This window comes from Massilia sp. S19_KUP03_FR1 (assembly GCF_036688685.1).
In the GTDB taxonomy this organism is placed as follows: Bacteria; Pseudomonadota; Gammaproteobacteria; order Burkholderiales; family Burkholderiaceae_D; genus JALYUM01.
This window is the reverse complement of the sequence record NZ_JAQQPS010000015.1, coordinates 1-57,671: the sequence shown is the minus strand read 5'-3', so window position 1 is coordinate 57,671 and position 57,671 is coordinate 1. Positions and strand designations below refer to the sequence as shown.

Annotated in this window: 48 protein-coding genes (1 of these 48 running past the window's edge); 13 read left to right on the top strand and 35 right to left on the bottom strand. The window is 64.7% G+C overall.

Going from position 1 to position 57,671, the window contains the following annotated elements:
- On the top strand, positions 1 to 1,500 hold the 3' portion of the coding sequence (locus V6M87_RS17290; protein WP_332877893.1) for a TonB-dependent receptor. 1,206 nt of this gene lie to the left of the window's left edge; the window shows 1,500 of its 2,706 coding nt (coding positions 1,207–2,706); its start codon lies beyond the left edge, outside the window; its stop codon occupies positions 1,498 to 1,500.
- A gap of 167 nt (positions 1,501 to 1,667) precedes the next feature.
- Here V6M87_RS17290 and V6M87_RS17285 read toward each other — a convergent pair whose 3' ends face one another.
- Positions 1,668 to 2,114: a hypothetical protein gene (locus V6M87_RS17285; RefSeq protein WP_332877892.1), complete on the bottom strand. Its 447-nt coding sequence runs from the start codon at positions 2,112 to 2,114 to the stop codon at positions 1,668 to 1,670.
- 271 nt (positions 2,115 to 2,385) lie between these two features.
- Between V6M87_RS17285 and V6M87_RS17280 the strand changes: the two genes are divergently transcribed.
- Positions 2,386 to 2,910: a hypothetical protein gene (locus tag V6M87_RS17280; protein WP_332877891.1), complete on the top strand. Its 525-nt coding sequence runs from the start codon at positions 2,386 to 2,388 to the stop codon at positions 2,908 to 2,910.
- Between the two features lie 606 nt (positions 2,911 to 3,516).
- Here the strand turns inward: V6M87_RS17280 and V6M87_RS17275 are convergent.
- The 7 genes from V6M87_RS17275 to tssF form a co-directional block, all read right to left on the bottom strand.
- Positions 3,517 to 3,870, bottom strand: coding sequence for a hypothetical protein (locus V6M87_RS17275; protein WP_332877890.1), 354 nt, complete (start codon positions 3,868 to 3,870; stop codon positions 3,517 to 3,519).
- 98 nt (positions 3,871 to 3,968) lie between these two features.
- Positions 3,969 to 5,381, bottom strand: a complete 1,413-nt coding sequence (locus V6M87_RS17270; RefSeq protein ID WP_332877889.1) for a CsgG/HfaB family protein — start codon at positions 5,379 to 5,381, stop codon at positions 3,969 to 3,971.
- 22 nt (positions 5,382 to 5,403) lie between these two features.
- Positions 5,404 to 6,048 (bottom strand): hypothetical protein, encoded by a 645-nt coding sequence (locus V6M87_RS17265; protein ID WP_332877888.1) that lies wholly within the window; start codon positions 6,046 to 6,048, stop codon positions 5,404 to 5,406.
- 44 nt (positions 6,049 to 6,092) lie between these two features.
- A complete protein-coding gene (locus V6M87_RS17260) occupies positions 6,093 to 7,214 on the bottom strand; it encodes a hypothetical protein (protein ID WP_332877887.1) in 1,122 nt (373 codons plus the stop codon).
- Positions 7,211 to 8,386, bottom strand: coding sequence for a hypothetical protein (locus tag V6M87_RS17255; RefSeq protein ID WP_332877886.1), 1,176 nt, complete (start codon positions 8,384 to 8,386; stop codon positions 7,211 to 7,213). The genes V6M87_RS17260 and V6M87_RS17255 overlap by 4 nt, the downstream gene beginning before the upstream one ends.
- A 318-nt stretch (positions 8,387 to 8,704) precedes the next feature.
- A complete protein-coding gene (tssG, locus tag V6M87_RS17250; protein WP_332877885.1) occupies positions 8,705 to 9,829 on the bottom strand; it encodes a type VI secretion system baseplate subunit TssG in 1,125 nt (374 codons plus the stop codon).
- On the bottom strand, positions 9,793 to 11,637 hold the full coding sequence (tssF, locus tag V6M87_RS17245) for a type VI secretion system baseplate subunit TssF (RefSeq protein ID WP_332877884.1): 1,845 nt from the start codon (positions 11,635 to 11,637) through the stop codon (positions 9,793 to 9,795). The genes tssG and tssF overlap by 37 nt, the downstream gene beginning before the upstream one ends.
- Positions 11,638 to 11,835: 198 nt before the next feature.
- Between tssF and tssK the strand changes: the two genes are divergently transcribed.
- From tssK to V6M87_RS17205, 8 genes are all read left to right on the top strand, one after another.
- Positions 11,836 to 13,191: a type VI secretion system baseplate subunit TssK gene (tssK, locus tag V6M87_RS17240; RefSeq protein WP_332877883.1), complete on the top strand. Its 1,356-nt coding sequence runs from the start codon at positions 11,836 to 11,838 to the stop codon at positions 13,189 to 13,191.
- A gap of 7 nt (positions 13,192 to 13,198) precedes the next feature.
- Positions 13,199 to 14,215: a type VI secretion system Vgr family protein gene (locus tag V6M87_RS17235; RefSeq protein WP_332877882.1), complete on the top strand. Its 1,017-nt coding sequence runs from the start codon at positions 13,199 to 13,201 to the stop codon at positions 14,213 to 14,215.
- Positions 14,212 to 16,587, top strand: a complete 2,376-nt coding sequence (locus V6M87_RS17230) for a DUF2345 domain-containing protein (RefSeq protein WP_332877881.1) — start codon at positions 14,212 to 14,214, stop codon at positions 16,585 to 16,587. The genes V6M87_RS17235 and V6M87_RS17230 overlap by 4 nt, the downstream gene beginning before the upstream one ends.
- 1 nt (position 16,588) lies before the next feature.
- Positions 16,589 to 17,110 (top strand): hypothetical protein, encoded by a 522-nt coding sequence (locus tag V6M87_RS17225; RefSeq protein WP_332877880.1) that lies wholly within the window; start codon positions 16,589 to 16,591, stop codon positions 17,108 to 17,110.
- Between the two features lie 25 nt (positions 17,111 to 17,135).
- Positions 17,136 to 17,405, top strand: a complete 270-nt coding sequence (locus V6M87_RS17220) for a PAAR domain-containing protein (RefSeq protein WP_332877879.1) — start codon at positions 17,136 to 17,138, stop codon at positions 17,403 to 17,405.
- Positions 17,406 to 17,414: 9 nt separating this feature from the next.
- On the top strand, positions 17,415 to 18,791 hold the full coding sequence (locus V6M87_RS17215; RefSeq protein ID WP_332877878.1) for a hypothetical protein: 1,377 nt from the start codon (positions 17,415 to 17,417) through the stop codon (positions 18,789 to 18,791).
- Positions 18,788 to 19,300, top strand: coding sequence for a hypothetical protein (locus tag V6M87_RS17210; RefSeq protein WP_332877877.1), 513 nt, complete (start codon positions 18,788 to 18,790; stop codon positions 19,298 to 19,300). Before V6M87_RS17215 ends, V6M87_RS17210 begins: the two co-directional genes overlap by 4 nt.
- 69 nt (positions 19,301 to 19,369) lie before the next feature.
- A complete protein-coding gene (locus tag V6M87_RS17205; RefSeq protein ID WP_332877876.1) occupies positions 19,370 to 23,701 on the top strand; it encodes a DEAD/DEAH box helicase in 4,332 nt (1,443 codons plus the stop codon).
- Here the strand turns inward: V6M87_RS17205 and V6M87_RS17200 are convergent.
- The 8 genes from V6M87_RS17200 to V6M87_RS17165 form a co-directional block, all read right to left on the bottom strand.
- Positions 23,695 to 24,801, bottom strand: coding sequence for an FAD-dependent oxidoreductase (locus V6M87_RS17200; RefSeq protein WP_332877875.1), 1,107 nt, complete (start codon positions 24,799 to 24,801; stop codon positions 23,695 to 23,697). The two genes, V6M87_RS17205 and V6M87_RS17200, sit on opposite strands and share 7 nt — an antisense overlap.
- A gap of 143 nt (positions 24,802 to 24,944) precedes the next feature.
- Positions 24,945 to 26,516, bottom strand: coding sequence for a methyl-accepting chemotaxis protein (locus V6M87_RS17195; protein WP_332877874.1), 1,572 nt, complete (start codon positions 26,514 to 26,516; stop codon positions 24,945 to 24,947).
- 124 nt (positions 26,517 to 26,640) lie between these two features.
- Complete coding sequence (locus V6M87_RS17190) at positions 26,641 to 27,582, bottom strand: LysR family transcriptional regulator (protein ID WP_332877873.1); 942 nt, start codon at positions 27,580 to 27,582, stop codon at positions 26,641 to 26,643.
- Positions 27,583 to 27,667: 85 nt separating this feature from the next.
- Positions 27,668 to 28,627 carry a galactofuranose ABC transporter, permease protein YjfF gene (gene yjfF / locus V6M87_RS17185; protein ID WP_332877872.1) on the bottom strand — a complete coding sequence of 320 codons (960 nt, stop codon included), beginning with the start codon at positions 28,625 to 28,627 and terminating at the stop codon, positions 27,668 to 27,670.
- Positions 28,624 to 29,640, bottom strand: coding sequence for an ABC transporter permease (locus V6M87_RS17180; RefSeq protein WP_332877984.1), 1,017 nt, complete (start codon positions 29,638 to 29,640; stop codon positions 28,624 to 28,626). Before V6M87_RS17180 ends, yjfF begins: the two co-directional genes overlap by 4 nt.
- Before the next feature lie 38 nt (positions 29,641 to 29,678).
- Positions 29,679 to 31,187, bottom strand: a complete 1,509-nt coding sequence (locus V6M87_RS17175) for a sugar ABC transporter ATP-binding protein (RefSeq protein WP_332877871.1) — start codon at positions 31,185 to 31,187, stop codon at positions 29,679 to 29,681.
- A 9-nt stretch (positions 31,188 to 31,196) separates the two neighbouring features.
- Entirely contained in the window at positions 31,197 to 32,159 is a 963-nt protein-coding gene (locus V6M87_RS17170) for an ABC transporter substrate-binding protein (protein ID WP_332877870.1), read from the bottom strand.
- A 125-nt stretch (positions 32,160 to 32,284) separates the two neighbouring features.
- Positions 32,285 to 33,358 carry an FUSC family protein gene (locus V6M87_RS17165; protein WP_332877869.1) on the bottom strand — a complete coding sequence of 358 codons (1,074 nt, stop codon included), beginning with the start codon at positions 33,356 to 33,358 and terminating at the stop codon, positions 32,285 to 32,287.
- 251 nt (positions 33,359 to 33,609) lie between these two features.
- Between V6M87_RS17165 and V6M87_RS17160 the strand changes: the two genes are divergently transcribed.
- Positions 33,610 to 34,842, top strand: a complete 1,233-nt coding sequence (locus tag V6M87_RS17160; RefSeq protein ID WP_332877868.1) for an MFS transporter — start codon at positions 33,610 to 33,612, stop codon at positions 34,840 to 34,842.
- Here V6M87_RS17160 and V6M87_RS17155 read toward each other — a convergent pair.
- From V6M87_RS17155 to V6M87_RS17120, 8 genes are all read right to left on the bottom strand, one after another.
- Entirely contained in the window at positions 34,796 to 35,560 is a 765-nt protein-coding gene (locus V6M87_RS17155) for an SDR family NAD(P)-dependent oxidoreductase (RefSeq protein WP_332877867.1), read from the bottom strand. The genes V6M87_RS17160 and V6M87_RS17155 overlap by 47 nt on opposite strands.
- 206 nt (positions 35,561 to 35,766) lie before the next feature.
- Entirely contained in the window at positions 35,767 to 37,341 is a 1,575-nt protein-coding gene (locus tag V6M87_RS17150; protein ID WP_332877866.1) for an aldehyde dehydrogenase (NADP(+)), read from the bottom strand.
- Positions 37,338 to 38,330, bottom strand: coding sequence for an AraD1 family protein (araD1, locus tag V6M87_RS17145; RefSeq protein ID WP_332877865.1), 993 nt, complete (start codon positions 38,328 to 38,330; stop codon positions 37,338 to 37,340). The genes V6M87_RS17150 and araD1 overlap by 4 nt, the downstream gene beginning before the upstream one ends.
- A 131-nt stretch (positions 38,331 to 38,461) precedes the next feature.
- Complete coding sequence (locus V6M87_RS17140; protein ID WP_332877864.1) at positions 38,462 to 40,204, bottom strand: IlvD/Edd family dehydratase; 1,743 nt, start codon at positions 40,202 to 40,204, stop codon at positions 38,462 to 38,464.
- A gap of 143 nt (positions 40,205 to 40,347) precedes the next feature.
- On the bottom strand, positions 40,348 to 41,397 hold the full coding sequence (locus V6M87_RS17135) for an aldose epimerase family protein (RefSeq protein ID WP_332877863.1): 1,050 nt from the start codon (positions 41,395 to 41,397) through the stop codon (positions 40,348 to 40,350).
- 112 nt (positions 41,398 to 41,509) lie between these two features.
- Complete coding sequence (locus V6M87_RS17130) at positions 41,510 to 42,730, bottom strand: GNAT family N-acetyltransferase (RefSeq protein WP_332877862.1); 1,221 nt, start codon at positions 42,728 to 42,730, stop codon at positions 41,510 to 41,512.
- 124 nt (positions 42,731 to 42,854) lie between these two features.
- Positions 42,855 to 43,403: a hypothetical protein gene (locus V6M87_RS17125; RefSeq protein WP_332877861.1), complete on the bottom strand. Its 549-nt coding sequence runs from the start codon at positions 43,401 to 43,403 to the stop codon at positions 42,855 to 42,857.
- Positions 43,396 to 43,893 carry an acyl-CoA thioesterase gene (locus V6M87_RS17120; RefSeq protein WP_332877860.1) on the bottom strand — a complete coding sequence of 166 codons (498 nt, stop codon included), beginning with the start codon at positions 43,891 to 43,893 and terminating at the stop codon, positions 43,396 to 43,398. The genes V6M87_RS17125 and V6M87_RS17120 overlap by 8 nt, the downstream gene beginning before the upstream one ends.
- Before the next feature lie 407 nt (positions 43,894 to 44,300).
- Between V6M87_RS17120 and V6M87_RS17115 the strand changes: the two genes are divergently transcribed.
- Positions 44,301 to 45,428: a hypothetical protein gene (locus V6M87_RS17115; protein ID WP_332877859.1), complete on the top strand. Its 1,128-nt coding sequence runs from the start codon at positions 44,301 to 44,303 to the stop codon at positions 45,426 to 45,428.
- On the opposite strand, the gene V6M87_RS17110 is transcribed toward V6M87_RS17115, so the two are convergent.
- From V6M87_RS17110 to V6M87_RS17075, 8 genes are all read right to left on the bottom strand, one after another.
- Positions 45,425 to 45,598, bottom strand: a complete 174-nt coding sequence (locus V6M87_RS17110) for a hypothetical protein (protein ID WP_332877858.1) — start codon at positions 45,596 to 45,598, stop codon at positions 45,425 to 45,427. The genes V6M87_RS17115 and V6M87_RS17110 overlap by 4 nt on opposite strands.
- Positions 45,591 to 46,631, bottom strand: a complete 1,041-nt coding sequence (locus tag V6M87_RS17105; protein WP_332877857.1) for an AAA family ATPase — start codon at positions 46,629 to 46,631, stop codon at positions 45,591 to 45,593. The genes V6M87_RS17110 and V6M87_RS17105 overlap by 8 nt, the downstream gene beginning before the upstream one ends.
- The gene (locus V6M87_RS17100; RefSeq protein ID WP_332877856.1) at positions 46,628 to 47,962 is read right to left on the bottom strand and encodes a capsule biosynthesis protein CapK; all 1,335 of its coding nucleotides are present in this window, start codon (positions 47,960 to 47,962) and stop codon (positions 46,628 to 46,630) included. Before V6M87_RS17100 ends, V6M87_RS17105 begins: the two co-directional genes overlap by 4 nt.
- Entirely contained in the window at positions 47,959 to 48,543 is a 585-nt protein-coding gene (locus tag V6M87_RS17095; protein ID WP_332877855.1) for a hypothetical protein, read from the bottom strand. The genes V6M87_RS17100 and V6M87_RS17095 overlap by 4 nt, the downstream gene beginning before the upstream one ends.
- The gene (locus tag V6M87_RS17090; RefSeq protein ID WP_332877854.1) at positions 48,543 to 50,282 is read right to left on the bottom strand and encodes a VWA domain-containing protein; all 1,740 of its coding nucleotides are present in this window, start codon (positions 50,280 to 50,282) and stop codon (positions 48,543 to 48,545) included. The genes V6M87_RS17095 and V6M87_RS17090 overlap by 1 nt, the downstream gene beginning before the upstream one ends.
- Entirely contained in the window at positions 50,279 to 51,232 is a 954-nt protein-coding gene (locus V6M87_RS17085) for a hypothetical protein (protein ID WP_332877853.1), read from the bottom strand. Before V6M87_RS17085 ends, V6M87_RS17090 begins: the two co-directional genes overlap by 4 nt.
- 1 nt (position 51,233) lies before the next feature.
- The gene (locus tag V6M87_RS17080) at positions 51,234 to 52,814 is read right to left on the bottom strand and encodes an AAA family ATPase (protein WP_332877852.1); all 1,581 of its coding nucleotides are present in this window, start codon (positions 52,812 to 52,814) and stop codon (positions 51,234 to 51,236) included.
- Between the two features lie 127 nt (positions 52,815 to 52,941).
- Positions 52,942 to 54,030, bottom strand: coding sequence for an NADH:flavin oxidoreductase/NADH oxidase (locus V6M87_RS17075; RefSeq protein ID WP_332877851.1), 1,089 nt, complete (start codon positions 54,028 to 54,030; stop codon positions 52,942 to 52,944).
- Positions 54,031 to 54,113: 83 nt separating this feature from the next.
- Here V6M87_RS17075 and V6M87_RS17070 point away from each other — a divergent pair, with 83 nt between their 5' ends.
- Entirely contained in the window at positions 54,114 to 54,440 is a 327-nt protein-coding gene (locus V6M87_RS17070) for an ArsR/SmtB family transcription factor (protein ID WP_332877850.1), read from the top strand.
- On the opposite strand, the gene V6M87_RS17065 is transcribed toward V6M87_RS17070, so the two are convergent.
- From V6M87_RS17065 to V6M87_RS17055, 3 genes are all read right to left on the bottom strand, one after another.
- The gene (locus tag V6M87_RS17065; RefSeq protein ID WP_332877849.1) at positions 54,427 to 54,912 is read right to left on the bottom strand and encodes a hypothetical protein; all 486 of its coding nucleotides are present in this window, start codon (positions 54,910 to 54,912) and stop codon (positions 54,427 to 54,429) included. The two genes, V6M87_RS17070 and V6M87_RS17065, sit on opposite strands and share 14 nt — an antisense overlap.
- Before the next feature lie 58 nt (positions 54,913 to 54,970).
- Entirely contained in the window at positions 54,971 to 56,494 is a 1,524-nt protein-coding gene (locus tag V6M87_RS17060; protein WP_332877848.1) for a hypothetical protein, read from the bottom strand.
- A 364-nt stretch (positions 56,495 to 56,858) separates the two neighbouring features.
- The gene (locus V6M87_RS17055) at positions 56,859 to 57,563 is read right to left on the bottom strand and encodes a hypothetical protein (RefSeq protein WP_332877847.1); all 705 of its coding nucleotides are present in this window, start codon (positions 57,561 to 57,563) and stop codon (positions 56,859 to 56,861) included.
- Positions 57,564 to 57,671 lie beyond the last annotated feature (108 nt).

The window sequence follows — 57,671 nt, the reverse complement described above, 5'->3', positions numbered from 1 at the left end:
GGCGACTGGGACTACAAGGCTGGCCTCGTGTATGGCGTCAGCACACGCAAAAATTACTATGACTCCGGCTACGTCAGTGGTCCCGGCCTGATCACCGGCCTTGCCAACGGCTCGCTCAATCCCTTCGGCCTGCAGGACGCTGCTGGACAGGCTTACCTGAAATCGATTGCGGTCGATGGCGCCCAGAACCGCGACTCGAAGAGCACCTTCGCCGGCATCGACGTCACCGCCAGCCGCACGCTGATGCAACTGGCCGGCGGCTCGCTGGCCCTGGCGGTCGGCGCCGACTTCCACCGCGACACCACCGAGGACAACAAACTGGGCATCACCTCGATCGTCACCTACGCCAATTCGAGCCCTTCGCACGGCGAGGGCGCGCGCAACGTCGCTGCGCTGTTTGCCGAGCTGGACGTTCCCATCACGAAGGCGCTTGACCTCAACTTCGCGGTGCGCGACGACCATTTCAGCGACTTCGGCAACACCATCAATCCCAAGGCAAGCTTCCGCTACGAGCCGCTCAAGAGCCTGATGTTCCGCGGTTCGGCCAACACCGGCTTTCGCGCGCCGACGCTGTTCGACCGCTACGGTTACCGCCTGCCGGGCGCGACCGGCCTGACCAGTGCAAAATGGGACGACCCGGTACTGTGCCCGAGCGCTACGCCGGCCGTCACCGGCAGTGGCAAGGCTGTGGCCGGCTACGTGGCATCGGCAGTGTGCAACGTGGCATTGCCCAAGCAGACCGGCAGCAACGCCGACCTGGTGCCAGAAAAATCGAAGGGCTTCACCCTCGGCGTGGTGATCGAACCGGCCAAGAACCTCACCGTCTCGGTCGATTACTGGAACATCCGCATGACGGACATGCTGGCGAACTTGCCGGAGCAGGTGTACTTCTTGAATCCGACCAAATATGCGTCCTACTTCGTACGCAATGCCGACGGCACCATCAATTACATCAAGAACACGACGATGAATCTGGGCGGGCAAAAGGCGGCCGGGATCGACGTCTCGGGCTCCTATGCATTTCCCCGCAACGCGGCCGGTGACTTCAAGATCCAGCTCGATGGCACCTATCTGACCCAGTTCGACAACCAGCTCGAAAAAGACAGCGAGTACGTCTCGAACATCGGCCGCTTCGGGCTGGCCAGCAACGGCACCACCAGCAACCTGCCGATCATCACCTTCCGCTGGAAGCACACGCTGAAACTGCAGTGGAACAATGGTGACCTGGGTGCGCAACTGACGCAGAACTACAACTCGGGCTACCACGACCAGAACCTGGTGGCGGCGGAGTACTTCCGCGACATCGAGCCGTACTCGGTGTGGAATCTGACCGGTACCTACAAGGGTTTCAAGAATATCGTGGTGGTGGCCGGTGTGACCAACCTGCTCGATGCGAAGCCGCCGGTGACGAACCACAGTGGCTACACCTTCGGCTACCTGAGCAGCGCTGCCAGCCCGATCGGCCGCGCCTACAACCTGCGCCTGACCTACAACTTCTGATGGTTGCAGCTTGATTTGACCCGGCATCGCTGCACGCCAGCGATGCCGGGTGCCGCACGGTCCAGCGCGACCGTGCAGCTTCCCGTTCCCCGCATCTGCCCTCTCCTCTCCCAACGACCGACCCGCACTGCGCTTGCAGTCACCGCATGCAGCATGCACTGGCGCTTTCACCAACCACGATCAGCCTGAGCCGGCAACGTCTCGTTGGCCCGGCGCTGCGCCGACGGTCGATTGCGCGGCGCGCTGCGTCCTTGCGTATTTTCCTGCTGAGGCATGGCGATGCCATTGGCGATGACGCTGTGCGTTCTTGAAAGGGGCGTGTCAGCAAGTTGATCTGCGCGTGTCAACCGGGCCAGCGCTTGCAGCGACAACGTCGTGGTCAGGCTGGCCGCGACCGCCACGGCGGCGGCAGCGTGCGAGCGCGACCGGCGCCTCGTCATAGGCGATGTCGCCAGCGCCGTGCCGCAGTCGAAGCGGATCGGTTGCGCAGGTTTGCCAGCGGCAACCCGAACAGCGGCGGCGCGATCAATCGCTGTAACGGCTCGCGTTTCAAAGCGGCCATGCTCGCATTCGACGCCGCTTTGGGCTCGAATTAACTGCAAATGCGCTTGCAATCGCCGGCGCCGGCTCGCATTCCATAGTGGCTTGTTCGCGCTAATTGAAAGCACCCGAAGGCTATGGTCATCGTCTCGTTCGGTTCTGGACAAGCGGGTGACGATGTCTCGAAAGTGCTGTACCAACCCGCGTGAGACACGAAAATTGTCTCGATGACGGCGCCTCGCATGGGTGTACCTGTACGGTACAATCGTCCGAATGCAGAACTCCGATTTCGGCCTAGACCGGACGTTGAGCTTTCTTAAAAATGGTGTAAAGCGATGAGAAACCGTGCACAAAATTGCCCAGCTTGAAGTGTATTATTTTGAACTACGTTTCGGCTATGGTGACGGTGCCGCATGTGTCGAATGGGCCGTGGACCGGTTGACCTTGGACGAAGAAGGCAACGATCTTGAGATAGTCTTGCTGGTGAGTGCACGAGGGCGCGATGAGGTGTTGCCAATAGTCGAAATCATCGTTGAGCGGTACGTTGGCAACAACGCTCTCGATGACCACTTGGCTGCGGGGAAACACATTGGGCGGCTGCGGAACGCCTACCTTCAGGGCAAAGAGACAGTTCATTCCATCGACGCAGCGTTAACGCGGCTTTATCCAAAATTGGGATACCCAACGTGGCTTGTAATGCTAAGCCGAAATTGCGAATACGCGACCGACATTCCCGCCTTCGAGGAGCCATTCGAACAGGAATTCGATTATATTTCGAAGCTCTGGGAAAGCGTTTCCACTCGAGCAGAGTTTGAGCAGAGATATCGTCCTGAAATTTCTCAGCAACACGATGCCAAGCCGATCTCCTGATGTCTTCGCTTCGGCATTGGGAACGTCTGGTTTGGGCCGATCCCGGCCCTTCAGGGCAGCATAGCAGGTTGTCAGGTCGAGAATCGAGCGGCCACTGCCATAGGCCGGAATCGACCTAGAGCGGACTCCTGCAACATCGGGCAACATACAGTACACGACTTTTTCGGTGATCCGGCCGCCAATTACCTCCAGGCCAGCAAAATCATCGCAATCCCTACGCCCGGCAAATACAAACACCTCGCCTTCACTTACGTCCTCGCGACTGAACGCATGTGCTGCAAACGCCATTTCGTCAGGCGTTTGAATGAATCGCCAAGGTACAAAATCGACAAGACCCTGAACCAGAAACCAGCGTAGCGAATTTGGCCAACCGTGATCGCTCAATGAGCGTTCCATCGTGGTTTCAATCTACTTGGCGTTCAAAGCCAATTCGCGAACGACCCGTTCCAGTGCACTGCCGCCGTTACCTGGAATACACAGTCGCGCCCTGGCGTGTTTGACACCGCGCCCGCCGTTCAGATGGTAAAAGTCTGCGTGCAACCGCCGGGGGCCAGTACAGCGGCAAGTGTGATCCATGCTGTCGATGTTTTCATGGGATATCCCGCTTTATTTGGAATAGAGATGCGGGTCGGCCAGGCTGGTGACATTCAGGGTGTAGCGCATGTCGGCGATAAAGATGTCAAGCTGTCCGATATGCGTGATCGTGTTGGCGGCAATCGTGAACTTGTTGGACCGGTTCATCTCGCCCATTTTTGGATAGGCTTCAACGTTCGTCCACATGTACTGTCCGGCATTGACCGTCATGACAACATATTTTTTTTCACGGCGATCGGCCGCCACATAGCCGGCGCTGCGAGTGAGTAGGTCGTGCTTCAGCCGGGTGGCGAAGCTATAGTGGCTGTCGTATTCGACAAAGTTGAGCTTCGCAAATGCATTTGATTTGATCTGCATGACCAGCAAGCCCTGATCGCCACTAACGCGAACCGCGCCAAAAAGACGGGCCGCGAGGATGCCATCGTCGCGGCCCGTTGCACCAACTGCTGCATCGAGGTGCTACATCACCACTTGCCGTCCTCCTTCGAGATTGCTTCCGGTGCCGTTTCCCTGGCAGGCTTGACCACTTTGGTCGCGCGAGCCGGCGCCGTGCCTGCTGCACCAACCGCCGGCGCCGCCGCAGGAGCAGCTTGCGCCGCGACCATCTCGCGCAACTGCAAACTCGCGGGCGCCACGCCCGCCAGCGTGCCGCTGACCTGCTCCAGGTGCGCATACGACAGCTTCGGCGTCACTTTGTCGATGACAGCGATGCAGCAAGCCTTTTCCACACGCCCCAGCGATTCACCGGTCTGTGGATCCTTCATCTCGGCACCCATCGTCACCACCGCGTAGCGCGCACCCGGCTTGACCGCGTCGCCGCCCTGGCTCAGCACCACGTCAGTTCCCTGCAGGGAAACGACTGTGATCGGAAACGTGCGGCCGACGATCGAGGCGACGATGTCGCGCACGATGTTGCGTTGCATGTCGGCCAGCACCTGCGCCGTATTCACGCCGGCGCCCAGGGTGGTCGGCGCAACGTCCGGCGCCCTGCCGCGCAGCGCATCGGCGCTCAGGACCTGGCGCGTGGCGACATTCACCAGCTTTTGCGACACGCCCCAGCCACCCGAATAACTGACCAGTTCACGGTCGCTGGTGCGCAAGGCGCGCGCGTGCCGTTCATAGGCCAGCGTATCGATGTGCCCGATCCAGACCAGGTCGGCCGAGACCGCCTGCCCCAGCTTGCCCGCTTCCGCACGCGGCGCCGCGCCGGACTGGATCAGCGCCAGTTCCTGGTCGATTTCCTCGCTGTTTTCCCGTTCCAGTACGCTGAAGCGCCCGGTATTGGTCAACGCTGCAGAAACCTGCGCGCGGATGTCGTCGGCCACCTTGGCTGCCGGCACCATCGCGCCGCCGACATTGAAGGCGTCCGTGTCGAACTTGAGCGCGCCGACCACGACTTTGAGCTTCTTGTCGACCGGCGCCGTGTAGTGCGCAATCTGCGCTTCGATCGATGCCTTGTACGGCCCGCCCTTGACGGTTGGCGCATCCAGCGACAACACCTTGAAGCGCGTGATCGCGCCGCCCGACTTCTGGGCGACGCGTTCGGCAAATTCGGTGGCACGCAGCGACACCGAATCGACGCCATCGGTCACGTCCAGGCCATACTTGACCGACACGCTGCTGGTGTCGATGGTCGCGCCATTGACTTGCAAAATGGCGGACTTGATGGCGTCGGCCGTCGCTGCAGCAGGCGTGGGGCCGTAACCGTCGGCCTTGGCCAGGACGGTGTCGACTTTCCCGACATCGGGCATCGTCGCAGCCACGCCGGCCGCAACCGGCGCGCCCGCTGCGACCACGGGCGCTGGCGTCTCCGTTTTCTGGCCGCAGCCAGCCAGCACCAGCAAGGACAGCACCAGTGCAGCCGGGCTACATTTCATTGGAACGATTGCTGACATACGATCAGAAACCGGCGCCGAGTGCCGACGTCGCTTCTTTCGGTACCGTGATGTCATGCGACTTGGCAAAGCTGACCGCGTTCGACAGCGCCGAACCCAGATTCTTCGCATTGCCCGGCAGCGAGCTGACGACGTAGACACCATTTTGCAGCTTCGGCAACATCATCGGTGACGCGCCTTTCAGACTGCTCGAAAACGACTGGAAATTCGGCTTCATCGCAACGTACTTCACCATCCCGCTGGCCATCGTCACCAGGCCGGCCGTGAATTTCTTCTTGCCTTCGGCATCTAGCACGGTGGTGCTGTCGTTGAGTTTAGCGGTCAATTTTTTGCTGTTCTCGCTGGTCACCTTGTCGGCATCGGCCAGGTTGCCCTTGGTGGCGCCATCGGTCAGGCTTTCGCTGCTGGCGCGCATGGTCGCCGCTTCATCTTTCAGTCCGACGGCGTCGGCGATCTGGGCATTGGCTTGCAAAACAGTTTTGTTGGCATCGACGTATTGCTTGACCAGCGCGTCCTGCGATCCGCTCAGGTCGCCGGAGCCGGCGGCTTTGCCACCAACGCCCGGCAGGCTAGGCATACTGAACTGGGCCTGGGCGACAGGAGCGAGCGTGATCAAGGTGACAACAAGTGCTGCGGCAAGACGGGTCATGTAAAACTCCAGGGTAATGGAACGGGGGAAAAAGTAAGGAAGAATCAGCGCAGACCGGCGTTGGCCAGCTGGCTGGTCAATTCGCGCGAAACGGTCTGGGCAGCAATTTTCAGGGCATTGGTACGGGCTTCGTCCTCGGTCGGACCGGTGCCGGCGTACTGGGCCGGGCCGGCCACCGCGACGGTTTCCGGAATGCCCTGGCCCAGGTCGAGCACCTTGGCATTCGCCGTGACGGCAACGCGCATCAGGCCGGTGGCGGGATCGGTGCCGGCCTGGCCGACGTCGAGCGTGCCCAGCGCCACATAGCGCACCTTGGCAATCCGCATGCCGTTGACGACCGTCGCCAGCGTGCCGCTTTTCAGGTCGTTGCCGTTGCGGTAATCGTTTTCGACCTCGGCCACTTTGAATGTCCCGTTGGTCATCGGCTCGACAAACGCCGCATCCACCACGCGGTAGCCGGAGGTTTTGAAGATCTGGGTGATGACGGAATTCAGATTTTGGCTGGGAATCAATTTCCAGGTCGATTGGTCCGCACGTTGCACGGTGGAGCCGCCCGTCTCGACCGTCACGCCGCGCTCGACCGCATAGCTGGCCTTGACGTTCTTGTTGGCATTGGTGCTGACCTTGCTTGCGCCGACGGCTTCGCCTTCGCTGCCCTTTTCGCTGCGTGAAGCCGTTGCCTGTCCGTTGGCGGTGACGACAGCGCGCTTGGTGACGCGGGCGTCAAAACTGGTCTGTGCATCGACCTGGCGCGACACCAGCACGAAGGCCAGTTGCGATTTCTCGCCGGCCGCGCCGACCGGTGACGCTTTCTTCAGTGCGTTGCGCAGGTTCGAGCCATTGAGCGACACGCGCACGACGGCGGTGTACTGGTGCAGGTCGGTGCGGTCGTCTTCCTGCAGGGTGGTCGATTCGAGGATGAAGCGCTCCGGATCCTTGCGGATGGTTTCGCGAATCGCGTCCAGGTTTTCTGCCTGCGCATCGCCGGCCTCGGCGAAGTACATTTCGATCGCTTTCATCTGGGCCGCAAACACGGCGCGCTCCTTGCTTTCGGCATTCACCGAGCGTTCAGTGTATTTCACCGACGCTTTGCCCTTGGCGGTGACGACGTCGGCATGGGCGGCGGAGGTGGCCAGCAAGGCGGCCATAAGAAGGGTCAGTTTCATTTGCATAACAGGAGGAGGTCTCGGGTGGTGGTCATTTGTTGGTTGATATCCGGGGCGGCCGCGGCAGATTTCAGCCATGCCGCTTCTTCCCCGCCGATGGCGCGCGCCAGCTTGGTGAACAGGCCCCGCATCGCGTCTTCATACGCAGGAAAATCGTCGAGTGTGGTCTGGTGGGCGGAGACCACTTTGACTTCACCGTTTTTCACCAGGCTGTGCAGATAAGCCTTGCCGGACATCGGCTCTTCCAGGCGCAGGTCCATCTGGGTGCCGTAGACGAAGCTCTTGCCGGCGGCCTGTTCGGAGTAGACGATTTTCTTGAGCTTGACCACGTCGGCCGACAACACATAATCCGGCTCCGGCAGTTTCAAGTTGAACACCGTGCTGTCGCCGATGGTCATCGACATCACATTCCCAATCGCGTAACCCTTGGCATACGGCAGGATGGGAATGCCAAGCTTGGCGGACAGGGCTTCGCCAAACATGTCCGCAATCCACGCTTCGCCGGCGCCGTTGGCCAGTTCGGGCGGAAAGGCGGCGCGCGCCTCGTCGCCGATGGTGACTTTGCCGACCTGAACGAAGCGCGGCACATTGGCCGGCAGGCTGGCACGGTTGACCGCAGTTGCAAAGCGCGCCAGGATGCCAGGCTTGCCATTCGTGCCTTGGTACAGGGCCAGCATGCGCTCGGCGATCTGTTCCTGCGTCGGCGCCTGCGCCAGCACATCAAGGTAGGCGAAGCTGAGGGGATAGGCGCGCAACACTGTTTTCGATTTGAAATCGAAGAACATGGCCTGGCCGCGCAGTTGCACGGTCAGTTTCACCACACCGCCGATTTCCTCGGTGCTGACCATCTCACTGGTCATCACCAGCGCCACGGCCACCGCCTGGTCGCGACCGGCCAGGCTCTCGATGCGCGGCACCAGCGTGAAATTGTCCGGCGTCTTGCCCTGCATGGCCTTGTCGAGCATGACGTTGATGCCGCGCGGTCCAAGGCTCGCTTCGAGCTGTTTGGTGACGGGGAAACGCGCTGCACTGGAGGCAAGGTCGCCGGCGTAGGCAAAACCGGCCAGCGCGACATCGGCCGCACTGGCCGTGGAGAGGTGGAGCAAAGCGCCGAGCATCAGGCAACGGGCGACATGCAGAAATGGCTGGGTCAGCGCTTTTTGCGAATTCAATGGTTCTCCAGGAGGCGGAACAACAGGCCAACGCGTATGCATGGCGGATGTTTAATTATATGCGGCAACATTTTTTCAGAGTAATGTTTAATTCCAACGGACAACAAGGAAAAATCGTGGTACGCGTGCGCGGGAGACGAGCAGTTTCCACTCTGACATGAACAAAGTTTGTCAAAAAAGAGCGGTGCTGGATGGATGCATGCGCAGCAGCGGATGTGCGGCGTATGCACAACAGGTGGATGTTATTTCGCTAAAACGTCGTGGTGTTTCGTCGTTTGACCCGACAACGGAGGGCCAGGCAAGGGCCGGCTTACCCAGTCAGCCCGGCCCGACCAGGTAGCGAACGTCGTCGCGCTCGCGGTCAGAGGCAGCCGACAGCAGGTAACTGTCCCAGCCGAGCCGGCCTGCGGGCAAAGTTGGCGCTGGGGCCGGCGCCGGCCCGGCCAGTTGCACGCCATGGACATCTGGCGCCCGCAACACCAGCTGCACTTCGTATTCCAGCGCCGTCCCGGTCAGCATCGTCACGATGCTGTGCAGGGCACGCGCCGCCGCGCCGCCGGGCAGAAAGGCTTGCAGGCCGGCGTGGTCGAGCGGGCCGATGACCAAGCGCAGGCGCAGATCGCGCTGCCACACGAGTGCACCTGCCAGGGCGCCCGCACCCAGCAGCGCGTTGGGCCCGCCCAGCGTGGTTTGCTGGCCGGCCGGCACGCCGTACCAGCTGCCAATAAATTGTTCAGCGCGCACCGGGCGGTCGAAATAGTCGCCCAGCACGCGGGCGATCTGCGCGCCCGACGCGGGCCGGTGCTGCAGCGCCGCCGCAAAGTATGCCAGCGATTCGTCCAGCACATGCCCGCCCGCTTCGTCGAGCAGGCGCCGGCGCAGGCTCGGGTTGCCGAGGCCTGCCAGGCCCAGCACCAGCGGCAGGAAATGGTCGCGCCCCTGCACCTCGTATTGCAGCTCGACCCGGTATTTGCGCCAGGCGTCATAAAACAGCGCCAGCGTGCGGCTGGAAAAGCTGTCGAAGAAGGCGCGCACGCCCTCGTCTTTTTCGGCCGCCACGTGCGCCGCGATGCGCTCGGTGTAGTGGGCCGGCAAGGCGCCGTGGCCACCGAGCAGGCCCATGAAGGTCGGCGTCAGGTGGATCGCCTGCAGGCTGCCGTCCTGCACGGCGGCAGCCAGTGCCGCGGCCTCGCGCGCGAGCGTGCGCGGCACTGGCGTGATCGCCTCCAACTGGTGCACGGGAAACGCGAACGAGGTCGAATTGTCGAAGCGCAGGTAGCGCGCCACCAGCGCGCCACGCGGCAGGTGGCGCTCGGCGGCGCGGCCGTGGCGCTTGAGCCATAGCTCAACCAGGCGCACCGCCTGAAAATAAGCGAAACGCTGCGGCTGCGCAAACAGGCGGGCGATTACAGCAGGCGCAAATCGCCGCTGCGGGGTGGGCATGTCAATAATGATTCTCCCGTTTTTACGGACACGATGGTCAGCTGGGTAAAACTGTTGGCATGCACGTACAGGCCCAGGAAGCGCTCGATGACCTGGGCAAACGCGTGGATACCGCTGCCGATGAACGCATCTTCATCGATGGTCAGGCGCACTTCCAGGCCACGTACCAGGCAGGCGAACGGGTTGCCCGGCAGCCAGCTGGTGGCGCTGCGGTAGGCAATGCCGTGGATGCCGCCGATCTGACGCTGGGTGGACGGTGAACGCGGCAGATCGTACAGGGTCAGCATTTCGCGAAAACTGTCGAGGCCGCCGTCGGACAGGGACAGGTGATTGAGCGACAGGTGCGAAATGAGGCGCCAGTGCACGCCGCCCACGCGCGCAAAGCGCCAGCTGGGCGTGGGTTTGCGCAGCAGCCGGATGGCGCTCATGTCGTTGCTGCCAACCAGCACCATGTCGCCTTCCGGCTGGTTGTACAGCAACTGGCTCGGGTGGTCGCGGTTGGTGCCGGTGAGCTGGATCGACAGCGTGTGCACCTCGACGTCGGCCGGATCGAAATCGATGTCGACGATGGTGATTTCGGTTTCGTAACCGGGGTTCAGTACGGCCATGTGCTCGTCGCGCCGCATGATCCAGTAGTGGCCGCTCTGCTCGGGCGCCTGCCCGTGACGCAGGCTGTAGAACGGCCGGAATTCGGTGATGGTTTCCCCTTGCGGCCCCTGGCGCACCATGCTGACCGCATCGATCGAATACACGTCGAAGCCGTACGGCCGACGCCCGTCGGGCAAGACCGGATAACTGGTTTTGGTATGGCTCAGTTGGATCGGGTCGCCGCGCTGTGAAAACAGGTTCACGACCGGGCTGCAGCCAAGCAACAGGTGCTGGGCCGACAGCGCGCCGAGGGTACGCGCGGTGGACGAATCGCTGCGCAGTCCGGCCAGCGCCAGGTGCAGCGTCACCGCCTTGGCGCCGGCTGGAATGGCGGCGCCGATCGCGGCCAGGTCGATATCGAAGAAGTTGAATTTTTCGGGAAAGCAGAAGTACTCGGTGAGCAGGCGGTAAGCGCTGTGCGAGCGCGCCGGAAAGTCGATCAGCGCCTCGTCGTCGCCAAACCCGGCCGGGGCCAGCGGCACGGCCGGCAGCGCGCTCCAGCGCCCGCTGCCGGGAAGTTCGACCCAGGCCGCTACGGCGCGCATGAACAGGGTATCGCGCAGCGCTGCGCAAAATGTCGGTTCGCCGTCGATGAACACGCGCAGCCGCTGCACGCCGTGCTGCGCCACGCCGCCCTGCTCGCTGACGCTCTCGAGCGTGATGCTGAGCGAGGCCGCCGCGCCCGCCGGCACGCGCACCGCCGCCGGGTGGCTGGTGATGGCGTCGAAGCGCGCCGCAACCAGGGCCAGCGGCGCCACGCTGATGGCGAACGCGGTGCGGAAGGTGCATGGCCCGCCGCACACGGGCCGGCTGGTCATGGTGGTGTGGCGCGGGAGTATGCCCGCGCCGCTGAGCTGTTTGGCCACGCCGGCGTAGTCGAAGCGGGCGATCGAACAGGACGGAAACGGGCGCAGGAAGTGCGGGTAGAGCACATCGAACAAGGCTTCGGTGAACTCGGGATAGTCGTCGTCGAGGCGCTTCGCGATGCGTGCATTGAGCAGCGCAAACGCTTCGATCATGCGTTCGATGTGCGGGTCTTCGCAGGCGCCGCCGCCCAGCAACAGGCGCCCGGCGATCTTCGGGTAGCGCGTGGCGAATTCGCGCGAATAGGTGCGCAGGAAGCCCAATTCCCGCTCGTAGTAAGGCAACAAGTCTTCCACTGTGCGCTCCCGTGATTGCCGACCAGCAACCATATTCACACAACCGGGCACGAAAAAAAAGTGCAAACGGGCGCGCGCCACAGTGCGCTTGAGCGAGCGCAAGCACACCCGTTTTACCTGCCGCGGGTAAAGCCGAACGGCTATGTTGATCGGCTTGATTGCGGGCAACCATCAGCAAATACAGCGAAAGGCACGCAGATGAGCGGCAAAGTTCTGTGGGGAGAAGGCCTGTTCCTGCGGCCCCACCATTTCCAGCAGCAAGACCAATACCATGAGCAGCGCCTGCATGCGAGCCTGCGCGCGGTCCACCCGTTTGCATGGGGCGTGCAGCATCTCGAGGTCGACGTCGAGGCGCTCGCCAGCGGCAAGCTGCGCCTGTTGCGCCTGTCGCTGCGCTTTCCCGATGGCGAGCTGGTCGACGCACCAGGCGACGACGCCTCCGGGGACGACGCGTTGCCGGCACCGATCGACCTCGATCCCGGCGCCCCCGCCGGCCAGGCCATCAGCTACTACGCCGCCCTGCCCGCCCTGAAACCGTTCGGCGGCAATTTCAGCCAGCCGGGGCAAGCGAGCAATGCGGCGCGTTTCGTCCAGGCCAACCAGGACACGCCCGACCTGTACACCAAGGCCGAGCACGCCCAGCTGGCCTATCTGAAAAAGACGCTACGCCTGGTGTCCGAGTTCGAGCCGCGCGACGCCTACACGCACTTGCCGCTGTTGCGCGTGCGCGCACTGGGCGACGGCGCCTTCACGCTCGACCCCGGGTTCGTCGCCCCCAGCCTGTCCATCGAGAGCGCAGCGCCGCTGCACCAGCAATTGCGCGTTTTGCAGGGTGCGCTGCAGGCGCGCGTGGCCGAACTGCTGGCGCACCACCGCGAACCGAACCGCAACGTGATCGAATTTCGCTCGGGCGATATCGCCTCGTTCTGGCTGCTGCACACGGCCAGCGCCGCCTGCGCCACGCTGTCGCACCATCTGCACCACCCCACCCTGCACCCGGAACGGCTGTACGAGCAATTGCTGGGCGTGGCCGGCGCGCTGATGACCTTCTCGAAACAATGGGTGCTGGCCGACCTGCCGGCCTACCAGCATGGCGACCCGGGGCCGTGCTTCGCGACCGTCCACCGCATCATCCACGAGCTGCTCGGCACGGTGATCTCGAACCAGTTCGTCGACATCGCCCTCGAGCAAGTGCGGCCCTGCTATTACCAGGGTAGCTACGCGGGTGGCAAGGTCACGGACACCAGCACGTTTTATCTCGCGGTGGCAGCGGCGATGCCGGCGCTGGAACTGGTGCAGGCGGTGCCGCTGCGCTTCAAGGTCGGCGCGCCGGACGACGTCGACAACTGTGTCCTGTCCGCCACCCCCGGCGTGCGGCTGACCCACGCGGCCGAGCCGCCGACGGCCTTGCCGGTGCGCCCCGGCATGTGCTACTTCGGCCTGGATGTGCGCGGCCCGATGATCGAGCGCATGAAAAAAGCGCAGACGGTGTCGATCTACGTGCCGTCTACCTTCGCCGAACTGAAACTCCAGCTGTTTGCGCTGACCACGTGAGCCGGCCATGAATGCACTCGTCGATCTCCTCGCACTGTCCCAGCATGCGCGCCTCGTCACGCTCGCTTGCGCCACGCAGCAAGCTGTCGCCGCCGCGCTGGTCGCCGAGCAGTTTACTGGCCTCGAAGGCATCAATGCACTGTTCGCGTTCGAACTCGATGCGCTGGCCACCTCGGCCGACCTCGACATCGACGTGCTGGTGGGGGAGGCACTCTGCATCGGCCTGCTGCAGCCGGATGGCAGCCGGCGCGTCTGGCACGGCATCTGCACGTACGCCGGCGCGCTGGGTGCCGATGGTGGCCTGGCGCGCTACCGCCTGCGCATCGAACCGGCGCTGGCGCAACTGCAGCAGCGCCGCGACAGCCACCTGTTCCAGGACATGGATGTCCGCGCCATCGTCGCCGACCTGCTGGCCGACTACCCGGCCGTGCAGTGCGCGTTCGACCTTGCACGGGCGCCGGCGCCGCGCGCCATCTGCACCCAGTACCGCGAAAACGACTACGCCTTCTTGTGCCGCCTGCTCGCCGCCGAAGGCCTGAACTGGCGCTTCGACCATGATGAAAAAGGCCACCGCCTGGTCATCTTCGACGCCGCGGCAAGCGCGCCCGCTACGCCGGGCGGCGCCGTGTTGCGCTTTCACGGGGTGCGCGCAACCGAGGTCGACGACGCCATCGACAGCTGGCATGCGCGCCGCAGCGCGTGTGCGAACGGCGTGGCCCTGTCGAGCTGGGACCCGGCCGAACTGGTGGCGCCGTCGGCGCAGCAGGCGTCCCGGCTGGACGCGGGCGAACTGGCGGCGATGCAGGTCTACGATGGCAGCGGCGAACGTATCGCCAGCGGCCCGGCCACGCCAGGCGGCGCCGCCGACGACCACGGGCAACGGATGCTGCAAGCCCTCGAGCGCGACAACAAGACATTTATTGGCGCCGGCGCAGTGCGACGGCTGGCCGCCGGCCACGGTTTTACGCTGACCCAGCATGCCCATTTCCGAACGGCGAGAACGCGTTTACGGTGCTATGGGTGACGCATGCGGCGCGCAACAATCTGCGCACCGGGATCAAGGGCTCGACGGCGCTCGCGAGCGGCACCTACCGCAACCACTTTGCTTGTGTGCGCGACAGCGTCGCCCTGGTCCCGCCGGCGACGGCTGCGGCGCACCCGTGCACGGTGTCCGGCACGCAGGTCGCGCTGGTGGTGGGTTTGGCCGGCACGGTGGCGACCACCACGCGCGACCACCAGGTCAGGGTCCAGTTTCCCTGGCAGCGTGGCGTCCGTCCCAATCCGGGCGGGCTGGAACACGGCAGCGTCAGCGGCGGCAACGCGCCGGGCGACGCCAGTTGCGGCGCTTGGGTGCGCGTGGCCGAAGGACTGGCCGGCCCCAACTGGGGCAGCCAGTTCATCCCGCGCATCGGCACCGAGGTACTGGTGGCGTTCGTCGAAGGCGACATCGACCGGCCGCTTGTCGTCGGCCAGTTACACAACGGCGTGGCGCCGCCGCCGTTCCAGGGCGGCGTGGATGCCGCCGCCAACCACGCCGGCGTGCTGTCCGGGATCCACACCGAGAATTTCGACGGTGGCGGCTACAACCAGTGGCAGCTGGACGACACCCAGGAGCAGCCGCGCACGCGCCTGGTCAGCAGCAGTGCCGCAGCGGAGTTGAGCCTGGGTGTGCTGGTGGCGCAGGCCGCCGGCTCGTCGACGCGCGGCGCCAGTCGCGGTAGCGGCTTTGAATTGCGCACGGATGCCTGGGTTGCGCTGCGCGGGGCGCAGGGAGTGCTGGTGTCGACCAGCGCGCGGGTAGCGGCGGGGACTGGCGTCACGTCGACGCAGATGGATGTGCAGGAGGCCGTGTCCCTGTTCAAGGGCGCGCACGCGCTCGACGAGGCCTTGACACAATCGGCCGGGCAGCATCATGCGCTGGCCAGCAAGGATGCCTGCAAGGCACAGACCGACTTGATTGCGCTGGTCGACCCGACAGCGAACGGGAAGTATGACGGTCCGGTGAACGGCCAGCTTGCCGCCAAGGCCAGCGCCGGTTCACGTGAAGTCGATGCGGCGCAGCCGGTGGAGCGCTTCGGCGCGCCAGCCGTGCTGTTCGATGCAGCGGCGTCGATGAACTGGGCGACGGCCGCGTCGACCGTGATCAGTGCGGGGCAGCAGCTGCATTGGACCACCCAGTCTGACCTGCACGTGGCTGCCGGGTCCACGCTGTCGTCGGTGGCGGGGAACAACCTCAGCCTGTTCACGCATGGCGGCGGCATCCACGCGATTGCGGCGAATGAGCCAGTGTCGGTCGAGGCGCACACGGACCAGCTGGAGATTGTCGCGGACAAGGAGGTGGTGGCGCTGTCGGTCAATGACGTCATTGCCATCCAGGGCAAAGCGAAGGTGGTGCTGCAGGCGGGGCAGTCGTCGATCACGCTCGAGGGCGGGGATATCACGTTTGCTTGCACGGGGAATTTTACGGCGAAGGGTGGGCAGCATCTCATCGACGCAGGCGCGAAGCGATCAACGGTCTTGAACGAATTGCCTGAATCGCGCGTGGAGCAAGTCGCACTTCATGTGTCGAATCATTTGCACGACGAACAGATCCAGTTTAAAAACAAAAACCAGGCACTTCTCGCAAACGTCAAGTATCAGGTGACGCTTGACGACGGCACCATTCAAACGGGCGTAACGGACAAAGAAGGAAGAACAGCACGAATTGTGACGAGTGAATCGCAGGCTATCGTGGAAGCTACTTTGGTACCAGTCCGACAGGAAGACTGCTGTTCCGCTCGAAAGCAACCTCAAGAAGCTTTAAAAGTAAAAGTAACTGAAGTTTCCACCAATGAAAGGGACATCGGTACTTCGTCAGTAATCGTGCAGACACCGGAAGGAGAAGCCCGTGGTTTGACACCCGGAGAAATCGCCGAGGCCCAAAGCATATTCTTTGATTCGATCGACTATTCGAAGGTGAAGATTCACAATGGCGAATATCTTTGGTTTGGATTGCAACCTGACGATACGGCAATGACGCCAAATGGCGAGATGTATTTTAACCCAAAAGAATTTTTACCGGACTTCTCGACGACGATTCGAGACACACTTTGGTTCATGCACGAAATGGTTCACGTATGGCAGTATCAATTGGGATACTGGGTACGGTTTAGAGGTGCCATACGTATCGGACTTGACTATAGATACACTTTAGATGAAAGAAAAAATCTGTCCTCGTATAATATGGAAGCGCAGGGAAATATTTTGGCCGATTACTGGGCCATAAAAAAATTAGGCGATGGCGCAGCGTTAGAAATTTTTGAGAAGAAACACAAGGATGACATTTCTCTCTATGAGAAAGTTCTCGCAAAGTTTATTTCTAATCCGAGCGATAAAACGAACCTTCCCGGTGGATAAAATGGATCGCGTGAAAAAATGTGTGTCTTATATTGCCCTCGCATCAATATGCTCGCTACATACGTTAGCGACGGCCACATCGCGAATGGGCACGGCAATCGTGACAGAGTCGGACGGACGCCCATGCTTTTCTATTCAATCAGACAATGAAACCAAGAACGGCCTTCCGCTTCACGGAATCGCAGTCTCCGAAAACATTTCCAGCGTTGCTGGGAGATATCCTGAAGAATTTTGGCGCTTTGTGGCTGACGATCCGGCACCGAAAAATCTCATTCTTCCCTCGGAGTGCGTCCGTTACGGCGTGGTTCCAGGAGACGCTACCGAACGAGTGCACAAGCAATTAGCAATGTTTCATGTTTACAGCGTCAGTGTAGTAGCAAGGCATGAAAACTCCAACATGATCGCCTACCGCGCAAATTTTTGTATGAAACCGATAAAGCCCGGAAAGATCGAGATAGTAATCATCCCTAATAACTACCGCGGCAGTAACGATGCGCATGCATTGTGTCACCGATCTCATTAACTGAAAACGTTCGAAGGGAATCCTCATGTCCGGCCCCTTGATCCGCCTCGGCGACAAAACCTCCCACGGCGGTGTCGTCATCGAAGCCTCGCCCCATTCGGACATTGGCGGCATCGGCATCGCCCGCATGGGCGACAAGACCGTCTGCCCGATCAAAGGCCACGGCAGCACGCCCATCATCAGCGGCGACAGCACCTTGATCGTCGACGGCAAGCCGGCCGCGCGCGCGGGCGACAAGACCGCCTGCGGCGCGACGCTGATCGCCGGGCAGCAAACCACCATCGACAATATTTGAGGTGCAACCATGATGACGACGACTGCCGTGCCCCCCTCCCCGCTGCGCAGTTGGCTTACCGGCTGCCTGCTCGCCCTCCTCGCGTTCGGCGCCTGCTGGATCGGCGCGGTTGCCTATTGGCGCGCGCGGGACGGCGATCCCGGCACCGGCGAACTGCTGTTTTACCTGTTTCTGTTGCCGGGCGCCCTGCTGGGCGCCGCGCTGGTCACCCGCAAGCGCCTGGCCGAGCCGGCCAGGGCCCCAGCGCCCGCTCCCGTGCACGACGTCGCAGCCATACCGGTGCAAAACTCAAGCGCCCAGTCACTCGCAATCCGGGCGACGGCGCTGCGTTCGCCCCATGGCGCCTCGGTGGCAGAAGTGGCCAGCAAGCTGACAGACAAGTCGGCGCGCCCGGCACTCGACGCAACGCTGACCGATCCGGACGGGTTACCCTTGCTCACTGCGCGCTGCAGCGGTGCCGATGAACCGGCATTGCAGGACGAGATCACCGCCTGGCTGTCCACCACGGACATCACGGCGCCGTTGCGCGACGAAGACTGGCGCGCGCTGATACTCGGCACCCAGGTCGCGCGCGAACTGGCCGGCCACGCCGTCCTCGCACTGCAGGAGGACGCCAAAGCCACACCAGCGCTGCAACTGGTAGCCATCCTGCCGTCCGACTGGGGCGCCAGCCAGCGCCACGCGGCCGGCATGTGGCTGCAGCACACCGTCGCCCAAGCCGGATGGCCACTGGAACGCATCGACCTCGGCGCGCCCGATGGCACCGACCTGCTCGATCCCGTCCCTGCCGCACTGCTGGACCAGCTGGCCGTGCGCGCCGCAACCGGGCCGGTGACCTGTCTCCTGATCGCCTGCGCGTCCCACCTGGGCGACGACACCGTCGCGGCGTGGTCGGCCAGCGGCACCCTGTTCACCGCCACCCAGCCACAGGGCCGCACCCCGGGCGAAGGGGCGATCGGCCTGCTGCTGACCAATGCCGCCCAGTCCAGCGGCAGCGCCCTGCTGGCGCCACTCCACGTTGGCCGCCGCGACACCTCGGCCGACGCCGCCCGCGCACCCATCCCGCCGCTGCTGACCAACCTGGCGCATGCCGCCGGCGATCCCGCCGCGCTGGCGATGATCGTCGCCGACACCAGCCTGCGTCCCAGCCGTATGCTCGAACTGATGGGCTTTGCCGGCAGCGCAGCGCCGCAGCTCGACGACCAGCAGGACATCGTCACCTTCGGCCACGCCAGCGGGGCCTGCGGTGCGGTACCGGCCCTGTCCGCACTGGCACTGGCAAGTCACTACGCATGCGAACGCAGCGAACCGGTGCTCTGGTTATCCAATGACGATGCATTCCAGCGGGTTGCCGCCGTTCTGCGACCGGCCATGGCGCAGGCATGAAAACGCCCCGCTTCAGCCGGTGGTGTGCCGGCGCGGCATGCGTTCTGGCTGCGGCATGGCTGTCCGGATGCCGCTTCCAGAATGATGCAGCGATGGTGTCGACCGATGTCGCCGCGCTGCAAACAATCGTCCGTCTCGAGGCTCGCCCGGCTTCTGCGCAGTGGGAAATCTTCGGCACGCCAGAATTCACCGGCTGGGTCCCCGGGCCGACCGACTATGTCACCCTTGTTGCGCAGTTGACACCGGTCGATCAGCAAGCGTTCGTCAAGCCGGCCAGCGCAGCAGCGGTATGGATCGCGCCGGAATCGGCAAGGCCATGGCTGGCCGCGCCATTTCGGGACCTGCTCGAGAAGAGGAAGAACACGACCGTCGATTTATCGACGCTCCCTCAATGCCGCGCAGTACAGACGACGCTCACCCGCTCAGGGCGGCCAGTACGGGGCTTGACCTGTCACGCCGCTGGCAAAATCCTGGTCTACCTGACGATCGCCGACAATTCGCCATCCTGATGTGGCAAGCGGGTCACAAGCAGTACAATCGGCACTTGCCAACAGGCCGGCTGCCCCCACTTGTCACCAATGAATGACAGCCATCCCGCTACCGCTACCCACGACTTCCACCCGGCCGTCGCGCGCTGGTTTGACGCCGCCTTCCCCTCTGCCACCGTTGCCCAGCTGCGCGCCTGGCCGCTGATTCAGGCGCGCCGCGCGACCCTGGTCGCCGCGCCCACCGGGTCCGGCAAAACACTCACCGCCTTCCTCGCCGCCATCGATGCACTGGTCTGCGACAGCATCGAGCAAGCCCTGCCCGATGCCACGCAAGTGCTGTACATCTCGCCCTTAAAGGCGCTGTCGAACGACATTCGCCTGAACCTGGACGCTCCGCTGGCAGGCATCGACCGCGAACTCAAAGCCATGGGACTGGCCCCGCACGGCATCCGCAGCGCGGTGCGCACCGGCGATACCACCACCGCCGAACGCAGCGCCATGCGCAAGCGCGCGCCGCACATCCTGGTCACCACGCCCGAATCCTTGTATGTGCTGCTCGGTTCGGATTCCGGGCGCGCCATGCTGGCGACCGTGCGCACCGTGATTGTCGATGAAATCCACGCGGTGGCTGGCAGCAAGCGCGGCAGCCATCTGGCACTCAGCCTCGAACGCCTCGACGCCCTGTGCGGCCGCGCGCCCGTGCGCATCGGCCTGTCCGCCACCCAGAAGCCGCTATCGAGCGTGGCGCAATTTCTGGTCGGCGCGCAGGGCGACTGCGCCGTGGTCGACGTCGGCCACGTGCGCGCGCGCGACCTCGGCCTCGAACTGCCGCCGGTGCCGCTCGATGCGGTGATGCCCAACGAAGTGTGGGAGCGCGTCTACGACCGCATGGCCGAACTGGTGGTCCTGCACCGCACCACGCTCATTTTCGTCAATACCCGGCGCATGGCCGAACGCGTCGCGCGCCACCTCGGCGAACGGCTCGGGCCGGAGCACGTGGCCGCGCACCACGGCAGCCTGGCCAAGGAATACCGCCTCGCCGCCGAACAGCGTTTAAAGGCTGGCGATCTGCAGGTGCTGATCGCCACCGCCTCGCTCGAACTGGGTATCGACATCGGCGACGTCGACCTGGTCTGCCAGATCGGTTCGCCCCGCAATATCGCGGCCTTCCTGCAACGGGTCGGCCGCTCCGGCCACCAGGTGGGCGGCACGCCCAAGGGACGCCTGTTCCCGACCTCGCGCGACGACCTGGTCGAATGCGCCGCCCTGCTCGACTGCGTGCGCCGCGGCGAACTCGATGCGCTGCGCATCCCGCTCGCGCCGCTCGATGTGCTGGCCCAGCAGATCGTGGCCGAAGTGGCGTCCACCGAATGGCGCGAAGACGATTTATTCGCCCTGGTGCGCCGCGCCACCCCGTTCGCACATTTGGCACGCGAGCGTTTTGATGCCGTGCTGCGCATGCTGGCCGACGGCTACACCACCCGCATGGGCGTGCGCGGCAGCTATATCCACCGCGATGCCGCGACCCAGACCGTACGCGGCCGGCGCGGCGGCAAACTGGCCGCCGTCACCTCGGGCGGCACCATCCCCGACAATGCCGATTTCACCGTGCTGCTGGAGCCGGCCGGCCTGTCGATCGGCACCGTCCACGAGGACTTCGCCGTCGAAAGCCTGGCCGGTGACGTTTTTCAACTCGGGAACACGTCCTATCGCATCCTGCGCATCGAAGCGGGCAAGGTGCGCGTCGAAGACGGCCACGGCGCGGCGCCGAATATCCCGTTCTGGCTGGGCGAAGCGCCGGGCCGCAGCGATGAATTGTCCAGCGGCGTGGCGCGCCTGCGCGCCGACGTCGAACGCGCCATGGGCGAGCACGATGGCGCGCCCGCGCTGGAACGCGGCGTCGACTGGCTGCTGGAGCACCTCGGCCTGCAGGAAGACGCCGCGCGCCAGATCGCCGAGTACCTCGCACGCGCGCGCAATGCGCTGGGCGCCCTGCCGACCCAGGACACGCTGATCATGGAGCGCTTCTTCGACGAAACCGGCGGCATGCAACTGGTAATCCATACGCCTTACGGCAGCCGCATCAATCGCGCCTGGGGGCTGGCCCTGCGCAAGCGCTTCTGCCGCAGTTTCAACTTCGAACTGCAGGCCGCGGCGACCGAGGACGCGATCATCCTGTCGCTGTCCGAAGCGCACAGTTTTCCGCTGGAAGAAGTCTGGCGCTACCTGAAATCGACGACCGCCGAAGGCATACTGGTGCAGGCGTTGCTCGACGCGCCCCTGTTCAATGTGCGTTGGCGCTGGAACGCCACCACCGCGCTGGCCCTGCCCCGTTTCAGCGGCGGGCGCCGCGTCGCGCCGCAATTGCAGCGCATGAAAAGCGACGATTTGCTGGCCGCCGTGTTCCCCGACCAGGCGGCCTGCCTGGAAAACATCGTCGGTGAGCGCGAGCTGCCCAGTCACCCGCTGGTCGACCAGACGCTTGACGACTGCCTGCACGAAGCGATGGACAGCGAAGGCTGGCTGGCCCTGCTGCGGCGCATGGAAGCGGGCGACGTGCGCCTGATTGCGCGCGACTTGCCGGCGCCGTCGATGCTGGCGATGGAAATCCTGAACGCCCGTCCCTACGCCTTCCTCGACGACGCGCCGCTGGAAGAGCGCCGCACCCAGGCCGTGCAAAGCCGCCGCTGGGCCGACCCGGCCTCGACCGACGACCTCGGCGCGCTCGACGTCGGCGCCATTGCCAGCGTGGCCGACGAGGCCTGGCCGCAGGCCAGAAACAGCGACGAAGTCCAGGAAGCGCTGGTGGCGCTGGGGTTTATCACGCGCGCCGAGGCGATGCACCAGGACGGCTGGCCAGAATGGCTGGAAGACCTGGCCGAAGCCGGCCGCGTGACGCGCCTGCGCGATGGCGCAGTCGATTTCTGGGTGGCGCTGGAGCGCCTCGACCTGTTGCAGGCAGCGTATCCCCAGGCGTTGGCCACGCCGCCATTGACAGTGCCGGACAGCCACCGCAGCGCCGAGCCGTGGACGCAAGACACCGCCCTGGTCGAACTGCTGCGCGCGCGCCTGTCCGGCTTCGGGCCGCAGCCACTCGCTGTCATCGCGGCCAGCCTGCACCTTGGTCCCGGCAGCGCCGCCATCGCGCTCACGCACCTGGAAACCGAGGGCTATGTCATGCGCGGCCACTTCACACCCGGCGCACGCGACGAAGAATGGTGCGAACGCCACCTGCTGGCGCGCATTCACCGCTACACCATCAAGCGCCTGCGGCGCGAAATCGAACCGGTCGAGCGCCAGGACTTCATGCGCTTCCTGTTCGACTGGCAGCACCTGGCGCTAGGCATGCAAATGCAGGGGCAAGAGGCGCTGCCTGCCATCCTGGCCCAGCTGGAAGGTTTTGAAGCCGCCGCCGGCGCATGGGAAAGCGAGTTGCTGGCCGTGCGCCTGCGCGACTATTCCATCCTGTGGCTCGATGAACTGTGCCGCGCCGGCAAACTGGTGTGGACGCGGATTGGTGGGCGCGGCGGCGCCGGCGGCCCGGTGCGCGCCACGCCCATCGTGCTGCTGCCGCGCCGCCAGGTGGCGCTGTGGCATGGCTTGTCGCCTGATGCAGCAGCACCGGCGCTGTCGTCACGGGCCGGCGCCGTGTTCGACGCCTTGCAGCGCCACGGCGCGATGTTCTTCGACGAGCTGCAACAGGATGCCCGCCTGCTGCCAGTGGAGCTGGAAACGGCACTGGGCGAACTGGTGTCGGCCGGCCTGATCAACGCCGACAGCTTTGCCGGCATGCGCGCCATGCTGCTACCAGCCACCAAGCGCGCCAGCAATGACCGCAAGCGCCGCCGCGGCGCCGGTCCGACGATGGAAGAAGCCGGCCGCTGGGCGCTGGTGCGCAGGGTGGGTGAAGCGTCCGGCGAACCAGCAGTCGATGCGGCCCGGCCTGGCAGAAAACCGCGCATCGATGCCGCGACGCTTGAATACATCGCGTTGACCCTGTTGCGTCGCTACGGCGTCATGTTCTGGCGCCTGCTCGAACGCGAGGCGTCCTGGCTACCCAACTGGCGCGAGCTGCTGCCCGCATTTCACCGACTGGAAGCGCGTGGCGAGATTCGCGGCGGGCGCTTCATCGCCGGTTTTTCGGGCGAGCAGTTCGCGCTGCCGGAAGCCATTCCCCTGCTGCGCGCCATGCGCCGGCGCGAGCACGATGCCAGCCTCGTCTGCATTTCCGGCATCGATCCGCTGAACCTGTGCGGCACCTTGCTGCCCGGCCCCAAGGTGCCGGCGCTGGCCGGCAACCGTATCCTGTTTCGCGACGGGGCGCCGGTGGCGACCGTCATCGCGGGCAAGATCGATTACCTGGAAGATCCAGGGACAGCGCGCGAGGCGATGCACGCGGCACTGGTGGGACGGGTTTATTGAGGCACGCCGCCGAACAAGCTGACCACGCTCGATGGCGCGGTGGCGCCAAAGAACAATTCGAGGTTGCGCGCCGAGACGGCCGCCACCTCGGCGCTGCGCGGGAACAGCGCCGATTCGTACGCGCCCAGCGCCGCCTCGATATCGCCCGGATGGCACAGTATCGCCCTGGCCAGTTCAGCGCCGTCGAGCATGGCCAGGTTGGCGCCCTCACCCGCAAAGGGCGACATCAAATGCGCGGCGTCGCCGACCAGCGTCACGCCCGGCACGCGCTCCCAGCGCATTCCCACTGGTAGCGCGTAGATCGGGCGGAGCACCGGCGCAATCTGGCTCTCGCGCACGAACACGGTCAGCGACGGCGCCCAGCCTGCGAAGGCCGGCGCAAGCTGCAGGTCCGTAAAATCGATGGCCCCGTCCGAACCGAGCGGCTGCTTGAGCGCCGCATAGCCGCGTGCGCTGCCATCGGAAGCGCGATGCACCATGATGCCCTTGCCTGGCGCAGCCGCGATCAGCGTTCCGCTGCCGATCGCGTCGATGGCGGCGCGGTGGCGTGGTTCGCCGGTCAAGCCGATCTCGATGAAGCAGGTGCCGGCATAGGCAGGTGCGAGGTCGGTGAGCAGCGGCCGGATGCGCGACCAGGCCCCGTCCGCACCCACGACCATATCCGCCATGATCGACCGCCCGTCGGCGAAGCAGACGGTGTGACGATCCATGAGGGAAACATTCGTGACCTTGGAATTCCATCGGATGGTAGCGGCCGGCAGCGCGTCGATCAGCATGGCGCGCAGCGCGCCGCGGTCAACCTCCGGCCGCGCGCACGCGGCGTCGCCGGGCTGGTCGAACAAGATCGTCCCGTGCTGGTCGACGACGCGTTTGGCGTCCTCTCCGGCCAGCGTGAGCGAGCTGAATGCATCGCTCAGGCCTGCGTCGCGCAGCGCGCGCTGGCCGCTGTGCGGGTGCATGTCGAGCAGGCCGCCCTGGGTCCTGGCGCTGGCGCTCGCCTCGGCTTCGTAAATGGTGGCACCGATGCCGTTAAGGTGTAATACCCGGGCCAGCACGAGGCCGCCCAATCCTGCGCCAATAATCGCAATGTCGTACTTCATTCAACGCTCCTGGTGTACCTCAGCCGGCCACATGCCGGCTGATGGTGGAGACGCTGGCCGATCGTGCGCGCGGCATGATCGACGTGTACGCGACAGCCGATCAATCGTCGGGCTGTCGTTTTTCGCGGCGCTGCAATGATACCTTAGCCGCGTTTCATCCGCACCTGGAACACACTGACCGCCCGTGACAGCTGCAAGGCCTGCGCATCGAGCGCGCCGGCCGCGGCGGCCGATTCTTCGACCAGCGCCGCATTCTGCTGCGTCACCTGGTCCATGTGCGCCACCGCCTGGTTGACCTGGTCGATGCCGATGCTCTGCTCGCGCGACGCCGCGGAAATCTTGGCCATGATGGTCGTTACGTCTTCCACCGCATCGACCACATTGCCCATCGTGGTGCCGGCGCGGCTCGCGAACGCAGTGCCCTCGCGGATGCTGGTCGCCGACGCTTCAATCAGCGTCTTGACTTCGCGCGCCGCTGCGGCCGAACGCTGCGCCAGGTGGCGCACTTCGCCCGCCACCACGGCAAAGCCGCGGCCCTGTTCACCGGCGCGCGCCGCTTCCACGGCGGCGTTCAGCGCCAGAATATTGGTCTGAAACGCGATGCCGTCGATCAGCGAGACGATGTCGACGATCTTCTGCGACGAGGCATTGATCTGATCCATCGTGCCGACCATCTGGCGCACCGCACCACTGCCTTCGCGCGCAATCATCGACGCCTGGCTGGCCAGCTGGTTGGCTTCCTCGGCCGAAGCCGCATTCTGTTTTACTGTTGCGGCAAACTGCTCCATGCTCGACGCGGTCTGTTCCAGGCTGCTGGCCTGAGTTTCGGTACGGGCCGACAGGTCCATATTGCCGGTCGCGATTTCGCGCGTGCCAGCCTGGATTGCCCCAACGTTGGCGTGCACGTCGCCGATCGCCGCGAGCAGGTTGACGTTCATCTGCTGCAGCGCGCGCAGCAACTGGCCGACATCGTCATGGCTGGTGGACGTGAAGGTGGTCGACAGATCGCCGGCGGCAATCGCCCGCGCCGCTGCAATCGCGCCGGCCAGCGGCAGCACCACGCCGTGATGCAGGCTGGCCCAGAGCGTGCCGGCCACCACCACGGCGAACACGCCTGCGCCGACCGACAGCGCACTGCCCGCCCCGGCGTGGATGGCGCTCGCGGCCAGAGCGATCGATACGGCCATCAGGGTGGTCATTGCAACGCCAATCTTCTGGCCCAGGCTGAGCGACGACAGGCGCGTGAACCAGCCGGCCGCGCCGGTTTTCACCACCTCGCCGTGGTACAGGCGGATACCGCGCGCCTTGCCCTCGCGGATCAGCCGGTAGACCTGATCGGCCGCCTTGATCGCTTCCGGCGCGGCGCGCGTGCGCACCGACATGTAGCCGACGATGCGCCCCTGCTCGCGCACCGGCGTCACGTTCGCACGAATCCAGTAGAAATTGCCATTCTTGCAGCGGTTCTTCACCACGCCTGTCCAGGGCAAGCCCTCCTTCAAGGTGGCCCACATGTCGGCGAAGGCGGCGGCCGGCATGTCGGGGTGGCGCAGGATGTTTTGCGGCGCGCCGATCAGTTCTTCTTCCGAATAACCGCTGACGTCCATGAAGCACGGATTGGCGTAGGTGATATTGCCTTGCAGGTCGGTCTTCGAGACGATCGATTCGTCGTCGCGAATGGGCCGCTCGATGCCGGTGACAGGTAAATTGGTGCGCATGCGGGGCTTCCCAGATAATGCATAAGAGAAACAATTATACTGCCCAAAAATACCTTAGAGCAATTTTATCAACCGGCATGTGGTAGAACTGTGAATCAAATATTACCAACTGTGGCGGCGGCGCTCAGTACAGTTCACTGGCCGCGGCCCGCACTGCATTGAGCAGCATGTCCGCCCCGGGCGAGAGGATGCGATCCTGCTGGCGGATAATCCCGAACGCATCCATCTTGCACGGCAAATCGATCGGCAGCAGTTTTAACACATTCAGCGAGGCGTAATACTCGGCCACGTCGCGCGGCAGCACGTGCAGGGCGTCGGTCTGCTGCAGCAAGGCGGTGACGAACAGCAGCGCCGTGCTGTCGACCACGTTCACCGGCGGCGCCAGGCCCTCCCTGCGGAACATCATGTCGAAGCGGTGCCGCAGCACGCTGCCCGGTGGCGGCAAAATCCACGGCAGGCTGCAGATATCGGCCAGGGCCAGGTCGGTGCGCTCGAGCAGCGGATGGCCCGGCCGCACCACGGCGCAGGCTGGCTCCTCGGTAAGTTCTTCGTAAATCAGGCCGGTGCTGTCCTGCTTTTCGAGGATGCGCCCGATCATGAAGTCGAGCGTACCGTGCTGCAGTTTGCCCATCAGGACGTTGCTTTGCTCGAGCTGCACGCCAATACGCAGCAGCGGCGCCTGTTCCTTGATGCGGGCAATCGCGCGCGGCAGCAGCGCCATCGCTGGCGCCATGATCACGCCCACTTCCACCTGCCCCGCCATGCCGGCCTTCAAAGCCACGATGTCGTCGTGCGCCAGCGACAGGCTGGTCAAGGCCATGCGCGCGTGGCGGATCATCGTCTCGCCATAGATGGTCGGCTCCATGCCGCGCGGCAGGCGCTCGAACAGGCGTACGTCGAGCATCTCCTCGAGATCCTTGAGCTGTTTCGACGCCGCCGGTTGCGTCATGTGCAGCTCGTCGGCCGCGCGGTGGATGTTGCGGAAATCGTCCAGCGCAATCAATAGCAGCAGCTGGCGCGTTTTCAGGCGCGCTTTCAGGAACCAGTTGGGGTTGAGCATATCCATCACTCGATCATATCATTTATGATATTGATATCGTGATTTTTAGTACATATATGCATCACTACCCACCCGCTGACGGCGTGTCGCTTCACGTCTTTGTGACCGCCAGCACGCGCTGCACCACGCAGAACACGAACAGCAGCGCACCGATGACGATACGGGTCCACCACGAACTGAGGGTTCCGTCGAAGGCAATCAGGGTCTGGATCGCGCCCAGCACCAGCACGCCGGACAAGGCGCCGGCAAGGTAGCCGTAGCCGCCGGCCAGCAAGGTGCCGCCGATGACCACCGCCGCAATCGCATCGAGTTCGGTGCCCTGGGCGTGAAGACCGTAACCGGACAACATATAGAACGCGAACAGCACCCCCGCCAGCGCCGCGCAGAAGCCGCTCAGCGCGTACACGCCGACCCGCGTGCGGGCCACGGGCAGTCCCATCATCAGCGCCGACTGCTCGTTGCCGCCAATCGCGTACACGGCCCGTCCGAACGGGGTGTACTGCGCCACCCAGATGGCCACGCCCAGCACCGCCAGCGCCACCAGCGCGCCGGCCGAAATGAAGCCGCCCGGCAGCGCGAACTGGGTGCGCGACATGGCCACGAAGAGCGGGTTGTCGATGGTGATCGACTCCACGCTGATCAGGTAACACAGCCCGCGCGCGAGAAACATCCCGGCCAGCGTGACAATAAAGGCCTGCAAGCGGAAATAATGGATCAGCGCCCCCATCGCGCCACCGAAGCCGGTACCGAGCAGCAGCACCAGCGCGATCACGGCAGGCGCCGGCCAGTGCGCCACCTGCAGCAGCCAGGCGCACAGCATGGTCGACAGCGCCAGCACCGCGCCCACCGACAAGTCAATGCCGCCGGACAGGATCACGAAGCCCATGCCGACTGCCAGCACCAGCAGGAAGGCGTTGTCGATCAGGAGGTTGAACACCACCTGCTCGGACAGGAAGCCGGGGTAGGCCAAGCCGCCGGCACCCAGCATCAGCACCAGCAGGGCCACCGTCACCAGCGACGTAAAATAGGGCGAGGCCGCCCAGGCCTTCATACTGCCCTCCGGCGCACAAACAGCTGGCGAAACTGTGGCGACTGCGACAGGCACACCAAAAACACCACCACGGCTTTCACCACCATGTTCACCTCGGGCGGCACGCCCAGCGCGTAAATCGTATAGGTCAGGGTCTGGATGATCAGCGCGCCGATCACGCTACCGGCCAGGCTGAAGCGGCCGCCGGCCAGCAAGGTGCCGCCCAGCGTGACGGCCAGGATGGCGTCCAGTTCCAGCAGCAGGCCGGCGTTGTTGGCGTCGGCGCTCTTGATGTTCGAGCAGACCATCAGGCCGGCGATACCGGCGCAGGCGCTGCAGAACACGTACACGAAGAAGGTCAGCGCGGCCGTGCGCACCCCGGCCAGGCGCGCCGCCACCGGGTTCACGCCGATGGCCTGGATGAACAGTCCCAGCGCGGTTTTATGCAGCAGCAGCGCGGTGGCGGCGAACACCACGGCGACGATGAACAGAGAAAATGGCAGCCCGAACAGGTAGCCGCTGCCGATGAAGAAAAACGGTTGATAGTAAACCGTGACGATCTGGCCATCGGTGAGCAGCTGGGCCAACCCGCGTCCGCCCACCATCAGGATCAGGGTTGCGACGATCGGCTGCAATTTCAGGCCGGCCACCAGCACGCCGTTCCAGGCGCCGCACAGCAGCGCCGCCCCGATCGCGGCGGCCAATGCGTAGCCCATCGGGATGCGGCTGACGTAGGAAGGCACGCCGTTCTCGATCACCAGCGTGCCGCCGACCAGCATGGCCGCGACCGTGCCGGACAGCGCAACCACGGCGCCGACCGAGATGTCGATGCCGCGCGTGGCAATCACCAGCGTCATGCCGATTGCGGCCAGCATCAGGGGTGCTGCGCGGTTGGCGATGTCGACCAGGCTGCCGTACAGGTGGCCGTCGCGTATCGTCAGGTTAAAAAAGCCGGGCACCAGCGCAAAGTCGACCAGCAGCAGCAAGGCCAGCGCGACCAGTGGGCGCGCCACCGGATGGCTTCGCCAAGCCATGGCGACAGGTTGGCCGGCGGCCTTCAGCGACACGACACTCACGCCGCCTCTCCGGCAATGGCGTGCAGCACGGTGGACTCGTCGAGTTCACCGCGCAGGTAGGTGCCGCAGCCCTTGCGGTCGCGCAGCACCAGCATGCGGTCGGACCAGCGCAGCACTTCGGGCAGCTCGGACGAGATGAACAACACGGCCATGCCCTTGCGGCATAACGTTGAAACAAATTCCATGATTTCCTGTTTGGCGCGCACGTCAATGCCGCGCGTGGGTTCGTCGAGGATCATCAGCGCCGGCTCGGTGGCCAGCCAGCGCGCCAATAACACCTTTTGTTGGTTGCCGCCCGACAGTGAGCCGATCGGCGTCTCGATGCTGGCCGTCTTGATGCCCAGCCAGGCGACGTAATCGTGCGCCATGGCCTGCTGGCGCTTGAGCGGAATGGCGCGCAGCATGCCGCGTTTTGCCTGCAGCGCCAGCACCAGGTTTTCGCGCACCGACAAGTCGAGGATCGCGCCTTCATGCTTGCGGTCTTCCGAGCAAAAGCCGATGCCGCGCGCGATGGCGTCGCGCGGCGCCGTCAAGGTGACCGGGCGACCCGCCACGTCGAGCGAACCGGCGTCGCGCCGGTCGGCGCCAAATAGCAGGCGCGCGGTCTCGGTGCGCCCGGACCCGAGCAAGCCGCACAGGCCCAGCATCTCGCCCTGGTGGATCTCCAGGTCGAGCGGGAGCAAGGCGCCTTTCTTCGCCAGGCCACGCGCGCGCAGCAGCACCGGCGCTGCCGGCGCGGCGCCGGGCGGCGGCGCCATGGCGTCGACCGACTCGCTCGCCAGCGCGCCCACCATCTTGTTCACCAGCTCGCGCCGCGACAGCTCGCGGCACAAATATTCGCCTTCGCGCTCGCCGTTGCGCATCACCGTGATGCGGTCCGAAATCGCGTAGGTCTGCTCCAGGAAATGGGTGACGAACAGAATCGCCATGCCCTGCTCGCGCAGGCGGCGCAGCACGCCGAACAGCAGCTGCACTTCCGCTTCGTCCAGGCTGGAGGTGGGCTCGTCGAGGATCAGCACGCGCGCATGAATCTGCAGCGCGCGCGCAATCGCCACCATTTGCTGGACTGCCAGCGGGTAGTCGTGCAGCGGTCGCGTGACGTCGATGTCGACCTGCAGCTGGGCCAGCAAGACGCGCGCATCGCGCCGCATTGCGCGCCAGTCCACCATGCCGAAGCGGCGCGGATAGCGGCCGATGAACAGGTTTTCCGCCACCGACAGATTCGGGCACAGATTCACTTCCTGGTAAACCGTGCTGATGCCGATGGTCTGCGCCTCCTGCGTCGAGCGCGGCGCAATCGGCGCGCCATCGAACACGATGGCGCCGCTGTCGGGCGCATACACCCCGGTGAGGACCTTGATCAGCGTCGATTTGCCGGCGCCGTTCTGGCCCATCAGGGTGTGGATTTCGCCGGCATACAGGTTGATGCCGGCGCCGGACAGCGCTTTCACGCCGGGGAATTGCTTGCTGATGCCGGACAGCGCCAGCACGGGACGAACTTCCATGGCCGCCTGTCAGTAACGGCGGTTCGGGAATTCCTTCGCGGCCAGCTCGGCAGGGAAGATGCCTTCAACTGTCGTGATCCGCTTCGGTATCGGTTTGCCGGCGACAACGTCGCGCGCGGCCTGCATCAGCTGCGGCCCGAGCAGCGGGTTGCACTCGACGGTGACGTTGAGCTTACCGGCCATCATCGCTTCGAACGCGCCCTTCACGCCGTCGATCGAGACAATCAGGATATCCTTGCCTGGTTTCAGGCCCGCTTCCTCGATCGCCTGGATGGCGCCGATCGCCATGTCGTCGTTGTGCGCGTACAGCACGTCGATATTCTTGCCCTGCGCTTTAAGGAAAGCTTCCATCACTTCCTTGCCCTTGGCGCGGGTAAAATCGCCGGTCTGGGAACGCACGACGGTGAGCGCAGGATTGCCCTTGATGGCGTCGGCGAAGCCGGCCTTGCGGTCGATCGCCGGCGCGGAGCCGACCGTACCTTGCAGTTCGACGATGTTGTACTTCTTGCCCGGATTTTTCGCCGCTTGCGCGACCAGCCATTCACCGGCGTGGCGGCCTTCGAGCACGAAGTCCGAACCGATGAAGGTGACATACAGCGATTTATCGGTGACGTTGACGGCGCGGTCGGTGAGGATCACCGGGATTTTTGCGGCTTTCGCCTCGCGCAGCACGGTTTCCCAGCCCGACTCGACCACTGGCGAAAACGCGATCACATCGACCTTCTGGGCGATGAACGAGCGGATCGCCTTGACCTGGTTCTCCTGCTTCTGCTGGGCGTCGGCGAATTTCAGGTTGACGCCATCCTTTTTGGCGGCGTCCTTGATCGATGCCGTATTCGCGGTGCGCCATTCGCTTTCGGCGCCTACTTGCGAGAAACCCATGGTGAGGGGCTTGGCGGCGAGCGCCGGGATGCTGACTGCGGCGGCTGCGGATGCAAGGGCGCACAGCAGGATTCTGCGGGTAAAGGTCATGATTGTCTCCGATATTGTTGTGGCACCATCTTATGAGGAGGTCTTATACCCGTCCAATCACTAATTTAATATTTTAGATACCAATTTTGATATCGACTCCTGGTAGGCGGCTTGCCCTGCCCAGGTCAACGCGCAGGGGCGAGCCGCAGCAGGCCGTCCATCGCCAGGTTCGCGCTCGCGATCAGCAACCCACCTAGCATCGTTGCTGCCACACGATCTGCCAGCATGCCAGCGCCGATGGGGCCATGGGCATCCATTGCCAGCAAAATCAATGGCGTCGACAGTGCGCACCAGGCTGCGTAGTTGCCACGGCGCGCCACTGGCGCCAGGGTGCCGCAGAGGCATAGCAACATGAGCAGGGCCGCGTACGGCAAGCCGGCATATACCACTGCACCGGCGAGGCCTACACCGACGAGCGTACCGAGAACACGCTGCGTGACGGCAACCGGAAGATGTTCGATGGTGCGCGGGGTCATCAGCACGATGACCAGTACGAGCCAGTCAACGTGATGCTGTGGCCAGATCGCGCGCACTGCGCAGGCGGCCGCAAGGCCGGCGGCCAGACGCAGCGGATATTGCCAGCCCTGCAGGGTCTTGAGTTGACGCCGCAGGTGCGCGCGCCGCTGGCGTGGTGTTGGCACGCGCCGTGCTGCTGTGGCCGGAACCGGAACCGGAACCGGAACCGGATCAGTCTGCCAGTATCGGCCCAGCAGTTGCAATGCCGTGCGCCACAGCACGCCGCTGCCGAACAGCAGCGCTGCGCCGCCGTGCACCGCGTGGGGACCAATCAGCGCCAGGGTCAATACCAGAACGACGATGAAACGCAGGCCCGCGAGCGCCGCCGGACGGCTGTAATTGACCAGTGCCGCGGCGCCCGTGATGAGAGCGATCATCAGAACATCCGCGTCCGGCAGGCGCGCCAGGACGCTGGCCGCGGCCATCGCTGCGCCGGCCGGGAGCAGCGCGCCCAGTATCGTGCCGTCGTCAGAGGCACTGCCTGGCGTTGGCTCGGGCGCCAGCAATACCGCGCCGAGCGCGACGATGGTGCCGCTGTCGGGACGTTTCAGGAGGACGGCGGCGGCGATGGGCACGGCTACGGCCAGGAACGACACCAGCATCAGGCTGCGCTCGACGCGCGCCGCGCCGGACCACTGCAGAACTTGTGCAACATGGCGGCGCAAGGCGACCGGGTTGGTCATGGCGTGCCTCCGGCCTGTTCGTGTCGTTCGCTCAATTGCATCTGAATATCTCCGAAGAACATCAGTGAATGCCGTGACCATATAAAAACTATAACGCGATTGCGGCCCTTAATGTGCAAACCGAGCCAGCATGCATAGTCTGTGCAATCGCGGTGTCGTTTCGCCACAGAAGCGCCTCGGACATCCAGCCTTGCTCGGGTATCATTTTGGCTGCGCCCCCCCCAAGCCGGCGACCATCCTGAGGATTGCCTATGCATCGCACGGAAATCAAACCGGTTTCAATCGCCCTGATGGTCTTGCTGCTGTTCGCCACCCAGGCCTGCACCGACATTTTCCTGCCCGGGCTGCCGGCCATGGCGCGCGAATTCGGCGTTCCGATTGGCGTCGCGAACCACCTGATCTCGGCCTACAACATCAGCCAGGCCTGCGTGGTGCTGTTTATCGGTGTGGTCAGCGATCTGCATGGGCGCCGCGCGACCCTGCTGGTGTGCCTGGCGCTGCACATCGCGGCGTCGATCTGGATTGCGCTGTCAAGCTCGCTGCCGTGGATGATCGCCATGCGCGTGCTCCAGGCGGCCGGCAGCGCCGCCGTGTACATCGTGCTGCGCCTGGTGATCAAGGATACGCTGGACAAGCAGGCGCAAATCCACGCCACCGGCCTGCTCGTGATCGGCCTGGTCCTGTCTCCCATCCTGGCGCCGGTGGCCGGCGCGGCAATCATCCAGGCGTCAAACTGGCGCAACTGCTTCTGGGCCATCGCGCTGGTCGAAGCCGCACTGTTCCTCTGGGCCTGGACCGCTATCCGGGAAACCAATCAGCAGCGCGCCCGGTTGCGAGCGGCGTTTACCTGGCGCGGCCACTTCCGGCACTACGCCAGCGTGATGCGCGACCGCTATTTTCTCGGCCTGGCGCTGATCGTCGGCGCCGCCTTTGCGGCGTTTTACGCCTTCATCGGCATTTCCAGCTACTTGTATATTGGCCAGCTCGGGGTGGCGCCAGCGCGCTATGCACTGGTGTTCATCGGCGTTGCCGTGTTTTATTTGCTGGGTAACCGCATCATGAGCGGCCTGAATGCGCGCGCGCTGGCGCCGCAGCGCATCGTCGGCGCCGGCGTTGCGGTGGCGCTGGCCGGGACGGGCGTGCTGTGCGTGGCGCTACTCACGCCAGACACGTTTGCGATCCTGGCAGCGGTCACGCTCGGCACCTGCCTGCTGCGCCTTTCCACCGCGCTGATCAATCCGCCGGTGCAGGTGGTCGTGATGAACCATTTTGCGGCCCAGGGGTCGTATGCTCTGGGCCTGCTGACCTGCATTCAGTACGGTTTTGCCGCGCTGGGCACGGTGCTGGTCACCAGCCTGCCGTTCATGCCCAGCGCCAGTTTTACCATCAGCACGCTGTTGTTCGTGCTGCTGACGGCTGCCGGTTATGCGTTTGCGTTCAGGTCCAGCCGGCGTCGACGACAAAATCCTGGGCGGTGCACATGACGCTGTCGTCCGCGGCCAGAAACAGCACCATGGCCGCCACGTGTTGCGGCATCAGCGCGCCCGGCAGGCACTGGGCCTTCGCGATCTCCACTTTGGCGGCGTCGTCGACCCACAGATCGACCTGGCGCTGGGTCATCACCCAGCCTGGCGTGACGGTGTTGACGCGGATATTGTGCGGCCCGAGGTCGCGCGCGAGTGAGCGCGTCAGGCCGATCACGGCTGCCTTGGTGGTGGCGTAGACCGGATAGCCCGCGCCCTTGGCGTGCCAGGACATCGAGCTGAAGTTGATGATCGAGCCGCCGCCCTTCTTCTGCATGCCGGCCAGCACCGCCTGCGCCGTAAAAAACATCGGTCTCTGGTTGATGGCGATGCGCTCGTTCCAGTAGTCCAGCGAGACGTTGGCGATGTCGTGGCGCTGGTCGTTGGCGGCGTTGTTGACCAGGACGTCGAAGTCGCCCAGTTCGAGTGCCAGTTCGGCCATGGTGTGCTGCAGCGCCGGGATGTCGGTGATGTCGCAGTGGCGGTAGACCGGCGCGTGGCCGGCCGCGCGCAGGCGTTCGCACAGCGCCTCGCTGGGCGCGTCGGCGATGTCGACAAACGCCACGATGGCGCCCTGTTCGGCAAGCGCCGTGACGATGGCTTCACCGATGCCGGTGCCGCCGCCGGTGACGAAAACACGCTTGCCCTGAAGGCTGGGGTAGCGGGCTGGGTGGTTCATATGGTCTCCTGCGTGTTGATCTGTTTGTATTCGTGAACGTGGCGCCGTCGTTCCGGCGCAAGCCGGAACCTATACTGAAGTGCGGAATGCGCAAACGGCTGCGCTTCGCTCACCTCAGCATGGATCCCGGCCTGCGCCGGGAGTCACGTTCGCCAATGGCGAGCGTGACGTGCTGGCGCTGGCGAGGGAACGTGGGCCGCAGCCGTTCAGGCCTTTCCCAGGGCCCCATCCACGCGCCGCCACGTGCCGGCCGCATTATCGTCGCGCAGCACGCCTGGCAGCAAGGCCTGCGGCATGTTCTGGTAGCACACCGGGCGCAGGAAGCGGCTGATCGCGCCGGTTCCGACCGAGGTGCTGCGTCCGTCCGAGGTGGCCGGGAACGGCCCGCCGTGCACCATTGCGGTCGACACTTCCACGCCGGTCGGAAAGCCGTTGACCAGGATGCGGCCGACTTTGCGTTCCAGCACCGGCAGCAGCGCAGCGGCGTCGGCGTAGTCGCCTTCGTCGATCTGCAAAGTCGCCGTCAGCTGCCCTTCCAGCACATCGGTGACAGCGCGCAGTTCGTCGGCGTCGCGGCATACCACCAGCAGCGACGCTGGCCCGAACACTTCGCCTTGCAAGGCATGGTCACGCAGGAACGCCGCGCCGGTGGTGCGGAACAGGGCGGCCGCGCCCTTCCCGTCCACGGGTTCGTTGTGTGCCAGCGTGGCCACCGCTTCGTGGCCGGCCAGTGCGTCGACACCGCTGCGATAGCTCGCGGCGATGCCGGCTGTGAGCATGGTGGCGGCCGGAGCGCCGCGCAAGGCGGCAGTGGCGCTCTCGCTGAAGCGCTCCAGGCCTTCCCCTTCAATGGCGAGCACCAGGCCCGGATTGGTGCAGAACTGGCCGACGCCCATCACCAGCGACGCGGCAAAGCCGGCGCCGATCGCCTCGGCGCGCTGCGACAGCGCGTGCGGCAACAGGAACAGCGGATTGATGCTGCTCATTTCGGCATACACGGGAATCGGCTGCGGGCGGCTTGCCGCCACCGCCATCAGTGCCAGGCCGCCGGCGCGCGAACCCGTAAAACCCACCGCCTGGATAGCCGGATGGGCGACCAGCGCCTGGCCAAGGGCGTTGCCGGTGCCAGTGAGCAGCGCAAAGACGCCGGCCGGGAGGCCGCACAGTGCCGCCGCTTTCACGATGGCGCCACCAACCAGCTCCGACGTGCCGGGATGCGCTGGGTGGGCTTTCACAACCACCGGGCAGCCGGCCGCCAGCGCGGAGGCCGTGTCGCCACCAGCCACCGAGAACGCCAGCGGGAAATTACTGGCGCCAAATACGGCAACCGGGCCGACACCGATCAAACGCATGCGCATGTCGGGACGCGGCAAGGGCGCGCGCTCCGGCAGCGCGCTGTCGATGCGCACGTCCTGCCAGGAACCTTCGCGCAACAGATCCGCGAACAGTTTCAGTTGGCCTACGGTGCGGCCGCGTTCTCCCTCCAGGCGCGCGCGCGGCAGGCCGGATTCTGCCATCGCGCGCTCGATCAGTTCGTCGCCAATGGCCACGATCTGGGCGGCGATGGTTTCGAGGAAGGTAGCGCGTTCTTCGTTGCTGGTGGCGCGGAACGGGTCGAACGCGGTTTGCGCCAGGCTGCAGGCGCGCGCGATCTGCTCGTTGTCGACGGTGTGGAAGTCGCCCTCGATAGACGCGCCCAGCGCTGGATTCCAGGCCTGGAAGGCTGCGCCGTTGCCGCGTTCAGCGACGCCGTTAATCAGGGATAGGCCAAGGATGCTCATAAGGTTTTCACTTTCACGGGTGCAGCGTCAAGGACGCTCAATTGGTTGCGCAGCGGCGGGCCAAACACGGGCGCTTCGATCTCGAACGCCTCGCCGCTCTGGACGCTGATGTTGTCGGCAAAGCTGAGTGTCGCCGTGCCAAAGAAATGGATGTGGACGTCGCCCGGGCGCTGGAACAGCGGGTATTTGAAATGGTGATGTTCCAGGTTGGCGATGGTGTGCGACATATTCTGTTCGCCACTGAGGAACGGCTTTTCCCAACGCACCGCGCCGTCCACGCCGATGATGCGCGAGGTGCCGGCCACGTGGGCCGGCAACTCGCCCACCAGCAAGGCCGGGCCGACGGCGCAGTTGCGCAGCTTTGAATGGGCCAGGTACAGATAGTTCTGGCGCTCGGTCACGTGGTCGGAGAACTCGTTGCCGATGGCGTAGCCGACCCGGCATGGCGCGCCATCGGGGCCGACCAGGTACAGGCCGGCGATTTCGGGTTCTTCGCCGCCGTCGAGCGCAAAGGCTGGCATCGGGATCGTGGCGCCGGTGGTGCGCACGATCGAGCCGTCGCCCTTGTAAAACCATTCGGGCTGGACGCCAGCTTCGCCGGACTGCGGCTTGCCGCCTTCCACGCCCATGCGAAACATTTTCATGCTGTCGGACAGGGCTTCGACAGCGCCGCCGATTTTCTTGTGCATGGCGTCACGGGTGTCGGCGCTGCCGAGGTGGGTGAGGCCGGTGCCAGTGACGTAGCAGTGCGCCGGGTCGGGGTGGTCGATCGGCGCCAGCAGGCGGCCAGCGGCCAGGACGGCGGCGTAGGATTCGGTGGCGCTGCCGGCATGGTCGCGGGCCAGCTGTTCGAGCGCGCTGCCGCTGTCGATGGCGTGTTGGGCCAGGGCGAGCGTGGTGGCGAAGCCGTCGATGGCGGTGATGCGGTCTTGATCAAGGATGCCGACGCGGCGGGTGTGGTGCACGTCGATGTATTGGATGAGTAGCATGGGTGTCTCCTTTAGCCACCGTCATCCCCGCGCAGGCGGGGACCCATACCATGTGAATTCTGTGACGGGTGATGGGTCCCGGCCTGCGCCGGGATGACGGTTTTAGGGGTGGTGGTGCTAAAAATGAAAGCTTAGTGCGAGTGCTTCGGCACCGCCGAGCCGCGATTGCCGACCAAAAAGTCGAAATCGCAGCCTTCGTCGGCCTGCAGCACATGGTCGATGTACAGCTTCTGGTAGCCGCTCGCCATGCCGGTCGCGGGAATCTGCGCGCGGGCGGCCAGGCGCTCAGCCATCTCGGCTTCCGAGATATCGAGGTTCAAACGACCGCCGGCGCAGTCGAGTTCGATCCAGTCGCCATCCTTGACCACGCCCAGCGGGCCACCGGCCATCGCTTCCGGCGCCACGTGCAGCACCACGGTGCCATACGCCGTGCCGCTCATGCGCGCATCCGAGATACGCACCATGTCGGTCACGCCCGCAGCCAGCAGCTTCGGTGGCAAGCCCATATTGCCCACTTCCGCCATGCCGGGATAACCCTTGGGGCCGCAGTTTTTCATGACCAGCACCGAGTCGGCATCGACCTCGAGATCGGGGTCGACGATGCGCTGCTTGTAGTGATCAAAATCTTCGAAGACCACGGCGCGGCCGCGGTGCTGCATCAGGCGCGGGGTGGCGGCCGACGGTTTCAGCACAGCGCCACGTGGGGCCAGATTGCCGCGCAGGATGCAGATGCCGCCATCGGCCAGCAAGGGCTGGTCCAGTTTGCGGATCACTTCATCGTCGTAGATCGGCGCGTCGACGCAGTTCTCCCACAGGGTCTTGCCGTTCACGGTCAGCGCTTGCGGGTGCGGGATCAAGCCGCCCTCACCCAGGCGGCGAATCGCGCCCGGCAGGCCACCAGCATAATAGAACTCTTCCATCAGGTAGCGTCCGGACGGCAGCAGGTCGACGATGGTCGGGGTGCCGCGGCCGACCGCAGTCCAGTCTTCCAGTTCCAGCGGCACGCCGATGCGGCCGGCAATCGCCTTCAAATGGATCACGGCGTTGGTCGAGCCACCGATGGCGGCATTGACCCGGATGGCGTTCTCGAAATTCTCGCGCTTGAGGATTTTCGACAGGCGCAGGTCTTCATGCACCATCTCGACAATGCGGATGCCGGACATGTGCGCCAGCACGTAGCGGCGCGCGTCGACGGCGGGAATGGCGGCGTTGTGCGGCAGCGAGGTGCCCAGCGCTTCGGCCATGCAGGCCATGGTCGATGCCGTGCCCATGGTGTTGCAGGTGCCGGCTGAACGCGAATGGCCGGCTTCGGCCGACAGGAAATCGTGCATCGAAATCTGGCCGCCCTTCATCTGCTCATGCAGTTGCCAGACGGCGGTGCCGGAGCCGATGTTTTTACCGTTCAGCTTACCGTTCAACATGGGGCCGCCGGTGACGACGATGGTCGGGATGTCGACACTGGCCGCACCCATCAGCAGCGCCGGGGTGGTCTTGTCGCAACCAACCAGCAGCACCACGGCGTCCATCGGATTGCCGCGAATGGATTCTTCGACGTCCATGCTGGCGAGGTTGCGGGTCAGCATGGCGGTCGGGCGCAGGTTCGATTCGCCGTTCGAGAACACGGGAAACTCGACCGGGAAGCCGCCAGCCTCGTAAATGCCGCGCTTGACGTGCTCGGCCAGCTTGCGGAAGTGGGCATTACAAGGGGTCAGTTCCGACCAGGTGTTGCAGATGCCGATGATCGGCTTGCCATTGAATTCGTGGTCCGGAATGCCCTGGTTCTTCATCCAGCTGCGGTACATGAAGCCATTCTTGTCCTGCGTACCAAACCATTCTGCCGAGCGCAGCTTGGTCGTTTTCTTTGTTTCCGACATGCATTTCTCCTGTTGTTCTGGTGCCGGGGCTTATGACGGCCCGGTCGGCTGCGTGCAGTCTAAAAGCTGCAGCGATATCTTTCCAATCAATTATTATTCATTATCCATATCAAAATCGGTATGCCCGCACGGGCGGCGCATCGTCAAATGGCGTTTGCATCCGTCGAGAAGCGCCAGCGCGACGACGTGGTGTAGGTGGCGCCGGGGCGCAGGATGGTGCCCGGGAAGCCGGGCTGGTTGGGCCCATCCGGGAAGTGCTGGGGCTCGAGGCAAAAGCCGCTGCGGCGCGCGAAGCCTTGCGATCCATCGAGAAAGTTCCCGCTGTAGAACTGCACGCCGGGTTCCGTGGTGAACAGTTCCAGCACCCGGCCGCTGACCGGCTCAAGCACGCGCGCGGCCAGTTCGGTGGCACCGCTCAGCACAAAGTTGTGGTCGTAGCCGGCGCCGTGGCGCAGCTGCTTGTCGGGCTGGCCGATACGTTCACCGATGCTGCGGCTGCTGCGAAAATCGAAGGGCGTGCCCGCCACCGGCACACGCGCACCAAGCGGGATCAGACCCTCGTCGACCGAGGTAAAGGCATCGGCGTACAAGGTCAGCTCGTGGCCGAGGATATCGCCCTGCCCGGCCAGATTGAAATAGCTGTGCTGGGTGATGTTCACCGGCGTGGCGCGGTCGGTGACGGCATGCACGCGCATCACCAGTTCATTGCTGTCCAACAATTCGTACTCGACCGTGGTGACCAGCGTGCCGGGATAACCCTGCTCGCCATCGACGCTGGTGTACTGCAGAACCAGGGCGGTGCCGGCGATGTGCGCGTCCCACAGCACCTTGTCAAAGCCGCGCGCGCCGCCATGCAGGTGGTGTGCGCCATTGTTGACAGTGAGCTGGTGGTCTGCCCCATCGAGCGTGAACTGCCCGCGCGCGATGCGGTTGCCGTAGCGGCCGATCAGGGCGCCGAAGTAGGCGCTGCCTGAAAGATACGGCGCCAACGCGTCGAAGCCCAGCACCACGTTGGCCAGGTGGCCGGCGCGGTCCGGTACGGACAGTGAGGTGACAATGCCGCCGAAGTCGGTAATGGTCGCCACCATGCCGGCCGCATTGATCAAGGTGAACAGGCTTGCTTCGCGCCCGTCCGGCAGGCGCCCGAAAGGGGCGCGGGTAATGGCGTGAGCCGGAGATGCCAGGCGATTCATCGCTCTCCTGATGGTGGGTCGGGTTGCAGGTTCGTGCGCAATACTAGCGACCCATTTGACATCGATCAAATCAATTTTAGGCAGGAGTTGATACCGAATTCGATATCAGGCCCTACCTGCGCAACAGTCGCCGCATGAACGGCTTGATCCGGCTGGCGCAGGCGGCGCGCGCGCCGTCGAAACGGACAAAGGCGCCCAGCAGGCTGGTACGCCAGCCGCCGCGCCGTGCGATCAGTACGTGGGCGCGCGTGTGGAGGGTGTGCGTGGCGCCGAACTGGTGGCCTGGACGAGCGAAGCCCAGGTCGGCCGATGTCAAGGCAAAGTGCGTGATCACGTCCTGCAACGCGGCGTGCAGGACCACGGCGCCGGGCGCCAGATGGCGCCAGGCCGGTGCAGACAGGATCTGCTGCACGTGCCAGGTGTCGCCGTAGCGGCTGCCAACGATGACGGCAATGACTTCGTCGTCACTACGCAGGACGTACGACAGCAGCAGGCGGTTCGCTGCCAGCACCCGGTAATCGCGCGCCGGATCGCCATGCGGCGCCAGCGCACGCACGCCCTCCACCAGCGCTTTCACTGCCACCGACCGGTCGACGCGCTCTAACTGCAAGGGGCCGCTGGCTTGTTCAAGAAGGCGGTACTGGCGTTCCAGCTTGTGGCGCTTGCTGGCGCTCAGCTGACCCAGGTAGGCGGGCCAGTCGTCCGGCAGCGCAATGGTGTGGCAGGCGCGCCAGCCGTGCAGCAGCAGGGCGCGATGGCGGCGATCTCCGTACAAGGGCGCCTGCATCTCGCTGGGAAACGCCGGCATCGAGACGGCAGCGCACGCGGGAAAGGTGCGCAGCAGGTGCGCGCACAATTGGTGCAGCAGGGCCGCAGCGGCAGGCATCAAGGGCACACTGCCGAGGATGCGCACGACCCGCGCCTGCCACGCGACCACCCCGAACTCAAGCGCGATGGTGACAATGCGGACCGGCACGATGCCGACCACCTTGTCCTGGCCACGCTGGGTGATCAGGAACAGTTCGAACTGGTCGGCGCCGGCAGTGCGGGTGTCGACCAGGAAGCGGAAAAACTCCGGCGTCTGGTAGATTTTCTCGGGGCTGAGGCTGTCGGCCAACAAGCGGCGCCAGGCGCCACGCCATTCCGGCAGACCAGATTGCGCCGTGATGCAGGTGATCTCGAAGTCGCTATCGACATCTGCATCCGCTGCCAATCCTGGCGCAGCGCCGATGCGTTTTTCGTCAGGCAGACGAAACCGGCGCGCAAGCTGGCATTGCAGGCGCTTGCCATACCAGACTTGCCCAGCCAGATTGATGCGTGAAGTCGATGCCATTGACCGCTTTTATTGTATGTACAGTGAATACTAACGTCATTGCGAAGTTGTATCCAGTAACTTTCAAGTTCCTGTACGCATTATAAGCGCTTGGACGACCTCCCCTTCGATGTCCAGGACATTGTCAATTCTGCTGCGCCTGTGCCGCCAGCACGCGCGCCAGGGCCGCGTCCGGGTCGAGGCCTGCCATCATGAGGTTGATGATTTCCTTCTTCCCTTCGCTGGAGAGCGCGTCGCAGGCTGCCCGATGGGTGCGGAAATAGGCGTACCAGGCGACATCGGCCGGACGCTCGGCGCGCGCCTTGAAACGGACAGGCACAGCCGCCTGGGCGGTTTTCACGAACGCTGCCAGCTGGGCGGGGTAGCCGGACGCCGCGTTTTGCCAGTCGAATGGTTGCGCGGCGGCGCCGTCGACCAGGCCGGCGAGGTTGGGATAGCCGTGCCGCTGGCAGAAGGCCGCAACGAATTGCAACTTTGGCGCGATGCCGAGCACCACTGCACGCGCCAGTTGGGCGTCGCGCGGGTGCGCGCTGCGGGCCAGCCCCAGCAGGTCGGCGGCGGCAATGGGCGCGCCCGAGCTCGCCGCGTGCGTGAATAATGCGGCGACCAGGCGCGCGCCGACGGCGATGTCGGTGGCGGTCCATTGCAGCAGTGGTGCGGCGCGATCAAGCATGGTCGCCCCCACCCTGACGCGCTTTGCCAGGCAGCGCCTGGCGCGAACGCTTGCGTTGTTCCGCTTTTGCGTGGCGATCGCGCTGCTCGTCTGTAATAAGTTCGATCGGCGGCACCGCCACCGGCTTGCGGTTGGCATCGACCGCCACCATCGTGAAGTAACAGCTGTTGGCATGGCGCGCGGTGCGCTTCTGGATGTTCTCCGTGAGCACGCGGATCCCCACTTCCATCGAACTGCGCCCGGTGTAATTGACCGACGCGAGGAAGGTCACCAGCTCACCCACATGGATCGGCTCGAGAAACATGACCTGGTCGACCGACAAGGTCACGACATAGGTGCCGGAATAGCGGCTGGCGCAGGCGTAGGCAACGCTGTCGAGATACTTCAGGATCGTGCCGCCGTGGACGTTGCCGGAAAAATTGGCCATATCCGGCGTCATCAGCACCGTCATGGAAAGTTCGTGGGTCGGGCGGCCTTGCTGGTCGTGCATGTCGTCTCCTGGACAGTGGCGGATGGCGCATGTTACCGCGCCCGGGTGGCGGCCGGGAAGCAAGCGCGCCAGCCACCGCCGCTGGCTACGCAGAATGGCCTGGCAAATGTGGCATATACACAAGGTATTCACGTTACAACCCGCTCGCGTCCGAATGCATTTTTTGCATTCTCTGAGGCGCATAAAGACTTATCGTGAACGCAACATCTGTACTGCAGTAGTTTCCACGTGGAAAATATTGTTCGGCACTGGTGCCCGCTTGTGCATGCGAGCCGTTTGCATCCGGCAGAAAGATGCAAAAACCATCACGACAATTTTGCAACAAAGTACTTAATTTAATCACGGAAATAAGACTGTATTGATGAATACTGATATCCTGTAGGACTCATCCTACCAATAAATACGCCATGGATTTCCGCATCGGTTACCGTCGCCCGCTACGCACCGCAGCCCTGCTTCGCAAGAAGCGCCAGCGCGCCCACGTGCTGCTGGGCATGCTGGCAGCCGTCGCCATGGTCGCCGTGGCGGCAAACCGGGAACCAGCGCCGGCTGCCAGAGTCTCGACAGGCGCAGCGGCGCTGATTCCGCACGTCGCCCTGAACAGCACGGCAGCCACCGAAGCGGGCACGGCGTCGCGGATTTATCCATATTCGATCGTACCGGGCGGCGTCGCCACGCGTGCCGACCTGGAGCAGCGCGTAAAGAACGACCAGGTGGTCGCGCGCCACTACGCGTCGTTCGACATCAAGAAGGCGCACGCGGTCACCGTCACCAGACCACGCGCCGTGCACGTGTCGTACCGCAAGGGCGACAAGGTGTACTGGACCAAACACAAGATTATGCTGGCTAAGGGGGAAACCCTGCTCTCGGACGGTACCAGTGAAATGCGTGGCCGCTGCGGCAATCGCATTTCGGACACGGCCATGTTGCCGGTAGCGATGGGTGAGCCCAGCGCCGCCGAGCTGGACGAGTCGATGAATGTGGCGCCCGATACGTCCGCAGACGGCGCACTGCAGAACGCCAGCTTCGTTTTCAGCGACGATCTGCCGTCCGGGAATCCGACCCAGTCCCGAAGTTTCCCGGGCGTTGCGCCGACCAACACTGCGCCAGCCGAGCCTTACAAGCGCGGCGGGATGCCATCGGTACCGATGGGCGCGCCGAGCGGCATGGGCCTGCTGCCAAGCCGTTACGTGACGCTGGCCGATACGCCGGCCACGCCGGCCACGCCGGCCACGCCGGCCACGCCGGCGCCGACCGTGACGCCGCCGGTCGTGCCCGATGCGCCCGTCATCACCTTGCCGCCGGTGTCGTCCGAAGCGCCGGTAAAAGACGTGCCGCCCGTGGTGGCGAAGCCGCCCGTGGTGGCGAAGCCGCCCGTCGTGGATGCACCGCCGAAGACGCCGGTGCCGCCGGTGACGGCAATCCCGCCCACCGAGATTCCGGAACCGGGCACGCTGCCGCTCATCGGCGTGGCGTTCGCGCTGATGCTGGCAGTAGCGGGCAAACGCGCGCGCCGCTTTGGTCAGGCGAACTAGCGGCGCAAGACATCCCGCACGGACAGCCCGAGCGCGCGCGCAATCGCCGCGATCTGCTGGCGCGCACGATCCCGCTCCTGCAGCTGGCGTTGACGCAGCTCCAGCGCAACGGCCAGTTGCAGGCCTTTCAGCTCGGCCAGGTTGTAGTCGGACAGGTCGATGTCACGCATGCGGGATTTCCTCTGCAGCCAGGCAAACGCCAATTGTAGCGGCATCGGCCAGGATGCGCGCCGCCCGCGCCACGCGCTCGCCAACTGAACCGGCCAGCAAGGTGTATGCCACACCGCGCCGCGCCAGTTCGGCCAGGTACCATGCATGCTGGCGCTGCCGGAACGCGGCATCCTGCCGGGTGCCATCCTGGACAAAGTCGAACTCGGGTGCGCAAACCAAGGTGACTGCATACGGCCGCTGTGACAGCTGTTGCAAGCCCGGGTCGACTGCGCCGAACAACGCCTCGCTGTAGAAGGCCGTTACCAGTGGACTGGTATCGCACACCAGCCATCGGTACGCCTGCTGTGCCAGCACCTGCTCGCGCGCGCACTGCTGCTGGCCAATCTGCAGCATGTCGCCGAAACCGAGGACACCGCCGCGCTGCTCCCACAATTGGCGCCCGTACTCCGGCACCCAAACCGTAGCGAGTTGCCGCGCCAGGGCGCGCGCCAACGTCGTCTTGCCGCTCGATTCGCCGCCCAGGATGGCGACCCGCTGCACAAAACTGGCATACACGCGCGGGTCGAGAAAGTGCCGCTGGGCGTGCGGGTCGGCGCGGATGGCGGTGCCGGAAATCGGCACCGCGGCGCGCGCCTGGTCGACGCTGACATGCGTGACCGGCGCGCCAAAATACGCCGTCAAGGCCAGCGCCAGGCCGTCACCATAGTCTTCGCTGGTGAACACGGCATCGACCGTGGTGCCCAGCTTTTCGCTGCACAACCAGCCGGTGAAGTGGCGCTGCACCGCATCAAGCGCGTCGTTGGACGGCATCCCGTGCGCCACCACCAGCGCGCGCACCCCGGGATACAGCGCGTGCAGCCAGCCGGCGCGCACGTCCGGGCTACAACCGGCGAATTCGGGATTGGTCCAGCTGAGGATGAACACCTCATCGCAGGCCGCCAGGGCGGCGTCGATCAGCACCATGTGGCCGCGGTGCAGCGGGCAGAATTTACCGACCACCAGAGCGCGTCGGAAGCGGGCAACGCCGCTCACACCAGCGCCCCCGGCAAATCGGAGCTGTACTGGATGGCCTTGTCGTCGCAAGCGAGCGGTGCGAGGCGCACCTGGCCGGCGCCGAACAGGGACGTCAGCGCTGCCACGGCGCCAGCGGCGACGCTGCCTGCAGCGAGCTGCAGTGTGACCATTCCATCGGCGCCCTGGTGGAGCCGGAATTGCGGGATCGCGCAGTCTTTCAGGGCGTGCGTGATGTCGACATTGTTGAGCCACCTGCCGCGCGCCAGAAAGCGCAGCGGCTGGCGCCCCGCCAGGCCCACCAGCGTCGGCGCTCCCGCATGGGTCGACAAGGCAGCGTGGTCGCCAGTGCGATAGCGCAGCAGGGGCAGGCAGAAATTGAAGCCGCCCGTCACCGTCACCTCGCCCCGTTCCCCGGGCGCCACCGGCATGCCGGCGCTATCGACGATCTCCACGTACAAGCGGTCCTGCAGCAGCAGGTGGCCGCCGGCGGCGGCGTCGAATACCCCCACCGGCCCCACCTCATTGAGCGAATAAATGTCGAGAACCGGGCAGCCGAAGCGCTGCTCGAGCTGCGCGCGCAAACCGGGCAGCAGCATCATCGAGACCGACAGGATGGCGCGCGGCGCCCTGGCGATGGGCAGCGTCAGGTACTCGGCCAGCGAGACCGGGTCGCCGGCAACGATCTCCGGCGCCATCGCATCGAGCCAGGTGCTGCGGTGATGCGGATCGCGCCAGTCGTTGGGATGCAGGTTGATCTTGGCCAGGCCCGATTCGTCCATCGTCGGCGTCACCGACACATACGTGAAACAGCGCTGCTGGAAGCCGAGCAAGACCACGCCGACCTGACCGCTGCCGTAGTCCGGCGTGATCCCGGCGTGCGCCAGTGCGCGCTTGTGGTAGGCAAGATAGCGGCCCGCAACCAGCGGGTGCGACGGGACGATCATCGGGTGGCCGGTGGTGCCGGCCGTGTGAAAGCAGATCATGCGCGCCGTCTCGACATGGTCCGGCACGAAAGAGGCCACGTCGCGCGCCAGGTCGGCGCGCGACGTCGTGGCAATCTCCTCGAAGCGCAGCGGGGCCGGCCCGCGCTGTCTGAAATGCGGCACGCTGGCAAACACGGCGCCGACAAATTCGTCGCGCCAGTCGGCTGGCCCGCGCGGGTCAAAAGACAAGACACTGCGTTCAAACACGCGCAGTTGTGCCACTTCGCTGGCGAGCAGCTTGTTGCCGCTCTGGTTGCGGAAGATGGGCGCGGCCGGATGCTCGCGCATCCACGCCAGGGTGCGCCGGCCTTGCGCCGTCAAGGTCGGGTAGAGCAGGTCTTCAGGGGACGTATCCGATGCGCTCATTCGCGCGTCCATTTGTCGGCACTTTCCTGGGCCGCCTTTGCCGCCAGCGCGGCGCGGATTTTACGGGCGCGCCGTTCGGCCGCGCGGCTGGCCGCCAGCAAGGCGAGGCGCTCGGCCCCGCTGATCGCAGCCAGGCGGTCCTGCGCCTGCTCGGCCGACTCCCCGGCCGGGAGGATTCCCAACTGCGCCAGCACGACGCGCACGCATTCCTCGCGCCGCTCGACGTCGGCGATGCTCTGCGCCGCAGTCGTGACCGGCGCCAGCCGGGCCGGCGCCTCGGTCAATGCGCGCAGCAGGTCGACCTGCGCGACACGCGCGTCGATGAACCAGGGGTCGGCCAGCAGCCAGGCGCACAGGGATGCCAGTTGCAGACGGTTGCGCGCAAGCGTGCCCGCCTCGGCCTGGAAGGCCTGCAGCGGGCGTATGTCGGCGCGCTGGCCGTGCAGCAGCAGGACGTCGTTGACCAGCGCCGCCACTGCCAGCTCACCGTCCTGACCAATGCGCGGCGCGGCCAGGAACTCGGCGGGCGTGTCGGCCAGCCGGTGGGTCAGCAACGCCAGCGCGGGACCCGGGTGCGCCATCAGCCCGGCCCGCCGTGGTAGTGGCGCGTACTGAAACCGCGCGCAAACGCCAGCAGGTCTTCGAACTGCGCGACCGGGTGGATCTCCCAGCCCTGCTCGCTGCGGGCCCGCTTGATGGCATCCCAGGCTGGCGCATTCCAGCCGCTGTCCTGCTCCCAGTCGGGCGCCAGATTGAGCGCCATCGTGCCGCCGGCGCCGCCCACCCGCAGCGCCTGCGCCGCGATGGTCCAGCCGCTGGTGCCGCGTTCATCGTCGTCGAACATGGTGCTGATACCGTCGTCGGAAATCATCAGGATGTGGGTGGGGCGCGCGCGCGGCACCTTGCCGGCATACGTCTCGCGCAGGCGGTGGATGGGAAAATCGGTGCCGCCGCCGAAGAAGCCGGTCAAGACACGCAGCACCGCGTCGCTGTCGCGCACGAAGCCGTCGGTGACCTGCACCTGGTGTTTTCCGCTCCATAGCGTCACTTGTACGCTCGACCCGGCGCGCAGCGCAGACAGCGCGACGATGGCGCCGGCCAGCGCCAGCCACGACACCTCGGACTGGGGATTCGGCATCGAGCCGGAGCTGTCCACGTACAGGTCGAGGTCGACCGGAACGGCGTCCAGCGCAGTCGACGGGGCCTGGTCAAACACTCGCCGCATGGTGGTCACGCCGGGGATCGGCACCGGGCTGGCCAGCACGCTTTGCAACCAGTCGATCTCGTCGAACGGGCCGCCCACGTCCCACGGCTCGACGCCTTCCATCTGCGGCTCGGGCGCGTCAGGCGCCGGTTTGGTCGCGAACGGCACCAGGTGCGGCAAGGCGCGCTGGCGATAGTAACGCACGGCGATCTCGTGATCGCTCAGCTTGACACCGCCGAGCTTGAGGATCTCCCCGTACTCGAACGGGTCGCGTGCCTGCCCGCGGGCCTTCCCTGCCGGCGCGGCTGCACTCTCGCCCGGGGCTTGGCCGGTGACGCGCGGATCGTCAATCGGATGGAGGTCGCCCTCCTCCTCGTCCGCGTCGATGTCCTCGATGCCGCCCGGCTCGCAACCGTCCGCCGCCGTGCCCGTGTCGAGCAGCGCCTTGAGCACCGGCTCGCCGGCCGCGTCCTGGACGAGGTAGGGCAGCAGCAAGGCCGCGAAGCGGGTGGCGCCGCGCAGCGGGTCGCCGGCGTACACGCGCACCAGGCGCGCGCCCAGCCAGGCGTCGGTATCGAGCGCCTTGGCGGCCGCGCCACCCAAACTGCCCGGCTCGAGCTGCCACAGGTGTTCGTACATGCGCAGATACAGTTGCCACACGCCGCCTGGCGCGGGGGCGTTGGCCTGAATCAGGCGCCGGTAGATGTCGGCCATGCGCAGGCCAGCCTGGCGCTGCAGGTGGTCGTTGATCAGCAAATCCGTGTACAGGTTGGCGACCATCGCGCTGCTGGCCTCCAGAGTCGGTAGCGCGCGCCGGATGCGCGCGAGCATGCGGAAGTGTTCGGTCGCGCTACCCGGCGCCAGTACGTGGTGGCCGATCTCGTGGGCCAGGATTTCGACCGCATAGTCGTCCAGCTGCAGTGTGTGCACCGCTTCGAGGTCAATCACCACGCGCTGGTCGAGCAAGCGGATCATCGCGAAACTGCCGCGCAGCCCTGTTTTAGAGGCCGCGATGGTTGAATTGCACAGCGTGGCGTCGCCGATGCGCGTGTACTTGCTCCACACCGCCAGTGCCTGCGGCCAGGCGGCGCGCCACTGCGCGACACGCGGGTTCATCGCAGTGGCAGCACGCGGATTGCGTGCGTGTACGGCGAGGTGACGGCAACCAGGCTGGCGTTGCAGCAGGCGCGCAGGCCAGTTGCCGGCAGGTCGAGCAAGACCCGGCGTGCGCCGGTGACGAGGGTGCTGTCCTCGAACGAGGCAAGTTCAGGATAGCCGCCCTCGGCGGCAGCGTCGAACTCATCCCGGCTTGCGGCCAGCAGCACGGCGCCGCAGGCGTCCGCCACCAGCAGGAAATGCCGGTCAGCGGAGGCGACCATGAAGCCGTCGTGGCAAGAGCGCACCTCGGGCGGCTGCGCAAACATCCCGTTCAGGCCAATAAATGCGCCCAGTTCCTGCTCCGGCGCGCCGTCGCCAGGCGCATGCCACCATGGATTGCGCGCCAGTTCGGCGCGCAACGCCGGCCAGGAAGGGCCGGCGCCAAACGCGGCCAGCGCCAGCGCTGGCGCCAGGCCGTCTGCGGCATCGATGGCGCCGGCGCGGAAATGGGCCGCGCCGGCGCGCCAGGCCAGCACCAGGCCCACGCCACGCAGCGCGTGCGTGGAGGTCACCTGCGGCGCCAGCGCCAGCATGCGTTCGAGCCACTGGGCCGGCCGCGCATTCGGCAGCGCCTGCAGCCGCGCCACCGCGTTCACCAGCAGGCCCAGGGTTTCATGGGGTGCACGCGCGACCAGCGCGCCATACGCCGGCGCGAGCCGGGTCCATACCTGCGCCGCTACGTCATCCGGGCGCTGCCGGCACAGCACCAGGGCGATATCGAACGCGGCCTCGGCCACCGCCTCGACGTTCTGCGGCACCACCCGCACCAGCGGATCGACACAGTCGGCCAGAAAGCGGGCGAAGGCATCGACATCGAAACCCGGTTCGCGCGCCCTGGCCTGCGCCACGCGCGCATTGAACCAGGCGCGGCGCAGATCCAGGGCGGCAGCGAAGGCAGGAGACAGCATCTTATTGCGCACGCAGCCAGGCCAGGTAATTGGTGTAGCGCTGATGCAGGTATTTCAGTTTCAGCAGCTCGTCATATAAAGGACCATACAGTTTGCGGCCCTTGGTGCGCTCACCGATCAATTTTTCGATCTTTGCCAGGCGCGCACGGGTCTCGCGCTCGGTCACGCCGTCGAGACCCTGCGCGAACAGCGCGGCCAGCTCGCCCACCGGGTCGTTGCGGTCCAGGTCGAGGCGATTGAACTCGTCGTTCGACAGGTCGAACAGCCGGCGCAGCCAGCTGACCCGGTCCAGCTTGTAGGCGGCGTTTTCCGGCACGTTGAAAAACGGCGCTTCCAGGTCCGGCTGCAGCTTGTCGTGCAGGACGAACGGCAGGACCTGGCGCAAGTCTTCCAGTTGCACCTGGTCGGCGCCGTGAAAATACGCCATCGCCTTCGCGTAAATGAGCAAGGTACTGAGGTTACGGACCGAGACGCCGTTGCGGGTCTGGCAACCCAGGTCCTTCAGGCGATCGCGCCCGCTGTCCTGCGCCGTCACTTCGCGCCACGGCACGCCGGACAGGCGCGCCGTATCCTTGCTCATGTATTCAAACTGCACCCCCGCGCCTTCCTGCAGTTCAAACTGGCTGGCAAAAAACTCCAGCCTGCGCCGCACTGCCACCGGGATTCCGATGGCGCGGATGGCCGCGCCCATGCGGTCGACCTCTGCCTCGGTAAAGATCAGTTCAGACGGAACCAGTTCTTCCGGGCGCACATCCTGCTCGACGCGCACCAGCAAATCGTCGAGAAACAGCGGATTGAAGGCAAGCGCCTGGACGACAACGTCGATGCGGTCGCGCAGCGCTTCGATCACCTGGTAAGTGCCGCCACCCTGGTCGTCGTTGGCCGTCAGGAACCAGGCCGACTCGGGACATTCGAACACGTGGTCCAGCACCTCGGCGTAGTTGTCGCCCATGACGGTGAGCAGGGCACTCTGGGTGCGGGTGGGGATGCGGTTGTATTCATCGACGATTTTCACGCGCATCGACAACCATGCGCGCCACGCGATGCGGATGTCGTCCATGCTCTGGGCGCCGACCAGGTCGGCCGGCAACGGGTTGCCGAGCAGGTCGGCGACGGTCATTTGCGGGTGCCCGTGCTGCATGGCGCGTTTCACATCGCGCACCGGGGCGCCCGCCAGCACGCCCATCAGGATGGCACTGGCCGTCTTGCCGCGGCCCGGGCCGCCGATGAAGAGGCACTTGCGGCGTGCAGCAAAGGTCAGCAGCGGCAGCAGGACGAAGCTGGAATAACTCTGCGCCGATGGCAGGGTCAAGGTGCGCTTGCTGTCGCCCACCACGAAGGTTTGCGGCGGCCCGTCGTTGTATTCGACATCGTAGTGCGGGCTGATGATGGCGTTGTTGACGATCCAAAAATAGGCCTGGCGTAGCTTTTCGTCGAGGGGCGCCGCTTCGCCGGCGGCCAGCGCGTCGGCTGCGGCAACCGGGCCGCGATACAGGTCGGCCACATCGAACTGGCGCGCCGTGGGCGCACTGCGCGGCTTGGTCGGCGCGCGCGAGATGCGCTGAAAAAAATCGAATGCCATGGCTGTGCTCCGTTGATCGATGCGGGGGAACCCACCCTATTCTAGTTGAGGTCGCGGATCGACGGTAAGCGCAGGCACGTAAAAAAACCCGCCGCGGCGGGTTGATTCATGCAAACAAGGTAGTCAATTAATAACGTTCGAGCCAGGCCGCATACTGCGCCGGCAAGGTCCACGCCGCTTTTTCGACGCCCAGTTCTTTCGCTGCAAAGTAGGCCCAGTGCGGGTTGGCCAGGTGCGCCTTGCCGACCATCACCACGTCCAGCACTTCTTCCTTGACCATCTGCTCGGCAATGGCCGGCGTACCGAAACCCCAGGCCGACGAGACCGGCACATCGGCTTCCGTGCGCACCCGTTTGGCGACCGGGCCCATGAAGGCCGGGCCCCATGGAATGGCGGTGCCGGGAATGGTGAAGCCCATGCTCACGCTGATCATGTCCATGCCGGCGTCCTTGAACTGGCGCACCAGGCCAATCGAGTCGAGCAAGGTCTGTTCGTCGCGGCCGTCGTATTCGATGACGCCGAAGCGCACCGTCAATGGCAGGTTTTCCGGCCACACGGCACGCACGGCGCGCAGCGTTTCGAGCAGGAAGCGCGATCGGTTTTCGAGGCTGCCTCCGTAGATGTCGTCGCGCTGGTTCGAGTGTTCCGAGAAGAAGCTTTGGGCCAGGTAGCCGTGGGCGAAGTGCAGTTCCAGCCATTCGAAGCCGGCTTCGCGGGCACGAATGGTGGTGTCGACGAAGTTCTGTGTGACGCGCGCGATATCGGCAATGGTCATGGCGCGCGGTACTTTTGGCAAGTTTTCGCCGAACGCAATGGCCGACGGGGCGATGGTCTGCCAGCCGCGCGGGTCGCCTTCGGCGATATGGTCGTCGCCTTCCCAAGGCTTGTTGGCGCTGGCTTTGCGGCCGGCGTGGGCGATCTGGATGCCCGGCACCGCGCCGGCGGCCTTGATGGCGCGCACGATCGGCACGAAGGCCTGCAACTGCTCGTCGTTCCACAAGCCCGTGCAACCGGGCGTGATGCGCCCTTCCGGCGCCACCGCGGTGGCTTCCACCACCACCACGCCGGGGCCGCCGCGCGCAATGCTGGCGTAGTGCGACAGATGCCATTCGTTCGGCACGCCGTCCACGGCGGAATACTGGCACATCGGCGGCACGGCGATGCGGTTGCGCAGGGTGACGCTTTTCAGGGTGTAGGGCTGGAACAATGCAGACATGGGTTTCCTCGGTATCAAGTGGCGTTAGTTCGAATATTTACGAACAATGGAACGAGTATAACCCAAGGTGTATGATGCTGCTCATGCGCCCTTACAAACATCCACTTGCCGACGATTTCCTGCTCGAGCGCGTGCTGTACGCCCTGAGTGATTCGATTCGGCTGGGCATCGTGCGCCATCTCGCGCAGCTTGGCGCGTCCACCTGCGGCGCACTCGACGGCGGGCGGCCCAAGTCGACCATGTCGCACCACTTCAAGGTCCTGCGCGAAGCCGGCCTGGTGCGCACCGAGAGCAATGGCACCATGCACATCAACACGCTGCGCCGGGACGATATCGAGGCGCGTTTTCCGGGTTTGCTGGGGGCGATCCTGGCACAGCCGGCACCCTTGCCTGCCCCTACGCCAGGGTAGCGCGGGTTTTATCGAGCAGGGCGCGGGCCGCCTCTTTGCCGTGCTTCGAATCCTGCATCGCCATGTGCCAGTGTCCAAGTACCCGCAACAACTCGGTAGCGTCGGCCGCTTGCCGCACCCGCGCCACCACCCCGTCCGCCATGACGCCCAAATAGCGTTCGGCTGACTGAATCAGTTCGGCCTTGATGGCGGCCAGTGCGGGCGCTTCCGGTGCCGGCGACGCCAGCCCAGAGGCTGCGGGGGCAATCAAGCCCAGTCCCATGAGCGCGGCCAGGATCGGGGCAACCTGGTCGGACGGCATCAGGGTTTCCAGCACGCGCGCATCGCGCTGGCCGTCGAGCATGATCAGCGCGGTCCGCTGGCGCGCGTTCAGGCCGGCGCCGCGGTGGCCGACTTCGTGGCGCCCCACGGCGGTCTTGGTGTAGACGAGATCGACGCTGGGAAGCGGCTTTGCGCTGGAAGTCGATTGCATGGGATTCATTTCATTTTGGAATATTTCGATTCTATTGAGAAATTATTACGCCCGCGTGTCAGCCGGCCACACTGCGTTCCTGTTCATCGAGCCACTGCCCCAGTTCGACATTGCCCGCTTCATCCAGGCGTCCCAACATGGCGGCATACCAGCGCAACCCCGGTTGCCGGCCGAGCGCGGCCAGGACGATCGGTGCGCTGCGCTCGAGAAACTCGTTGAACAGCGGCATGCGGTTGGCAAACAGGACCGTGGGGTCGGTGTCCCGACAGGCACAATACGATTCTCGGATTTCGTCGAGCCAACGCATGGCCGCAGCGGGCCGGCCCGCCGCATCGAGCGCACTGACAAAGGTCGTCAACAAAGCCAGCGGCGGCTGTTCGCGCGTGGCGGCATTCAGGGCGCGCGCGCGGCCGAACCAGTCGTGGCCGGCCTCGAACGCGCCGGCCATCACCGCGCAGGCGGCCAACTGCAAGGCGTTGCGCACCGCCGGCTCGTCGTCGAACACGGCTTCCCAGAACGGGCCGGCCTCGACCCAGCGGTTCTGACGCATGCAGCACAAGGCGCACAGCCGGTTCGCTTCCAGGCGCAGGCCAAGCTGCGGCGACTGCACGTGAACCAGCGCGCGCAGGTACGCATCGGCGAAGCGGGCGGCCTGGAACAGGGCGCGCGGGCTGGCCAGTTCCGGCGCTGCGGGGGCACCATCATCCTGCGTGCGGGCGGTGCGCGGGTCGGCGCGCACGATCAGCTTTTCGATCAGCGCGTCGAGATCCACGCCGGGCAGACGCAAGGCCACCACCACAGCCTGCGTGGTGCTGGTCGAGCCGCGCCGGGCCCGCACATTCCAGATCGAGACATACGCAATGCCGGCGTGGCAGCGGTACAGCGTCACCTCGGCATAGTCGGGCGCTGGCGCGCTCCACGCGGTCAGCACCGATGGCAGCTGTTGCGGCGCCTGCTCCAGCAAGTGTGCCACTTCTGTGGGCTGGTCGATGCAGGCGAACTTGCGCCGTACGCCGATCTGTTCGGCCCAGTCCCCGGACGCTTCGCAAAACGGTTGCACGGCCCGCCCCTGCCCCAGCCCCGGCGCCATCTGGACCAGCACGAACGCTTCCATCAGCCACACCGCCACCATCGGCAACGCACCCAGCCCCCAGGCATTGTGCAGCGCCAGTTCGGTGGCGGCCGCCAGCAAGGCGCCCGGATGCAGCGCCAGCACGGCGGCGCTCTGCACCAGCATGCCGGTGTGCTGGCGCTGCATGGCCATCGCCATCCAGACCGCCCATTGGAAGTACCAGGCGCACAGCGCCAGCGCGATGGCAAAGCGCACGACCCAGACGCGATTCCGGATCCTGGCCTTGAGCGCCACCAGGTCGACCACGACGGCAATCCACAGGCCGAACATGAGCAGCACAATAAAATTGATCCAGGCCGGCGCGCGCATGATGGCGCAGGCATACAGAAAGGCGCCCGGCACGATTGCCAGGCCGTAGCCCATCCCGATCAGCAGCGCGCCGCGCGCGACTTTGCCGGAAGGCTGGTAGTACGCCGATTTCCCGGCGTGGACGTCTGGCGTGGCTGGCATTGCAACTCCCGTGGCAGGTGGCATGTGCCACGATACCAAGCCGGGAGAAAGTTGCTTGATGGAATTAGGTATTGTTGGTTTGGCTCAATTAGACGGGTGCAGCCGGGGTCGGCCCGGATGCCGTCCATACTCAGCAAATCGCATTGCTACAACATTCCACTGACCTGCGTCAGAAATTCCTTGATTTAATATGACGACAATCGCACCGATACTGCGTCACACCTGCTCGCAAGGCCCCGGCCTTGCCGTGCTTTGCTCCTTGTCTCAGCGCGATTTCGTCACATTGGTAATTCGACGAATTTCCAATGCGGGACACTAGCTCTGCTTCGAATTAGTCCAGCGTCGGGTATTAGAACCCGCCGTATTATTCATAAGTGAAACTGGATGTTGCCCGGGTACCTTTGTTAAAGGTTGCGAATAGGCGGATGGAAGCGCCGCCACCGTTATCCAGCAGGTAGTCATCCATCGCAATTCCCATATTTTCGGAAATCGGTGTTGATGGCCGGGGAACATTGCCATTGCTACCCGCCACATTAAAATCGAGATCGCCTCCGATTCCGGAATTGACCGTGCTGATCCCTAAACGCAAATTAGCAGGATTGGCTGAGAGAATTTTTTTGGTAGCGTTGAAACGCTTCTTGTACTCTTTCTGGCTCAAATTTCCCACCGTTAAATCATGTAGTTTTTCCCTGAAGAGGTCCGCTTTCTTAAGCGTTTCGATATCGTCCAAAGGCTTCAAGCTCCTCGACACGAATTTAAGCAGACTACCTTTGACTGCCTTGCATGTCTTCAAATCGTCCAGTTCACTGGAGATCACTGTTTTCTGAATCATCACACCCAAGATACTGTCGGCAATTTTATGGTTGCGGCTCATATTCAGTTTTTGCAGCGAAGCTTTACTCGCTTTACCAAATTTAACTTCTGAATCAGTGCGCATATCCGCACCCTTCTTGCCATGCCAGCCTTTACGTCGGGATTTGTTAAAGGCCACAATTTTGCTGGCGGCTGGCAGACTCGAGCGCTTGTTGAAGAGCGCTTCCTTGCCATCTCCCCGCTTATCATCAAACATGAAATCCAGCGTTCCTCCACTGGCTTTAACCCACCTCGTTATACACAACTCTTTAGTGCGCCCATTTCACGTAACGTGCGTATCGTTTCCGCCGCCACGTGAACATCC

Coding starts and splice junctions, on each gene's coding strand:
- V6M87_RS17180 (WP_332877984.1), bottom strand. CDS start 29,640: ATGGCTTGGCGAAGCCATCCGGTGGCGCGCCCACTGGTCGCGCTGGCC.
- V6M87_RS17100 (WP_332877856.1), bottom strand. CDS start 47,962: ATGAGCGCATCGGATACGTCCCCTGAAGACCTGCTCTACCCGACCTTG.
- V6M87_RS17215 (WP_332877878.1), top strand. CDS start 17,415: ATGATGACGACGACTGCCGTGCCCCCCTCCCCGCTGCGCAGTTGGCTT.
- V6M87_RS17080 (WP_332877852.1), bottom strand. CDS start 52,814: ATGGCATTCGATTTTTTTCAGCGCATCTCGCGCGCGCCGACCAAGCCG.
- tssG (WP_332877885.1), bottom strand. CDS start 9,829: ATGCCCACCCCGCAGCGGCGATTTGCGCCTGCTGTAATCGCCCGCCTG.
- V6M87_RS17260 (WP_332877887.1), bottom strand. CDS start 7,214: ATGAAACTGACCCTTCTTATGGCCGCCTTGCTGGCCACCTCCGCCGCC.
- V6M87_RS17085 (WP_332877853.1), bottom strand. CDS start 51,232: ATGCTGTCTCCTGCCTTCGCTGCCGCCCTGGATCTGCGCCGCGCCTGG.
- V6M87_RS17055 (WP_332877847.1), bottom strand. CDS start 57,563: ATGTTTGATGATAAGCGGGGAGATGGCAAGGAAGCGCTCTTCAACAAG.
- V6M87_RS17210 (WP_332877877.1), top strand. CDS start 18,788: ATGAAAACGCCCCGCTTCAGCCGGTGGTGTGCCGGCGCGGCATGCGTT.
- V6M87_RS17220 (WP_332877879.1), top strand. CDS start 17,136: ATGTCCGGCCCCTTGATCCGCCTCGGCGACAAAACCTCCCACGGCGGT.
- V6M87_RS17165 (WP_332877869.1), bottom strand. CDS start 33,358: ATGACCAACCCGGTCGCCTTGCGCCGCCATGTTGCACAAGTTCTGCAG.
- V6M87_RS17170 (WP_332877870.1), bottom strand. CDS start 32,159: ATGACCTTTACCCGCAGAATCCTGCTGTGCGCCCTTGCATCCGCAGCC.
- V6M87_RS17110 (WP_332877858.1), bottom strand. CDS start 45,598: ATGCGTGACATCGACCTGTCCGACTACAACCTGGCCGAGCTGAAAGGC.
- V6M87_RS17235 (WP_332877882.1), top strand. CDS start 13,199: ATGAATGCACTCGTCGATCTCCTCGCACTGTCCCAGCATGCGCGCCTC.
- V6M87_RS17175 (WP_332877871.1), bottom strand. CDS start 31,187: ATGGAAGTTCGTCCCGTGCTGGCGCTGTCCGGCATCAGCAAGCAATTC.
- V6M87_RS17135 (WP_332877863.1), bottom strand. CDS start 41,397: ATGAATCGCCTGGCATCTCCGGCTCACGCCATTACCCGCGCCCCTTTC.
- araD1 (WP_332877865.1), bottom strand. CDS start 38,330: ATGCTACTCATCCAATACATCGACGTGCACCACACCCGCCGCGTCGGC.
- V6M87_RS17190 (WP_332877873.1), bottom strand. CDS start 27,582: ATGGATATGCTCAACCCCAACTGGTTCCTGAAAGCGCGCCTGAAAACG.
- V6M87_RS17265 (WP_332877888.1), bottom strand. CDS start 6,048: ATGACCCGTCTTGCCGCAGCACTTGTTGTCACCTTGATCACGCTCGCT.
- V6M87_RS17225 (WP_332877880.1), top strand. CDS start 16,589: ATGGATCGCGTGAAAAAATGTGTGTCTTATATTGCCCTCGCATCAATA.
- yjfF (WP_332877872.1), bottom strand. CDS start 28,627: ATGAAGGCCTGGGCGGCCTCGCCCTATTTTACGTCGCTGGTGACGGTG.
- V6M87_RS17140 (WP_332877864.1), bottom strand. CDS start 40,204: ATGTCGGAAACAAAGAAAACGACCAAGCTGCGCTCGGCAGAATGGTTT.
- V6M87_RS17125 (WP_332877861.1), bottom strand. CDS start 43,403: ATGCTTGATCGCGCCGCACCACTGCTGCAATGGACCGCCACCGACATC.
- V6M87_RS17195 (WP_332877874.1), bottom strand. CDS start 26,516: ATGCGCACCAATTTACCTGTCACCGGCATCGAGCGGCCCATTCGCGAC.
- V6M87_RS17205 (WP_332877876.1), top strand. CDS start 19,370: ATGAATGACAGCCATCCCGCTACCGCTACCCACGACTTCCACCCGGCC.
- V6M87_RS17150 (WP_332877866.1), bottom strand. CDS start 37,341: ATGAGCATCCTTGGCCTATCCCTGATTAACGGCGTCGCTGAACGCGGC.
- V6M87_RS17270 (WP_332877889.1), bottom strand. CDS start 5,381: ATGAAATGTAGCCCGGCTGCACTGGTGCTGTCCTTGCTGGTGCTGGCT.
- V6M87_RS17155 (WP_332877867.1), bottom strand. CDS start 35,560: ATGAACCACCCAGCCCGCTACCCCAGCCTTCAGGGCAAGCGTGTTTTC.
- V6M87_RS17120 (WP_332877860.1), bottom strand. CDS start 43,893: ATGCACGACCAGCAAGGCCGCCCGACCCACGAACTTTCCATGACGGTG.
- V6M87_RS17060 (WP_332877848.1), bottom strand. CDS start 56,494: ATGCCAGCCACGCCAGACGTCCACGCCGGGAAATCGGCGTACTACCAG.
- tssK (WP_332877883.1), top strand. CDS start 11,836: ATGAGCGGCAAAGTTCTGTGGGGAGAAGGCCTGTTCCTGCGGCCCCAC.
- V6M87_RS17090 (WP_332877854.1), bottom strand. CDS start 50,282: ATGAACCCGCGTGTCGCGCAGTGGCGCGCCGCCTGGCCGCAGGCACTG.
- V6M87_RS17200 (WP_332877875.1), bottom strand. CDS start 24,801: ATGAAGTACGACATTGCGATTATTGGCGCAGGATTGGGCGGCCTCGTG.
- V6M87_RS17130 (WP_332877862.1), bottom strand. CDS start 42,730: ATGGCATCGACTTCACGCATCAATCTGGCTGGGCAAGTCTGGTATGGC.
- V6M87_RS17095 (WP_332877855.1), bottom strand. CDS start 48,543: ATGGCGCACCCGGGTCCCGCGCTGGCGTTGCTGACCCACCGGCTGGCC.
- V6M87_RS17115 (WP_332877859.1), top strand. CDS start 44,301: ATGGATTTCCGCATCGGTTACCGTCGCCCGCTACGCACCGCAGCCCTG.
- V6M87_RS17065 (WP_332877849.1), bottom strand. CDS start 54,912: ATGCAATCGACTTCCAGCGCAAAGCCGCTTCCCAGCGTCGATCTCGTC.
- V6M87_RS17070 (WP_332877850.1), top strand. CDS start 54,114: ATGCGCCCTTACAAACATCCACTTGCCGACGATTTCCTGCTCGAGCGC.
- V6M87_RS17160 (WP_332877868.1), top strand. CDS start 33,610: ATGCATCGCACGGAAATCAAACCGGTTTCAATCGCCCTGATGGTCTTG.
- V6M87_RS17075 (WP_332877851.1), bottom strand. CDS start 54,030: ATGTCTGCATTGTTCCAGCCCTACACCCTGAAAAGCGTCACCCTGCGC.